This window comes from Erwinia persicina NBRC 102418, assembly GCF_001571305.1.
GTDB classification, from domain to species: domain Bacteria; phylum Pseudomonadota; class Gammaproteobacteria; order Enterobacterales; family Enterobacteriaceae; genus Erwinia; species Erwinia persicina.
The window spans coordinates 172,379-230,049 of sequence record NZ_BCTN01000005.1 but is presented as its reverse complement, the minus strand read 5'-3'; the positions used below and the strand labels follow the sequence as shown (position 1 = coordinate 230,049).

51 protein-coding genes and 1 pseudogene (1 of these 52 cut by a window edge) are annotated in these 57,671 nt (G+C 54.4%); 35 read left to right on the top strand and 17 right to left on the bottom strand.

Going from position 1 to position 57,671, the window contains the following annotated elements; all coding sequences use genetic code 11:
• The first annotated feature begins 240 nt into the window (after positions 1 to 240).
• From mioC to EPE01S_RS07960, 15 genes are all read left to right on the top strand, one after another.
• On the top strand, positions 241 to 681 hold the full coding sequence (gene mioC, locus EPE01S_RS08030; RefSeq protein ID WP_062744111.1) for an FMN-binding protein MioC: 441 nt from the start codon (positions 241 to 243) through the stop codon (positions 679 to 681).
• Positions 682 to 1,147: 466 nt separating this feature from the next.
• Positions 1,148 to 3,037: a tRNA uridine-5-carboxymethylaminomethyl(34) synthesis enzyme MnmG gene (gene mnmG, locus EPE01S_RS08025; protein WP_062744110.1), complete on the top strand. Its 1,890-nt coding sequence runs from the start codon at positions 1,148 to 1,150 to the stop codon at positions 3,035 to 3,037.
• Positions 3,038 to 3,081: 44 nt separating this feature from the next.
• Complete coding sequence (rsmG, locus tag EPE01S_RS08020; protein WP_062744109.1) at positions 3,082 to 3,702, top strand: 16S rRNA (guanine(527)-N(7))-methyltransferase RsmG; 621 nt, start codon at positions 3,082 to 3,084, stop codon at positions 3,700 to 3,702.
• 824 nt (positions 3,703 to 4,526) lie between these two features.
• On the top strand, positions 4,527 to 4,907 hold the full coding sequence (atpI, locus tag EPE01S_RS08015; RefSeq protein WP_062744108.1) for a F0F1 ATP synthase subunit I: 381 nt from the start codon (positions 4,527 to 4,529) through the stop codon (positions 4,905 to 4,907).
• 8 nt (positions 4,908 to 4,915) lie between these two features.
• Positions 4,916 to 5,731 carry a F0F1 ATP synthase subunit A gene (gene atpB / locus EPE01S_RS08010; protein WP_062744107.1) on the top strand — a complete coding sequence of 272 codons (816 nt, stop codon included), beginning with the start codon at positions 4,916 to 4,918 and terminating at the stop codon, positions 5,729 to 5,731.
• Between the two features lie 49 nt (positions 5,732 to 5,780).
• The gene (gene atpE / locus EPE01S_RS08005) at positions 5,781 to 6,020 is read left to right on the top strand and encodes a F0F1 ATP synthase subunit C (protein ID WP_003849523.1); all 240 of its coding nucleotides are present in this window, start codon (positions 5,781 to 5,783) and stop codon (positions 6,018 to 6,020) included.
• 102 nt (positions 6,021 to 6,122) lie between these two features.
• Positions 6,123 to 6,593: a F0F1 ATP synthase subunit B gene (gene atpF / locus EPE01S_RS08000; RefSeq protein ID WP_062744106.1), complete on the top strand. Its 471-nt coding sequence runs from the start codon at positions 6,123 to 6,125 to the stop codon at positions 6,591 to 6,593.
• 11 nt (positions 6,594 to 6,604) lie between these two features.
• Entirely contained in the window at positions 6,605 to 7,138 is a 534-nt protein-coding gene (atpH, locus tag EPE01S_RS07995; RefSeq protein ID WP_062744105.1) for a F0F1 ATP synthase subunit delta, read from the top strand.
• 14 nt (positions 7,139 to 7,152) lie between these two features.
• The gene (gene atpA / locus EPE01S_RS07990) at positions 7,153 to 8,694 is read left to right on the top strand and encodes a F0F1 ATP synthase subunit alpha (RefSeq protein ID WP_062744104.1); all 1,542 of its coding nucleotides are present in this window, start codon (positions 7,153 to 7,155) and stop codon (positions 8,692 to 8,694) included.
• A 54-nt stretch (positions 8,695 to 8,748) separates the two neighbouring features.
• Positions 8,749 to 9,618 (top strand): F0F1 ATP synthase subunit gamma, encoded by an 870-nt coding sequence (gene atpG, locus EPE01S_RS07985; RefSeq protein ID WP_062744103.1) that lies wholly within the window; start codon positions 8,749 to 8,751, stop codon positions 9,616 to 9,618.
• Between the two features lie 63 nt (positions 9,619 to 9,681).
• A complete protein-coding gene (atpD, locus tag EPE01S_RS07980; RefSeq protein WP_062744102.1) occupies positions 9,682 to 11,064 on the top strand; it encodes a F0F1 ATP synthase subunit beta in 1,383 nt (460 codons plus the stop codon).
• 24 nt (positions 11,065 to 11,088) lie between these two features.
• A complete protein-coding gene (locus tag EPE01S_RS07975; RefSeq protein ID WP_062744101.1) occupies positions 11,089 to 11,508 on the top strand; it encodes a F0F1 ATP synthase subunit epsilon in 420 nt (139 codons plus the stop codon).
• 374 nt (positions 11,509 to 11,882) lie between these two features.
• Entirely contained in the window at positions 11,883 to 13,253 is a 1,371-nt protein-coding gene (glmU, locus tag EPE01S_RS07970; RefSeq protein WP_062744100.1) for a bifunctional UDP-N-acetylglucosamine diphosphorylase/glucosamine-1-phosphate N-acetyltransferase GlmU, read from the top strand.
• A 268-nt stretch (positions 13,254 to 13,521) separates the two neighbouring features.
• On the top strand, positions 13,522 to 15,351 hold the full coding sequence (gene glmS / locus EPE01S_RS07965) for a glutamine--fructose-6-phosphate transaminase (isomerizing) (RefSeq protein WP_062744099.1): 1,830 nt from the start codon (positions 13,522 to 13,524) through the stop codon (positions 15,349 to 15,351).
• A 136-nt stretch (positions 15,352 to 15,487) separates the two neighbouring features.
• The gene (locus EPE01S_RS07960; protein ID WP_062744098.1) at positions 15,488 to 16,807 is read left to right on the top strand and encodes a serine hydrolase domain-containing protein; all 1,320 of its coding nucleotides are present in this window, start codon (positions 15,488 to 15,490) and stop codon (positions 16,805 to 16,807) included.
• 104 nt (positions 16,808 to 16,911) lie between these two features.
• Here EPE01S_RS07960 and mdlD read toward each other — a convergent pair whose 3' ends face one another.
• The gene (mdlD, locus tag EPE01S_RS07955; RefSeq protein ID WP_062744097.1) at positions 16,912 to 18,228 is read right to left on the bottom strand and encodes an NAD(P)-dependent benzaldehyde dehydrogenase MdlD; all 1,317 of its coding nucleotides are present in this window, start codon (positions 18,226 to 18,228) and stop codon (positions 16,912 to 16,914) included.
• 13 nt (positions 18,229 to 18,241) lie between these two features.
• Complete coding sequence (locus EPE01S_RS07950) at positions 18,242 to 19,357, bottom strand: NAD(P)-dependent alcohol dehydrogenase (protein WP_062744096.1); 1,116 nt, start codon at positions 19,355 to 19,357, stop codon at positions 18,242 to 18,244.
• 387 nt (positions 19,358 to 19,744) lie between these two features.
• Between EPE01S_RS07950 and pstS the strand changes: the two genes are divergently transcribed.
• From pstS to EPE01S_RS07915, 7 genes are all read left to right on the top strand, one after another.
• A complete protein-coding gene (pstS, locus tag EPE01S_RS07945; RefSeq protein ID WP_062744095.1) occupies positions 19,745 to 20,785 on the top strand; it encodes a phosphate ABC transporter substrate-binding protein PstS in 1,041 nt (346 codons plus the stop codon).
• A 99-nt stretch (positions 20,786 to 20,884) separates the two neighbouring features.
• Positions 20,885 to 21,847 carry a phosphate ABC transporter permease PstC gene (gene pstC, locus EPE01S_RS07940; RefSeq protein WP_062744094.1) on the top strand — a complete coding sequence of 321 codons (963 nt, stop codon included), beginning with the start codon at positions 20,885 to 20,887 and terminating at the stop codon, positions 21,845 to 21,847.
• Positions 21,844 to 22,731, top strand: a complete 888-nt coding sequence (gene pstA, locus EPE01S_RS07935) for a phosphate ABC transporter permease PstA (RefSeq protein WP_062744093.1) — start codon at positions 21,844 to 21,846, stop codon at positions 22,729 to 22,731. The genes pstC and pstA overlap by 4 nt, the downstream gene beginning before the upstream one ends.
• A gap of 43 nt (positions 22,732 to 22,774) precedes the next feature.
• Positions 22,775 to 23,542, top strand: a complete 768-nt coding sequence (gene pstB, locus EPE01S_RS07930; RefSeq protein WP_062744092.1) for a phosphate ABC transporter ATP-binding protein PstB — start codon at positions 22,775 to 22,777, stop codon at positions 23,540 to 23,542.
• Positions 23,543 to 23,559: 17 nt separating this feature from the next.
• On the top strand, positions 23,560 to 24,297 hold the full coding sequence (gene phoU, locus EPE01S_RS07925) for a phosphate signaling complex protein PhoU (RefSeq protein WP_062744091.1): 738 nt from the start codon (positions 23,560 to 23,562) through the stop codon (positions 24,295 to 24,297).
• A 135-nt stretch (positions 24,298 to 24,432) separates the two neighbouring features.
• A complete protein-coding gene (locus tag EPE01S_RS07920) occupies positions 24,433 to 25,671 on the top strand; it encodes an MFS transporter (RefSeq protein WP_062744090.1) in 1,239 nt (412 codons plus the stop codon).
• A 521-nt stretch (positions 25,672 to 26,192) separates the two neighbouring features.
• Complete coding sequence (locus EPE01S_RS07915; RefSeq protein WP_062744089.1) at positions 26,193 to 26,666, top strand: transcription termination/antitermination NusG family protein; 474 nt, start codon at positions 26,193 to 26,195, stop codon at positions 26,664 to 26,666.
• A gap of 538 nt (positions 26,667 to 27,204) precedes the next feature.
• Here the strand turns inward: EPE01S_RS07915 and yieH are convergent.
• Positions 27,205 to 27,867, bottom strand: coding sequence for a 6-phosphogluconate phosphatase (gene yieH / locus EPE01S_RS07905; protein ID WP_062744087.1), 663 nt, complete (start codon positions 27,865 to 27,867; stop codon positions 27,205 to 27,207).
• A 245-nt stretch (positions 27,868 to 28,112) separates the two neighbouring features.
• Between yieH and EPE01S_RS07900 the strand changes: the two genes are divergently transcribed.
• Positions 28,113 to 29,426, top strand: a complete 1,314-nt coding sequence (locus tag EPE01S_RS07900) for an NCS2 family permease (protein ID WP_062744086.1) — start codon at positions 28,113 to 28,115, stop codon at positions 29,424 to 29,426.
• Between the two features lie 40 nt (positions 29,427 to 29,466).
• Here EPE01S_RS07900 and EPE01S_RS07895 read toward each other — a convergent pair whose 3' ends face one another.
• From EPE01S_RS07895 to rpmH, 6 genes and pseudogenes are all read right to left on the bottom strand, one after another.
• Positions 29,467 to 30,216: a 4'-phosphopantetheinyl transferase family protein gene (locus EPE01S_RS07895; RefSeq protein WP_062744085.1), complete on the bottom strand. Its 750-nt coding sequence runs from the start codon at positions 30,214 to 30,216 to the stop codon at positions 29,467 to 29,469.
• A 156-nt stretch (positions 30,217 to 30,372) separates the two neighbouring features.
• On the bottom strand, positions 30,373 to 31,737 hold the full coding sequence (gene mnmE, locus EPE01S_RS07890) for a tRNA uridine-5-carboxymethylaminomethyl(34) synthesis GTPase MnmE (protein WP_062744140.1): 1,365 nt from the start codon (positions 31,735 to 31,737) through the stop codon (positions 30,373 to 30,375).
• Between the two features lie 120 nt (positions 31,738 to 31,857).
• Positions 31,858 to 33,504, bottom strand: coding sequence for a membrane protein insertase YidC (gene yidC, locus EPE01S_RS07885; protein WP_062744084.1), 1,647 nt, complete (start codon positions 33,502 to 33,504; stop codon positions 31,858 to 31,860).
• Positions 33,505 to 33,506: 2 nt separating this feature from the next.
• A pseudogene (yidD, locus tag EPE01S_RS22835) lies at positions 33,507 to 33,765 on the bottom strand (membrane protein insertion efficiency factor YidD).
• Entirely contained in the window at positions 33,729 to 34,088 is a 360-nt protein-coding gene (gene rnpA, locus EPE01S_RS07880; RefSeq protein ID WP_062744083.1) for a ribonuclease P protein component, read from the bottom strand. The pseudogene yidD and the gene rnpA overlap by 37 nt, the downstream one beginning before the upstream one ends.
• A 17-nt stretch (positions 34,089 to 34,105) precedes the next feature.
• Positions 34,106 to 34,246, bottom strand: coding sequence for a 50S ribosomal protein L34 (gene rpmH / locus EPE01S_RS22830; protein ID WP_003023858.1), 141 nt, complete (start codon positions 34,244 to 34,246; stop codon positions 34,106 to 34,108).
• 635 nt (positions 34,247 to 34,881) lie between these two features.
• On the opposite strand from rpmH, the gene dnaA reads away from it, so the two are divergent.
• The 10 genes from dnaA to EPE01S_RS07830 all read left to right on the top strand — a co-directional run bounded on the left by dnaA (position 34,882) and on the right by EPE01S_RS07830 (position 47,573).
• Positions 34,882 to 36,273 (top strand): chromosomal replication initiator protein DnaA, encoded by a 1,392-nt coding sequence (gene dnaA / locus EPE01S_RS07875; RefSeq protein ID WP_062744139.1) that lies wholly within the window; start codon positions 34,882 to 34,884, stop codon positions 36,271 to 36,273.
• 2 nt (positions 36,274 to 36,275) lie between these two features.
• Positions 36,276 to 37,376, top strand: coding sequence for a DNA polymerase III subunit beta (gene dnaN, locus EPE01S_RS07870; RefSeq protein ID WP_062744082.1), 1,101 nt, complete (start codon positions 36,276 to 36,278; stop codon positions 37,374 to 37,376).
• A 187-nt stretch (positions 37,377 to 37,563) separates the two neighbouring features.
• Positions 37,564 to 38,649, top strand: coding sequence for a DNA replication/repair protein RecF (gene recF / locus EPE01S_RS07865; protein ID WP_062744081.1), 1,086 nt, complete (start codon positions 37,564 to 37,566; stop codon positions 38,647 to 38,649).
• Positions 38,650 to 38,666: 17 nt separating this feature from the next.
• The gene (gene gyrB, locus EPE01S_RS07860) at positions 38,667 to 41,075 is read left to right on the top strand and encodes a DNA topoisomerase (ATP-hydrolyzing) subunit B (RefSeq protein ID WP_062744080.1); all 2,409 of its coding nucleotides are present in this window, start codon (positions 38,667 to 38,669) and stop codon (positions 41,073 to 41,075) included.
• Between the two features lie 176 nt (positions 41,076 to 41,251).
• Positions 41,252 to 42,454, top strand: coding sequence for a PfkB family carbohydrate kinase (locus EPE01S_RS07855; protein ID WP_062744079.1), 1,203 nt, complete (start codon positions 41,252 to 41,254; stop codon positions 42,452 to 42,454).
• 44 nt (positions 42,455 to 42,498) lie between these two features.
• Positions 42,499 to 43,422 carry a dihydrodipicolinate synthase family protein gene (locus tag EPE01S_RS07850; RefSeq protein WP_062744078.1) on the top strand — a complete coding sequence of 308 codons (924 nt, stop codon included), beginning with the start codon at positions 42,499 to 42,501 and terminating at the stop codon, positions 43,420 to 43,422.
• A 104-nt stretch (positions 43,423 to 43,526) separates the two neighbouring features.
• Entirely contained in the window at positions 43,527 to 44,018 is a 492-nt protein-coding gene (locus EPE01S_RS07845) for a NanQ anomerase/TabA/YiaL family protein (protein WP_062744077.1), read from the top strand.
• The gene (locus EPE01S_RS07840; protein WP_062744076.1) at positions 44,015 to 45,316 is read left to right on the top strand and encodes an MFS transporter; all 1,302 of its coding nucleotides are present in this window, start codon (positions 44,015 to 44,017) and stop codon (positions 45,314 to 45,316) included. The genes EPE01S_RS07845 and EPE01S_RS07840 overlap by 4 nt, the downstream gene beginning before the upstream one ends.
• Positions 45,317 to 45,410: 94 nt before the next feature.
• Positions 45,411 to 46,220, top strand: coding sequence for a sugar-phosphatase (gene yidA, locus EPE01S_RS07835; RefSeq protein WP_062744075.1), 810 nt, complete (start codon positions 45,411 to 45,413; stop codon positions 46,218 to 46,220).
• Positions 46,221 to 46,304: 84 nt separating this feature from the next.
• The gene (locus tag EPE01S_RS07830; RefSeq protein ID WP_062744074.1) at positions 46,305 to 47,573 is read left to right on the top strand and encodes a YidR family protein; all 1,269 of its coding nucleotides are present in this window, start codon (positions 46,305 to 46,307) and stop codon (positions 47,571 to 47,573) included.
• Here EPE01S_RS07830 and EPE01S_RS07825 read toward each other — a convergent pair.
• Positions 47,554 to 47,916 carry a YceK/YidQ family lipoprotein gene (locus EPE01S_RS07825; RefSeq protein ID WP_062744138.1) on the bottom strand — a complete coding sequence of 121 codons (363 nt, stop codon included), beginning with the start codon at positions 47,914 to 47,916 and terminating at the stop codon, positions 47,554 to 47,556. The genes EPE01S_RS07830 and EPE01S_RS07825 overlap by 20 nt on opposite strands.
• Positions 47,917 to 48,211: 295 nt before the next feature.
• Between EPE01S_RS07825 and ibpA the strand changes: the two genes are divergently transcribed.
• Positions 48,212 to 48,634, top strand: coding sequence for a small heat shock chaperone IbpA (ibpA, locus tag EPE01S_RS07820; RefSeq protein ID WP_062744073.1), 423 nt, complete (start codon positions 48,212 to 48,214; stop codon positions 48,632 to 48,634).
• A 40-nt stretch (positions 48,635 to 48,674) separates the two neighbouring features.
• Here the strand turns inward: ibpA and EPE01S_RS07815 are convergent, their stop codons facing one another.
• Positions 48,675 to 49,928, bottom strand: a complete 1,254-nt coding sequence (locus EPE01S_RS07815; RefSeq protein WP_062744072.1) for a valine--pyruvate transaminase — start codon at positions 49,926 to 49,928, stop codon at positions 48,675 to 48,677.
• A 362-nt stretch (positions 49,929 to 50,290) separates the two neighbouring features.
• Between EPE01S_RS07815 and EPE01S_RS07810 the strand changes: the two genes are divergently transcribed.
• A complete protein-coding gene (locus EPE01S_RS07810) occupies positions 50,291 to 51,499 on the top strand; it encodes an aldose 1-epimerase family protein (RefSeq protein ID WP_062744071.1) in 1,209 nt (402 codons plus the stop codon).
• A 99-nt stretch (positions 51,500 to 51,598) separates the two neighbouring features.
• Here EPE01S_RS07810 and ghrB read toward each other — a convergent pair whose 3' ends face one another.
• From ghrB to EPE01S_RS07780, 6 genes are all read right to left on the bottom strand, one after another.
• Complete coding sequence (gene ghrB, locus EPE01S_RS07805; protein ID WP_062744070.1) at positions 51,599 to 52,564, bottom strand: glyoxylate/hydroxypyruvate reductase GhrB; 966 nt, start codon at positions 52,562 to 52,564, stop codon at positions 51,599 to 51,601.
• Positions 52,565 to 52,648: 84 nt separating this feature from the next.
• Entirely contained in the window at positions 52,649 to 53,935 is a 1,287-nt protein-coding gene (locus EPE01S_RS07800; RefSeq protein WP_062744069.1) for an MFS transporter, read from the bottom strand.
• A gap of 73 nt (positions 53,936 to 54,008) precedes the next feature.
• On the bottom strand, positions 54,009 to 54,962 hold the full coding sequence (locus EPE01S_RS07795) for a sugar kinase (RefSeq protein ID WP_062744068.1): 954 nt from the start codon (positions 54,960 to 54,962) through the stop codon (positions 54,009 to 54,011).
• Between the two features lie 3 nt (positions 54,963 to 54,965).
• The gene (locus EPE01S_RS07790) at positions 54,966 to 55,715 is read right to left on the bottom strand and encodes a sugar phosphate isomerase/epimerase family protein (protein ID WP_062744067.1); all 750 of its coding nucleotides are present in this window, start codon (positions 55,713 to 55,715) and stop codon (positions 54,966 to 54,968) included.
• Between the two features lie 201 nt (positions 55,716 to 55,916).
• The gene (locus EPE01S_RS07785; RefSeq protein WP_062744066.1) at positions 55,917 to 56,945 is read right to left on the bottom strand and encodes a LacI family DNA-binding transcriptional regulator; all 1,029 of its coding nucleotides are present in this window, start codon (positions 56,943 to 56,945) and stop codon (positions 55,917 to 55,919) included.
• Between the two features lie 59 nt (positions 56,946 to 57,004).
• On the bottom strand, positions 57,005 to 57,671 hold the 3' portion of the coding sequence (locus tag EPE01S_RS07780) for a LacI family DNA-binding transcriptional regulator (protein WP_062744065.1). It continues 320 nt past the right edge of the window; 667 of the gene's 987 nt are visible here — the last part of the coding sequence; its start codon lies off the right edge, out of view; the stop codon is at positions 57,005 to 57,007.

Sequence of the window (57,671 nt, the reverse complement as noted above, 5' to 3'; positions counted from 1 at the left end):
CACAGCAGAATGTGTTCTCTTTTTCCTCATGACGTATATCGCCGCAGTCAGTGTGGAGACGGCCAGCGCACAAGAATCTGAGCATACATGCGTACGTGAGGATTTTGAGCACTGCCCGGCTCGAAAATGGTCAGTCAGATCGCCCGCCATCATTCATCGTAAATCCCCTACTTTTCCACAGGTAGATCCCAGGCAGATCACAGAGTACAATGCTGCCCTTAATGACTCAGGGATCCCATCATGGCCGACATTACCTTAATCAGTGGCAGTACCTTAGGCAGCTCAGAATATGTAGCCGATCATCTGGCTGAGAAGCTGGAAGAGGCGGGGCATACCACGGAAACCCTGCACGGGCCTGAGCTGGAAGAACTGAAGACGGAAGGCATATGGATTGTGGTCTGTTCAACGCACGGTGCAGGTGAACTGCCGGACAACATTCAGCCGTTGTTTGATGCCATAAAGGAACAGCAGCCCGATCTGAGCCATCTTCGCTTTGGCGCGGTGGGTCTGGGTAACCGGGAATACGATTTATTCTGTGGTGCCATTGAACAGTTTGACCAGTTGCTGACCTCTCTGGGCGCACAGCGTATTGGTGATCGCCTGGATATTGATGTACTGCAACATGAGATTCCGGAAGATCCTGCAGGTGTGTGGGTAGAAAGCTGGGAAAAAAGGATCTAATCCCACCGGGGATCGGACAGCGATCGTCGGTACGATCAACAAAAAGAGGCTTTTCCGATCCTGAGTTTTGTAAATATTGCTCTTTTTTGCCTGGTTTTACCGCAGTCGACTGTGGATAACATGACTCAATACCCGGTAATAACCGGTGTTTATCCCAATAACAACTTTGCTTCTTGCCGGTACCTGTGGATAACATGCCATTTAGATCCCAGCTTATACGGCGCAGGATCACCGATCATTCACAGCTAATGATCCTCTCTAATCAGTTGATCCTTATCAGCAAAAAAGGCTTATCCACAGAGATCGTCGATCCTAATAGAAGATCTAATAAAGAGATCTCTAAATAAAAAAGATCTTCTTTTTAATACACGAAGATCCCGGCGCTTTCGCCATCGTCTAAAGTTGAGTAGAATCCACGCCCTCAGCAACACTCCCTTAATTCGCACAAACCGCGAGGTGCAGTACCATGTTTTATCCAGATCCTTTTGACGTCATCGTAATCGGTGGTGGTCATGCGGGAACGGAAGCCGCGATGGCCGCTGCCCGTATGGGTCAACAAACCCTGTTATTAACCCATAACATCGACACGCTGGGACAAATGTCCTGCAATCCGGCGATCGGCGGCATCGGGAAAGGACATCTGGTAAAAGAAGTGGATGCACTGGGTGGGCTGATGGCCCATGCCATTGACCAGGCCGGTATTCAGTTTAGGATACTAAACGCCAGCAAAGGACCTGCGGTACGGGCGACCCGAGCTCAGGCCGATCGCGTGTTGTACCGACAGGCTGTGCGTACCGCACTGGAGAATCAGCCTAACCTGATGATCTTCCAGCAGGCGGTCGAGGATCTTATTGTCGAAAACGATCGTGTCGTGGGTGCTGTTACCCAGATGGGTCTGAAGTTCCGTGCCAAAGCCGTCGTGCTGACGGTTGGTACCTTCCTCGATGGTAAAATCCATATCGGAATGGATAACTACAGTGGTGGCCGTGCGGGTGATCCGCCGTCGATCTCGTTATCACAGCGTCTGCGTGAGCTGCCTCTGCGTGTCGGACGTCTGAAGACCGGTACACCGCCACGCATTGATGCCCGTACCATTGATTTCAGCGTACTGGCTCCGCAGCATGGCGATACGCCAATGCCCGTATTCTCGTTTATGGGCAATGTCAGTCAGCACCCTCAGCAGGTGCCGTGCTACATCACCTACACCAACGAGAAAACCCATGATGTGATCCGCAATAACCTCGATCGCAGCCCGATGTATGCCGGTGTGATCGAAGGCATTGGCCCACGTTACTGCCCGTCGATCGAAGACAAAGTGATGCGCTTTGCCGATCGTAACGCGCATCAGATCTTCCTGGAGCCGGAAGGCCTGACCAGCAACGAAATCTATCCTAACGGCATTTCTACCAGCCTGCCGTTTGATGTTCAGATGCAGATCGTCCGCTCAATGCAGGGAATGGAAAACGCCAAAATTGTGCGCCCGGGCTATGCCATTGAGTATGATTTCTTCGATCCCCGCGATCTGAAGCCCACACTGGAAAGCAAATTTATTGAGGGTCTGTTCTTTGCCGGACAGATCAACGGCACCACCGGCTACGAGGAAGCGGCTGCTCAGGGCCTGCTGGCGGGCCTGAACGCCGGTCGTCTGTCTGCAGACAAAGAAACCTGGGCACCGCGTCGTGACCAGGCCTATCTCGGCGTGCTGGTTGATGACCTCTGCACCCTTGGTACTAAAGAGCCCTACCGTATGTTCACCTCACGTGCTGAATATCGTCTGATGCTGCGTGAGGATAATGCCGATCTTCGTCTGACCGCGGCAGGCCGTGAGCTCGGTCTGGTGGACGATGCCCGCTGGGCACGCTTTAACGAGAAGCTGGAAAGCATTGAGCTGGAACGTCAGCGCCTGCGCGATATCTGGGTGCATCCAAAGTCAGAGTGTGTGGCAGAGGTCAATACGCTGCTGAGTGCGGGACTGACGAAAGAGGCCAGCGGTGAAGACCTGCTGCGCCGTCCGGAGATGACCTATCAGAACCTGATGACACTCAGCAGCTTTGGTCCGGCGCTGGCCGATCCGCAGGCCGCTGAGCAGGTTGAGATTCAGGTGAAATACGAAGGGTATATTGTCCGGCAGCAGGAAGAGATTGACCGCCAGCTGCGTAATGAAAATACCCTGCTGCCGGTGGATCTCGATTATCGTCAGGTGAGTGGCCTTTCTAACGAAGTGATCGCTAAACTTAACGATCATAAACCGGGATCGATTGGTCAGGCATCACGGATTTCCGGTATTACACCAGCCGCTATCTCGATTTTACTTATTTATCTAAAAAAACAGGGCCTGCTGCGCAAAAGCGCCTGACCTGAAATACGGGTCGGGCCTGCCCGACCCTACGGGACCTCTTTGTGATTAATAAACTCTCCGCCCTGCTGAAAAGCGCGCAAATATCGCTGTCCGATCAGCAGAAAGAACAGCTGGTCGGGTACGTTTCTATGCTGCATAAATGGAACAAAGCCTACAACCTGACATCAGTGCGTGACCCTGAGCAGATGCTTATTCGCCATATTCTTGACAGTATCGTGGTGGAACCTCATCTGTCAGGCGATCGGTTTATTGATGTCGGCACTGGGCCGGGTCTGCCCGGCATCCCGCTGGCCATTGTCCGCCCTCAGGCGCACTTTACGCTGCTGGACAGCCTGGGGAAGCGTGTCCGCTTCCTGAAGCAGGTACAGCATGAGTTGAAGCTGAGTAACATTGAGCCGGTACAGAGCCGGGTAGAGGACTTTCCCGCCGAGCCTCCCTTTGATGGTGTCATCAGTCGGGCTTTTGCCTCGCTGACGGATATGGTCAACTGGTGCCACCATTTACCGGGCAGTCAGGGCCGTTTTTATGCGTTAAAAGGGGTGATGCCAGCAGAGGAAATTGCCGCCTTACCTGACGGTTATCGGGTGGAAAATGTCACTCAGCTGCGCGTTCCACAGCTGGAAGGTGAGCGTCATCTGGTGGTCATTGCCCCTTCCCGTTGATTCAGGCTGGCAAAATAAAGGCCCGTCAGCGTGTTTTATCGTCGCTGGCGGTTTTTTTGCCGGAAAAGCCTCTTTTGCGCTGTCACTGCATCTGGATTAAGGAGGGTAGTTAACCTCTGAAACTATATGGTTTTCTGCGTTAAAGCCGCCTGATATCCATGCGAGTATTCTTAATGTGCGTGCCTGCCGATCTTTTTTGTGAAAATTTGCCTGGACGGAGCTGTTACCATCAGGTTAAATCATTCGTCAGTCATTATCTGACAATCTCTGTTACATTTAACGTTAATTTCACATTTGGTTATCACTTGAGTCATATTTTCTGCAATATTTTAGGGTGCAAATAGTCACACATGAAAATATCTCCTCCTAATAAATTGGCGCAAGTCATGGCCTTGTCGATGTTAAATATTTGCTACAGATGTCAATAATACCTTTTAATCATTAAAAGTGCCTTTTTCCACAAATTACGCGGCTATCTTGATGAATTTATGGAGTTTTTAAATCGGTTATTACTCAAATTCATCCAGATGTTTGTTTAATTGTTCTCCGTTACATTGCTAATTTGTGATCTTCCGCACGCTTTGCGAGCAAGGAATGTCGCGCATTGCCGTAAAAAGTCGATAAGCTTCCTTTGTCATTGGTTTTGGAAAATAGGTTTCCGGAAAGAAATTTAAATAATTGTTCACCTTTTCTCTACTTATCGATTGAAATCACAGGTGCGCACCGTATAATTTGCACGGTTTTTGCTGCTTGACTCAAAAGAGCAAAGGCAGTTTTATACGACACGCGACATACCCCTATCGGGGCAGGAGAGTTTCAGCGTCATGTCAGTGTCCCTTTACAGAGTGAAATTTGCCCGAACCATCCTGTTGTTACAGTTGGTGACCTTCGTCGTAATCGGTGCGCTGTTTGCCCTTAAAGATCTGACGTGGGGCGTGTCCGCCCTTGCGGGTGGACTGGCAGCCTGGCTGCCAAACGTGTTGTTTATGATTTTTGCCTGGCGTCACCAGGCGGGGCACGAAGTGACGGGGCGGCTTGCCTGGACTTTTGCGTTAGGTGAAGCGCTAAAAGTTCTCGTTACGATTCTCGTGATTATTGTGGCGCTGGGAGTGTTTAAGGCGGCGTTTACGCCGCTGGGACTGGCCTGGTTATCGGTGCTGATTGTGCAAATCGTCGCACCGGCTGTAATTAACAACAAAGGGTAAGAGGCATCATGGCTGCAGGAGAAATCTCTACGCCGCAAGAATACATAGGTCATCATCTGAAAAACCTTCAGCTTGACCTGCGTACCTTCGAGCTAGTGAATCCGCACGACGCTCCGTCGTTCTGGGTATTAAATATCGACTCCATGTTTTTCTCTGTGGTGCTGGGACTGGTGTTCCTGGTGCTGTTTCGCAAAGTGGCGAAATCAGCGACCAGTGGCGTACCAGGTAAATTACAGGCCGCTGTTGAGTTAGTTGTTGGTTTCGTTGACGACAACGTGCGCGACATGTACCACGGTAAAAGCAAACTTATCGCTCCGCTGGCCCTGACGATTTTTGTCTGGGTGTTCCTGATGAACTTCATGGACTTGCTGCCTATCGATTTGCTGCCGTATATCGGTGAGCATTATCTGGGTCTGCCAGCGTTGCGTGTGGTGCCTTCTGCTGACGTGAACGTCACGTTGTCGATGGCCCTTGGCGTATTTATTTTGATTCTGTTCTACAGCATCAAGATGAAAGGCATTGGCGGCTTTACGAAAGAGCTGACTTTGCAACCCTTCAACCACCCTGTGTTTATTCCGATCAACCTGATTCTGGAAGGTGTGAGCCTGCTGTCCAAACCGGTATCTCTGGGTCTGCGACTGTTCGGAAACATGTATGCGGGGGAATTGATTTTTATCCTGATTGCCGGTCTGTTGCCGTGGTGGTCACAGTGGATTCTGAATGTGCCTTGGGCCATTTTCCACATCCTGATCATTTCGCTGCAGGCTTTCATTTTCATGGTCTTAACGATTGTCTATCTGTCGATGGCATCTGAAGAACATTGATTTTTTCTCAACACTACTGCGTTTTAACTGAAACAAACTGGAGACTGTCATGGAAAACCTGAATATGGATCTGCTGTACATGGCTGCCGCTGTGATGATGGGCCTGGCGGCAATCGGTGCTGCGATCGGTATCGGCATCCTCGGAGGCAAATTCCTGGAAGGCGCCGCACGCCAACCGGATCTGATTCCTCTGCTGCGCACGCAGTTCTTTGTTGTAATGGGTCTGGTGGATGCAATCCCGATGATCGCTGTTGGTCTGGGTCTGTACGTGATGTTTGCTGTCGCGTAAAACCGTTTGTTCATCGCTGTGTGTAATGTACGGCGATGAACGGCTTCTGCCGCTGTTAATGACAGCGGCAGAAAACGTTAACTTAACAAGAGGCATTGTGCTGTGAACATTAACGCAACAATCCTCGGCCAGGCTATCGCGTTCATCCTGTTTGTAGCGTTCTGCATGAAGTACGTATGGCCGCCGCTTATGGCCGCTATCGAAAAGCGCCAGAAAGAAGTTGCCGAAGGCCTTGCTTCCGCTGAACGTGCCAAGAAAGATTTGGATCTCGCGCAGGCTAATGCGACCGATCAGCTGAAGAAAGCGAAAGAAGACGCTCAGGTCATCATCGAGCAGGCGAACAAACGCCGTGCGCAGATCCTGGACGAAGCGAAAGCTGAGGCTGAGCAGGAACGTAGCAAGATCGTCACTCAGGCGCAGGCAGAAATTGATGCCGAACGCAAACGTGCACGTGAAGAGCTGCGTAAGCAGGTCGCGATGCTGGCTGTTGCCGGCGCCGAGAAAATCATTGAACGTTCCGTGGATGAAGCTGCTAACAGCGACATCGTTGATAAACTGGTCGCTGAACTGTAAGGGAGGGGCTGATGTCTGAATTTACTACCGTAGCTCGCCCCTACGCTAAAGCCGCTTTTGACTTTGCGGTTGAACACCAAAGTATTGATCGCTGGCAGCAAATGCTGGCGTTTGCGGCCGAAGTGGCTGGCAATGAACAAGTATCCGAACTTCTTTCCGGCGCTCTGGCGCCGGAAGCGTTGTCTGGAGCGTTCATCGCAATCTGTGGTGACCAACTCGACGAAGCCGGTCAGAACCTGATCAAGGTGATGGCCGAAAACAAACGTTTGCCGGCGCTTGCCGATGTTTTGGAACAGTTCATCCATCTGCGTGCCGCACATGATGCGACCGCTGAGGTTGAAGTTATCTCTTCCGCAGCATTGAGTGACGAACAGCTGACCAAAATCAGCAGCGCGATGGAGAAACGTCTGTCACGCAAAGTTAAGCTGAATTGCAAAATTGATAAGTCTGTAATGGCGGGCGTAATCATCCGAGCGGGTGATATGGTCATTGACGGCAGCGTACGCGGTCGTCTTGAACGCCTCGCAGACGTCTTGCAGTCTTAAGGGGACTGGAGCATATGCAACTGAATTCCACCGAAATCAGCGAACTGATCAAGCAGCGCATTGCTCAGTTCAATGTAGTGAGCGAAGCTCACAACGAAGGTACTATCGTTTCTGTAAGTGACGGTATCATCCGCGTCAACGGCCTGGCCGATGTGATGCAGGGTGAGATGATTGCCCTGCCGGGCAGCCGTTACGCAATCGCACTGAACCTGGAGCGTGACTCTGTAGGTGCAGTGGTGATGGGCCCATACGCTGACCTCGCCGAAGGCATGAAGGTGAAGTGTACTGGCCGTATCCTGGAAGTACCGGTTGGCCGTGGCCTGTTAGGTCGCGTGGTGAACACCCTGGGTGCACCTATCGATGGTAAAGGCGCTATCGACAACGACGGTTTCTCACCGATCGAAGTGATTGCTCCTGGCGTTATCGATCGTCAGTCAGTAGACCAGCCTGTACAGACCGGCTACAAATCTGTCGATGCAATGATTCCTATCGGCCGTGGCCAGCGTGAGCTGATCATCGGTGACCGTCAGACCGGTAAAACCGCAATGGCGATCGATGCGATCATCAACCAGCGCGACTCAGGCATCAAATGTGTATACGTCGCTATCGGCCAGAAAGCCTCTACTATCGCTAACGTGGTACGTAAGCTGGAAGAACACAACGCGCTGGCTAACACCATCGTTGTGGTAGCGACCGCATCTGAGTCTGCTGCACTGCAATACCTGGCACCGTATGCCGGTTGCGCGATGGGCGAATATTTCCGTGACCGCGGTGAAGATGCACTGATCGTATACGATGACCTGTCTAAACAGGCTGTTGCTTACCGTCAGGTTTCTCTGCTGCTGCGCCGTCCACCAGGCCGTGAAGCCTTCCCTGGCGACGTGTTCTACCTCCACTCCCGTCTGCTGGAGCGTGCTTCTCGTGTGAGCGCCGACTATGTTGAGCGTTTCACTAACGGTGAAGTGAAAGGTAAAACCGGTTCACTGACTGCACTGCCTATCATTGAAACCCAGGCGGGTGACGTTTCTGCGTTCGTTCCAACCAACGTAATCTCGATTACTGATGGTCAGATCTTCCTGGAAACCAACTTGTTTAACTCCGGTATTCGTCCGGCGGTTAACCCGGGTATCTCGGTATCTCGTGTTGGTGGTGCTGCTCAGACCAAGATCATCAAGAAACTGTCCGGTGGTATTCGTACCGCGCTGGCACAGTATCGTGAACTGGCTGCGTTCTCTCAGTTCGCATCCGATCTGGATGAAGCCACCCGCAAACAGTTAAGCCATGGTCAGAAAGTGACCGAGTTGCTGAAACAGAAACAGTATGCGCCGATGTCTGTCGCACAGCAGGGTCTGGTACTGTTTGCTGCTGAACGCGGCTTCCTGAATGACGTCGAACTGGCGAAAATCGGTAGCTTCGAAGCGGCACTGCTGGCATTTGCGGATCGCGATCACGCAGAGCTGATGGCTGATATCAACCAGTCTGGTAACTATAACGGCGAAATCGAAGAGAAGCTGAAAGGCCTCCTCGAAACGTTTAAAGCAACCCAGTCCTGGTAATGTCTGGCGGCCTGTCCTTTCGGGGGCAGGCCGCAAGGCTTTGAGGAGAAGCTTATGGCCGGCGCAAAAGAGATACGTAGTAAGATCGGCAGCGTGCAAAACACGCAGAAGATCACCAAAGCGATGGAAATGGTCGCCGCCTCCAAAATGCGTAAATCGCAAGAACGCATGGCGGCCAGCCGTCCTTATGCAGAGACCATGCGCAAAGTGATTGGTCACATTGCGTTAGGTAATCTGGAATACAAGCACCCATACCTGGAAGAGCGTGACGTTAAACGCGTTGGCTATCTGGTCGTATCTACCGACCGCGGGCTGTGTGGTGGTTTGAACATTAACCTGTTCAAAAAAGTGCTGGCGGATATGAAAGCCTGGGCTGATAAAGGCGTCGAGAGCGATCTGGCGATTATTGGTTCTAAAGGTCTGTCATTCTTCAGTTCTGTCGGTGGCAACATTGTTGCTCAGGTAAACGGTATGGGCGATAAACCTGCCCTGTCTGACCTGATTGGTCCGGTCAAAGTGATGCTGCAAGCTTACGATGAAGGCCGTCTCGACAAGCTGTTCATTGTCAGCAACAAATTTATCAACACCATGTCTCAGTCTCCACAGATCGTACAGCTGCTGCCGTTACCGCCAGCAGATGATGCGGAAGGCGTTGTGAAGAAGAGTACCTGGGATTATCTGTATGAACCCGATCCGAAAGCGCTGCTGGACACATTACTGCGTCGCTACGTCGAGTCTCAGGTTTACCAGGGTGTTGTTGAAAACCTGGCCAGCGAGCAGGCCGCGCGAATGGTGGCGATGAAAGCCGCGACCGATAACGGCGGAAACCTGATCAAAGAGCTGCAGTTGGTATACAACAAGGCTCGTCAGGCCAGCATCACCCAGGAACTTACCGAGATTGTCGGTGGGGCCTCCGCGGTTTAACCAGGTATACCCTGCTGCGTTGCATGCGGGCGGGGTATAAACGAATTAGGTAGAGGATTCAAGATGGCTACTGGAAAGATTGTCCAGGTAATCGGCGCCGTAGTTGACGTCGAATTCCCTCAGGACGCAGTACCACAAGTGTACAGCGCCCTTGAGGTTAAAAATGGTGATGTTCGTCTGGTGCTGGAAGTTCAGCAGCAGCTGGGCGGCGGCGTGGTTCGTACCATCGCCATGGGTTCTTCCGATGGCCTGAAGCGTGGCCTGGAAACGGTTGACCTGAAGCACCCGATCGAAGTACCTGTTGGTGTGGCAACACTGGGCCGTATCATGAACGTGCTGGGTGAGCCAATCGATATGAAAGGCGACATCGGCGAAGAAGAGCGTTGGGCAATTCACCGCGCAGCACCTTCATACGAAGATCAGTCTAACTCGCAGGAACTGCTGGAAACCGGCATCAAGGTTATCGACCTGATGTGTCCGTTTGCCAAAGGCGGTAAAGTGGGACTGTTCGGTGGTGCGGGTGTGGGTAAAACCGTAAACATGATGGAGCTGATCCGTAACATTGCGGCAGAGCACTCAGGTTTCTCGGTATTTGCGGGCGTAGGTGAGCGTACTCGTGAGGGTAACGACTTCTACCACGAAATGACCGACTCCAACGTTATCGATAAAGTGTCCCTGGTCTATGGCCAGATGAACGAGCCACCAGGAAACCGTCTGCGCGTTGCGCTGACCGGCCTGACTATGGCTGAGAAGTTCCGTGACGAAGGTCGTGACGTGCTTCTGTTCATCGATAACATCTATCGTTACACCCTGGCCGGTACGGAAGTCTCCGCTCTGCTGGGTCGTATGCCTTCTGCGGTAGGTTATCAGCCAACGCTGGCGGAAGAGATGGGCGTTCTGCAGGAACGTATCACCTCAACCAAAACCGGTTCAATCACTTCTGTACAGGCCGTTTACGTCCCTGCGGATGACTTGACTGACCCGTCACCAGCCACCACCTTTGCGCACCTTGATGCAACCGTGGTACTGAGCCGTCAGATCGCTTCCCTGGGTATCTACCCGGCGGTTGACCCACTGGATTCTACCAGCCGTCAGCTGGATCCACTGGTTGTTGGTCAGGAACACTATGACACTGCACGTGGCGTTCAGTCACTGCTGCAGCGTTATCAGGAACTGAAAGACATCATTGCCATCCTGGGTATGGACGAACTGTCAGAAGAAGACAAACTGGTGGTAGCACGCTCTCGTAAGATGCAGCGCTTCCTGTCCCAGCCGTTCTTCGTGGCAGAAGTCTTCACCGGTTCACCGGGCAAATACGTGTCGCTGAAAGATACCATCCGTGGCTTTAAAGGCATCATGGAAGGTGAATTCGACCATATGCCAGAGCAGGCTTTCTACATGGTGGGTTCTATCGAAGAAGCCGTGGAAAAAGCGAAGAAACTGTAATTCTGGTTTCTCAGGAGGTTAACAATGGCTATGACTTTTCACCTGGACGTTGTCAGCGCAGAACTGCAAATGTTCACAGGCACTGTGCAGAGCATCCAGGTTTCAGGTAGCGAAGGTGAGTTGGGTATTCGTCCAAACCACGCCCCGCTTCTGACCGCCATTAAGCCTGGTATGATTCGCATCGTTAAGCAGCACGGCGACGAAGAGGTGATTTATCTCTCTGGCGGCGTACTGGAAGTGCAGCCTGGCGCGGTCACCGTGCTGGCTGACACAGCGATCCGCGGCAGCGATCTTGATGAAGCTCGCGCGCTGGAAGCGAAACGCAAAGCCGAAGAGCATATGAACAGCTCTCACGGTGACGTTGACTTCGCTATGGCGTCTGCGGAACTGGCTAAAGCGATCGCCAAACTGCGTGTGATCGAGTTAACCCGTAAAGCGATGTAATTCAGGTTTAAACAGTAAAATGCCAGTCAGGAAACTGACTGGCATTTTTTTATGCTTCACCTCAGCCATCCGTAGTCGTAAGTTTCCCTGCGATAGACTCGTCGGACATGTCACCATCGCCAGACCCCCTTACCTCCTGAACCGCATCAGACCATGAGGCTAGCCATGCAGGAATCGAAGCCTCCTTTTTTTACGCCGCGCCTGTTCGGTTTAGTACTGCAGAACCGGAGCGATGAATTTGAAAAGTCCCCTTTTATACGGCGAAAAAACTGCACTGAGAGCGGCGGTTAAAGATGTTTTTTGCCGAAAAATATGTAGTAATTACGCCCTTAAACCGCTTAACTTCGTTTAACTCAGAATTAGTCAGGATGTCTATGTCAAACCGCCCGATGAGCGTGGTGATCCTTGCCGCCGGTAAAGGAACCCGAATGTATTCCGAACTGCCAAAAGTGTTGCACGAGCTGGCAGGCAAACCGATGGTTCAGCACGTGATTGATGCGGCAAAAGCACTTCATGCGCAGCGCATCAATCTGGTTTATGGCCACGGGGGAGATCTTCTGAAAAGCACCCTCAATGATGATTCGCTTAACTGGGTGCTTCAGGCAGAGCAGTTGGGCACCGGCCATGCTATGCAGCAGGCTGCGCCCTGTTTTGCCGATGACGAAGACATCCTGATGCTGTATGGCGATGTACCGTTGATCTCTGTAGAGACGCTGAGTCGTTTACAGATGGCGAAGCCAGAGGGCGGCATTGGCCTGCTGACGGTGATCCTCGATAACCCAACCGGTTACGGGCGTATCATTCGTGAACAGGGTCAGGTCGTGGGCATCGTTGAACATAAGGATGCTACGCCAGACCAGATGCTCATCACTGAGATTAATTCCGGCATCCTGGTGGCCAATGGTGCCGATCTTAAACGCTGGCTCGGTAAGCTGAACAACAATAACGCCCAGGGTGAATATTATATCACCGATATTATTGCCCTTGCCCATCAGGAAGGCCGGCAGATTAATGCGGTGCATCCCTCACGCGCGACGGAAACTGACGGCGTGAACAACCGCTTACAGCTGGCGACGCTGGAGCGTGTTTACCAGGCCGCGCAGGCAGAGAAGTTGCTGCTGGCCGGTGTAATGCTGCGGGATCCGGCGCGCTTCGATCTGCGGGGTGAGCTGGTGCATGGGCGTGACGTCATTATCGACACCAATGTCATTATTGAAGGCAACGTGACGCTGGGCGATCGCGTCATTATCGGCAGCGGCTGCGTGATTAAAAACAGCGTGATTGCTGATGACAGCGTGATCAGCCCTTACAGCGTCATTGAAGATGCGCAGCTGGCTCCGTGCTGTACCGTCGGGCCATTTGCCCGCCTGCGTCCGGGCAGTGAGCTGGCCGAAGGGGCACACGTCGGTAATTTCGTTGAGATGAAAAAAGCCCGGTTGGGCAAAGGTTCGAAAGCGGGCCATCTGAGCTATCTTGGAGATGCTGAGATTGGGGCAAACGTCAATATCGGTGCCGGTACCATTACCTGCAATTACGACGGCGTGAATAAATCGAAAACGATTATCGGTGATGATGTGTTTGTCGGCTCGGATACCCAGCTGATTGCCCCGGTGACCGTGGCGGCGGGCGCCACCATTGCCGCCGGTACGACCATAATGAAAAATGTCCCGGCAGCAGGCCTGGTGTACAACCGTAAAGAGCAACAGCTGAATACCGGCTGGCAGCGCCCGGAAAAGAAAAAATAAGTTTTCATCAGGCTGAACACGATTTCAGCCGGTAAAAAGCAGTAAATATAAAAATAATCCCCACTCTACAAGGCTCGGGGAACCGGAATAACGCGTCATCCTTCAGGCCGCACAGGCGCTGACTGCGCCCGTTTTCTCAGGCACAGGATCTTCTGTGCTGCAGGGACGTCACGAACGTGCCGCCTGAATGAATGAGCGTATTACCGGAATATTCAGGTCAGAAGACAACGCTGATGCCGCTGAACGGCATCATGTCAGGAAATTAACTATGTGTGGAATTGTTGGTGCTGTAGCGCAGCGTGATATTGCGGAAATCCTGCTTGAAGGGTTGCGTCGTCTGGAGTATCGGGGCTATGACTCTGCGGGTCTGGCCGTGGTTGATCATCAAGGGCATGCCACCCGCCTTCGTCGTCTGGGTAAGGTTCAGAACCTTGCTGAAGCGGCAGAAACCACCGCGCTGGTGGGAGGCACGGGTATTGCGCATACCCGCTGGGCTACGCATGGAGAGCCATCGGAAGCGAATGCGCATCCGCATATCTCTGAGCAGATCATCGTTGTCCACAACGGGATTATTGAGAATCATGAACCGCTGCGCGAGCAGCTTATCGCCCGGGGTTATACCTTCGCTTCCGAAACTGACACCGAAGTGGTGGCACATCTGGTTCACTGGGAGCAGAAGCAGGGCGGCTCACTGCGTGAGGTTGTGCAGCGTGTGATCCCTGCACTGCGCGGCGCATACGGCATGGTTATTATGGACAGCCGCGATCCGTCGACGGTTGTGGCGGCCCGCTCCGGCAGCCCGCTGGTCATTGGCCGTGGCGTGGGTGAAAACTTTATTGCTTCTGACCAGCTGGCGTTACTGCCGGTTACCCGCCGCTTTGTCTACCTGGAAGAGGGCGACATTGCTGAAATTACCCGCCGTGATGTGACTATCTTCGACCGTAGCGGCACGCAGGTGAAACGCGCAGAGATCGAGTCTAACGCACAGTATGACGCCGGTGACAAAGGCGTTTACCGTCACTACATGCAGAAAGAAATCTACGAACAGCCGGTCGCCATTAAAAATACCCTGAGCGGTCGCTTCAGCCACGGCGAAGTTGACCTTTCCGAGCTGGGGCCGCAGGCGGATACCCTGCTGGCAAACGTTGAGCATATTCAGATCGTTGCCTGTGGCACTTCCTACAATTCCGGTATGGTTTCGCGTTACTGGTTTGAGTCACTGGCAAACGTACCCTGCGATGTCGAGATTGCTTCTGAATTCCGTTATCGCAAATCTGCGGTGCGTAAAAACAGTCTGCTGATCACCCTTTCTCAGTCGGGAGAAACGGCGGATACGCTGGCGGCACTGCGTCTGTCGAAAGAGCTGGGATACCTGGGCTCACTGGCCATCTGTAACGTGGCCGGCTCATCACTGGTGCGTGAGTCAGACCTGGCGCTGATGACTAAAGCGGGCACCGAAATTGGCGTCGCCTCCACCAAAGCGTTCACCACGCAACTGACCGTACTGCTGATGCTGGTGGCGAAAATCGGTCGTCTGAAAGGCGTTGACCCGCAGGTGGAACACGACATTGTCCACTCCCTGCAGGCCTTGCCAAGCCGCATCGAGCAGATGTTGTCGCAGGATGAGCTGATTGCTTCGCTGGCGGAAGATTTCTCTGACAAGCATCATGCGTTGTTCCTGGGCCGTGGCGATCAGTATCCAATCGCGATGGAAGGGGCGCTGAAGCTGAAGGAGATCTCCTATATTCATGCGGAAGCTTACGCAGCCGGTGAACTGAAGCACGGGCCGCTGGCACTGATCGATGCCGATATGCCGGTGATTGTGGTGGCACCGAACAATGAGCTGCTGGAAAAACTGAAATCAAATATCGAAGAGGTGCGTGCCCGTGGTGGCCTGCTTTATGTCTTCGCCGATATTGATGCCGGTTTTGCTAACAGCGAAGGGATGAGGATTATTCCGCTGCCGCATGTCGAAGAGGTTATCGCACCTATTTTTTATACCGTGCCGTTGCAGCTACTGTCCTATCACGTTGCCCTGATCAAAGGCACCGACGTCGATCAGCCGCGTAACCTGGCGAAATCCGTTACGGTAGAATAATCCGGCGTTCAGTACCGCTACCCCGCACAGCAGTCCGGCATTACTGTAACAAACAGTATGCCGGACTTTTTTTGTCCAAATATCCTTATTCGCTTTCTTTAAGATGAACGCTCACATCTGATGTTAAGGGAACAGGATGAAAAAGATGAAAACCGGATTATGTCTGATCACGCTCTGTCTGGTCGCTCAGGGGGTGGCGGGATCCACGTCTGCTGCCAGCTGCCCGGTGCCGCTGACCACCTGCCCAACGCCACTGGATAAAAACCTCCCCGACGTAAAAAACATGCTTACCTGGACGCCTGAGGAGCGTGTTATCGGTTTTCGTAACGACTATCGCTCCTATCCTGGCGATATTTTCAGAGCGGGTAAACCCGTCCCCCTTCCCGTCGTTCACCATGCTCTTTCACGCGTGGCCTATGAATATCAGGGGCACAAATACACGTTGTTAAACTACCTTCACCGTAACAACGTGACCGGCTTCATGGTCATTAAAAACGGTCACATCGTCTGGGACCATTACGACAAGGGCAATACAAAAACCACCCTCTGGACGTCACGCTCGGTCGGTAAATCGGTCGTATCGACGCTGGTGGGCATTGCCCTGAAGCGGGGACAAATAGCCTCACTGGATGATGAGGCCGGTAAATACAACCCTGCTGTGCGGGGGACGGCGTGGGAACATGTACCCTTGCGCAGCCTGTTGCAACATACCTCCGGTGTGACATGGAACGAAGATTATACCGACCCGACCTCTGATTTTGCCCGGCTGACGCAGTGTGAAGCAGGCAAGGATACCTATGCGTGCGTCAGTAAGCTGATACTGGATCCTCAGCGGAAGGCCTATGCCAGACCTGGCGTGATCTGGTCTTACTCGTCTGGCGGCGCCTGGGTATTAGGCGACACGCTGGAAAAAGCCACTGGTGAAACGCTGGCCCGCTATCTGCAGGATACTATCTGGCAGCCTTACGGCATGGTGAATGATGGCGTCTGGCACAGCTACCTGCCGGGTAAACATGACGTCGGCGCTCACGGGTTTAATGCCACTCTCGAAGACTGGGGCAAGTTTGGGCTGTTCGTGATGAACGATGGTGTTCTGCCTGATGGCACCAGGACCCTGCCCGATGGCTGGGTAAAAGAGGCTACTCGCTGGACCCGTGCGCAAAACTCAGTGACACCCGATTATCCTCACGGACAGTTCGGTTTCCAGTGGTGGAACAGCAGCGTACCGCTGGACACCAAAAAAGCGCGTCCTGTGGAGGGGTTAACCCGCGATAAGGCGCTGTCGGCTGAGGGGATTTATGGTCAGATGATCGCCATCGATCGGCAGCAGAAACTGGTGATTGTGCAGTGGTCGACCTGGCCTCAGGCCGAGCCTGCAGCAAATAAGCAGCCGCTCGAAGCCTCTTTGATGTTTAATGCGATTGCGAATGCGCTGGCAGAACATAATGTTAACTAGCCTGACGGGAAAAAGCGGTCAGGCATCGGTAATACGCGTCTTCGGGTGACGTGACCGGGCTTGAGTGCGGGATGGCAAGGCAGACGGATACGCTGCCTCTTTCGCTATCCTGTTTTTTTTACGCGTAATGACTTCGGATGCGTAAAGGCCTGGTAAGAATACTCCCCATGATAACAGCCCATCCCGGAGACACCCACGCCGCCAAAAGGCAGATAAGGCGAAGCCGCATGAAGCAGCAGCGCGTTGATCCCGGCATCTCCCGACGGGATGGTGTCAATGAGGGCACGGGCGCGGTCAGTGTCGCGGGAAAAAACATAGGCTGCCAGCGGCTGTGGATGATAAGTATTAATAAGTGTCGCAATCTCCTGCTCGCTGTCGAAAGTCAGTACGGGAAAGATCGGACCAAATAACTCCTGCTGCATGGTGCTGTCGTGAAAGCTGACATTGTCCACGATAGCGGCGCCAAAAAAGCGCTGTGCCTTATCCGATGCTCCGCGCCAGACAATCTTTCCGTCGCTGCTGGCGAGGATTTTTTCCAGGCGTGTGTAAGCCGCGTTGGAAACTATCCTGCCGTGGCTGCCAGCCACACCAAACCTGCTATTTAGCGCCGTGCACAGTTGACTGACGATTTGTGGTTTAATCCGCCTGTCGATATAAAGATAATCCGGGGCCACGCAGGTTTGACCACTGTTGATCATCTTACTGGCGACCAGCTCGGCCACCACTACTTCCGGGTCGGCATCCTCCAGCACAATCGCCGGACATTTACCGCCCATTTCCAGCAGTACCGGGGTGAGATGCTTCGCCGCGGCGGCCATCACGACTTTTCCCACCAGTGGGCTGCCGGTGAAGAAAATCAGGTTAAACGGCAGCGTAAGCAGAAACTCATTTTCTTCTTTTGCCCCCTGGCAGACGTGGATATAGTCTGGTTCAAAGGTTCTGTTGATGATTTTCTCAATCACCGCAGAGGCGGCGGGCGTGGCTTCAGAGGGCTTGATAATAGCGGTGTTGCCGCCGACAATAGCCCCAATCAGCGGACAAACGCTAAGGAACAGGGGGTAGTTAAACGGCCCGATGATATAGTTAACACCATACCCCTCCCGCGTAATATAGCTTTCACTGTTGCCCAGTGATGGTGGGGTCGGTACCTTTTTCTCGACGGACCACTCATCAAGATGGCTGATGGCGTAATTGATTTCATTCATCAGCGGGGCGATTTCAGCCTGTTCCACGCCCGCTTCGCTGCGGCCGAGATCGGCCCACATCGCCCGGTAAATCTCCTCTTTGTGGCCCAGTAGCGCGTTTTTTAATTTACCCAGCTGGTTTTTTTTAAACGTATTATCCCGGGTGATGCCGGATAAAAAGAGGGTTTTCTGCCGGTGAAAAATCTCGAGTAACGCTCCCTTCTCTTTCGACTCCATTGCGCCTGCTCCTTTATATCCGGTAGCTTTTATCGACGATCAGCACGGGCTTGATGGTGACGCCGCTGGCGGAGTCCGCTCTTGCCTGATTGATGTCTGCAAGGTCATAGAATTTCACTAACTTCTCAAACGGGAACTCCCCACGCTGATGCCACTCAATCAACTGCGGTACGGAAACCTGAGGAATGGCATTGCCCATGAGAATGCCGACGACACGTTTGCCGGAGGCGACCAGGCTGCGCATCGGATTAAAGGTTAAATCGTGGCGCGTGACGGCCAGCGGGGCCAGCGTACCGCCCGTCGCCAGCGCATCCAGCGCACTTTTCATCACCGCAGACAGGCCGGTGGTGTCGATGGCGTAATTGACACCCTTGTCCTGGGTGAGGCTGGCAATGGCGCTGACCACCTCGCTTTGGCTGCTGTTAATGGTATCGGTCGCACCCAGTTCGCGCGCCAGCGACAGGCGGGGATCATGGATATCAATCGCAATGATGTGCCGGCATCCGGCAATTTTTGCCGCCATGATCGCCGCCATACCGACAGCCCCGGTACCAAAGACAGCAATGTCAGAACCGGGCTGCGGTTTCAGTCCGTTGAATACCGTCGATGAACCCGTTAACAACCCACAACCCAGCGGTGCCATCAGACGCAGGTCTGCCGTTTTATCCACGACGATCAGGTTGTTGAGGCGGGTATGGCAATGGGTGGCAAAAGAGGACTGGGAGAACATCGTAGACACCTTCTCCCCATCGGGCTTCAGCAGCACGGCGCTGCCGTCATGGCGGAACCCTCCGGCGTTCATCATTCCCCAATCCTGGCAGCGAGAGGGTTGGCCCTGACGACACTGAGCGCAGCCACCGCAGTAAGCGTAAGACATAACGACGTGATCGCCCGCGTTAATCCCTTTCACCGATCGCCCCACCTCCTCAACGATCCCTGAACCTTCGTGGCCAAGTACGCCCGGAAAAAAATGTTCTTCATCACCCACGCGCAGCGCTTCGTCGGAATGACAGATCCCGGAGGCGACGACTTTTACCCGCACCTCATCGTCGCGTAAGGCCGTCAGCTCCAACGTCTCCAGCTGGTAGGGGGCATTGACGTGGTTGATGACCGCAGCCGTTATTTTCATGGTGGTTATCTCCTGTCCTGTGGAAGGGAAAAAGTAGCACCATGAAAAACCAGCGCAGCGGCAGGAAGTGTGATCGCATTAAAAGCCTGATGCGGGCGCGGGGAAGCCATCTTGTGATGAGGGAATACCGGTGGGGTGTGTCACAAAAGTGTCATATTTCGTACATTTTACTGTCACCAAACTGTCCTATTTTGCCTCCAGCAGCAATCATAATTATATCCTTCATACTTCAAGCTGCAGGTGCGTTGGCTACATTCGCTCACCCGAATCACTTACAACAGTAAGCTCATCGGGATTCGCTCATTTGTCGCCGGCCTGCAACCCGAATTATTTTGGCTATAGATAAACACGGCAACTGGCCTGACTTTTTAATCCCGTGGAGGGAACATGACACTGATGCACAAAACCCTGGCTCAATTCGTCGCAGTAACCCTGTCTCTCAGCGCCGTTTCTGCCATGGCCGCTACCAATCTCACTGGCGCAGGCGGGACATTCCCGGCACCGGTGTACAATAAGTGGGCAGCAGAGTACAACACCGCGACGGGTAGCCAGGTTAACTATCAGGGTATCGGTTCTTCCGGCGGCGTTAAGCAGATTATTGCTAAAACCGTAGATTTCGGTGCTTCAGATGCACCGATGAAAGACGAAGATTTAGAAAAAAATGGCCTGTTCCAGTTTCCGACAGTTATTGGCGGGGTGGTACTGGCGGTTAATATTCCTGGTATCAAATCTGGACAGCTGACCCTGGACGGCAAGACTGTGGGTGATATCTATCTGGGCACCATTAAAAAGTGGAATGACCCGGCGATCACCAAGCTGAACCCGGGTGTGAAACTGCCTGATTCCAACATCAACGTGGTACGCCGCGCTGACGGTTCCGGTACATCATTCGTGTTTACCAGCTACCTGTCTAAAGTGAACAGTGACTGGAGCAGCAAGGTCGGTAAAGGCAGCACCGTTAACTGGCCAACCGGTCTGGGCGGCAAGGGTAACGACGGCGTGGCCGCCTTCGTTCAGCGTCTACCGGGCTCCATCGGTTACGTAGAGTACGCTTACGCTAAACAAAACAGCCTGGCGTACACCAAGCTGGTGGATGCGGATGGCAAAGCCATTGAGCCAGGTGAGAAGAGCTTTAGCGACGCAGCGAAAGGGGCTGACTGGAGCAAGTCATTTGCTCAGGACCTGACCTTCCAGAAAGGCGACAATGCGTGGCCGATCACCTCCACGACCTTTATCCTGGTGCACAAAGAGCAGGCTAACGCTGAGAAAGGCGCTGCCGTACTGAAGTTCTTTGACTGGGCTTATAAAAACGGCGGCAAAACCACCGCGAGCCTGGACTATGCTTCCCTGCCTGATTCAGTGGTAGAGCAGATCCGTAGCGCCTGGAAAAAAGAAGTGAAAGACAGCTCTGGCAAAGCTCTGTACTAAGCCACGGCAGTAACGCACCACCGCAGGTGGTGCGTATGACCCCCATGGGCAGGTTAGCCTTGCCCGATACGTATCTGCAGTAACAGACTCGAGAATTCTATGGCTGAAACCAAGCCGGCATTCAAGGCCCCCGGAAAACAGGGTGACATCATCTTCGGCGCACTGGTCAAACTGGCTGCGCTGATCGTGCTGTTGCTGCTCGGCGGCATCATTGTCTCCCTGATCATCTCCTCGTGGCCGAGCATCCAGAAATTTGGCTTCTCGTTCCTGTGGAACAAAGAGTGGGATGCCCCTAACGAACAGTTTGGTGCGCTGGTGCCGATTTACGGCACCGTCGTGACCTCCATTATTGCCCTGCTTATCGCTGTCCCGGTGAGCTTCGGCATCGCCCTGTTCCTGACGGAACTTGCACCCAACTGGCTGCGTCGCCCGCTGGGCGTGGCGATTGAACTGCTGGCGGCGATCCCCAGTATTGTTTACGGCATGTGGGGCCTGTTTATCTTTGCTCCGCTGTTTGCCACCTACTTCCAGCAGCCGGTCGGTGACGTACTGGCTAACGTACCGATTGTTGGCACCCTGTTCTCCGGCCCGGCTTTTGGTATCGGGATTCTGGCCGCCGGGATTATCCTCGCGATTATGATTATCCCTTACATCGCCTCAGTGATGCGTGACGTATTCGAGCAGACGCCGGTCATGATGAAGGAGTCCGCTTACGGTATCGGCTGTACCACCTGGGAAGTGATGTGGCGTGTGGTACTGCCATTCACCAAAAATGGGGTGATTGGCGGCGTGATGCTGGGTCTGGGGCGTGCGCTGGGCGAAACGATGGCGGTGACCTTTATTATCGGTAACACCTACCAGCTCGACAGCGCATCGCTGTTTATGCCGGGCAACAGTATTACCTCTGCGCTGGCCAACGAATTTGCTGAAGCCGAGTCGGGTGTGCATACCGCTGCGCTGATGGAGCTGGGGCTGATCCTGTTTGTGATTACCTTTATCGTGCTGGCCTGTTCGAAACTGATGATCCTGCGCCTGGCGAAAAGTGAAGGAGCACGTTCATGACCACGATGGAATTACAGTCGCGTGACGAACTGTTAGCCTCACGCCGCAAAATGCAGGCGTGGCGCCGGATGAAAAACCGGATTGCCCTGACCCTGTCGTTACTGACCATGGCATTTGGTTTGTTCTGGCTGGTATGGATCCTGTTTTCAACCGTCACACGCGGTATTGATGGCATGACGATGTCGCTGTTCACCGAAAATACCCCGCCACCGAATACGGCAGGCGGTGGTCTGGCGAATGCCCTGGCGGGCAGCGGGCTGCTGATCTTCTGGTCAACGGCCGTCGGTACGCCACTGGGCATTATGGCGGGCATCTATCTGGCCGAATATGGCCGTAAATCCTGGCTGGCCGAAGTCACCCGCTTTATTAACGACATCCTGCTGTCTGCGCCGTCGATTGTGGTGGGGTTGTTTGTTTACACCATCGTGGTGGCACAGATGAAGCACTTCTCTGGCTGGGCCGGCGTGGTCGCTCTGGCACTGTTGCAGATCCCGATAGTTATCCGTACCACAGAAAACATGCTGAGACTGGTACCGGACAGCCTGCGTGAAGCAGCCTATGCACTGGGAACGCCGAAGTGGAAGATGATTTCAGCGATCACCCTGAAGGCGTCCGTGTCGGGCATCCTGACCGGTGTGCTGCTGGCGATTGCCCGCATTGCCGGGGAGACAGCGCCCCTGCTGTTTACCTCGCTGTCGAATCAGTTCTGGAGCACCGATATGATGCAGCCGCTGGCAAACCTGCCGGTGACCATCTTTAAATTCGCCATGAGCCCGTTTGCCGAATGGCAGAGTCTGGCCTGGGCGGGTGTGCTGATTATTACGCTGTGCGTACTGTTACTGAACATCCTGGCACGCGTGATCTTCGCCAAGAGCAAACATTAATTGAGCAGCGCGGCGGTAGCGGCGCGGACTGAGTGAGATAAAAATGATTAATACTTCCGCTAAGATGATTCAGGTTCGTGATTTGAACTTCTATTACGGAAAATTCCATGCGCTGAAAAACATCAATCTGGATATTGCGAAAAACCAGGTGACGGCGTTTATCGGCCCATCAGGCTGCGGTAAATCCACCCTGCTGCGCACCTTTAACAAGATGTTTTCACTTTATCCTGAGCAGCGTGCTGAAGGTGAGATCCTGCTGGATGGTGAAAATATTCTGACCGCCAGCCAGGACATTGCCCTGCTGCGTGCCCGCGTCGGGATGGTATTCCAGAAGCCGACACCGTTCCCGATGTCGATTTATGACAATATTGCCTTCGGCGTGCGTCTGTTTGAAAAGCTGTCCCGTGCCGACATGGACGAACGCGTGCAGTGGGCGCTGACCAAAGCCGCGCTGTGGACCGAAACCAAAGACAAGCTGCATCAGAGCGGCTACAGTCTTTCCGGTGGACAGCAGCAGCGTTTGTGCATTGCCCGTGGTATTGCCATTCGCCCCGAGGTTTTATTGCTGGACGAACCCTGCTCTGCGCTGGATCCGATTTCAACCGGGCGAATTGAAGAGCTGATTACAGAGCTGAAACAGGATTACACCGTGGTGATCGTGACGCACAATATGCAGCAGGCCGCGCGCTGCTCTGATCACACCGCGTTTATGTACCTCGGCGAACTGATTGAATTTAGCGATACCGACACGCTGTTCACCAAGCCGCATCAGAAGCAAACTGAAGATTACATCACCGGCCGCTACGGTTGAGTTGACTGGAGAATACAATGGATAGCTTGAATCTGAACAAACACATCTCCGGCCAGTTTAACGCCGAGTTGGAGCACATCCGCACCCAGGTGATGACCATGGGCGGCATGGTTGAGCAGCAGCTGACGGATGCCATCACTGCGATGCACAACCAGGATGGCGAGCTGGCGAATAAAGTGATTGAAGGCGATCACAAGGTCAACATGATGGAAGTGGAGATTGATGAAGCCTGCGTGCGCATCATCGCCAAACGTCAGCCGACCGCCAGCGATTTACGTCTGGTGATGGCAATCATCAAAACTATCTCCGAGCTGGAACGTATCGGTGATGTGGCCGAGAAGATTTGTCGTACCGCGTTGGAGAAGTTCACGCAGCAGCACCAGCCGCTGCTGGTGAGCCTGGAGTCGATGGGCCATCACACGATCCAGATGCTGCACGACGTACTGGACGCCTTCGCGCGTATGGATCTCAATGCGGCGGTAGAAATCTATCGTGAAGATAAGAAAGTTGACCAGGAGTATGAGGGCATCGTCCGTCAGCTGATGACCTATATGATGGAAGACCCGCGCACCATCCCCAGCGTGCTGACGGCGCTGTTCTGCGCCCGTGCTATCGAGCGCATCGGTGACCGCTGCCAGAACATTTGTGAAATTATCTTCTACTTCGTGAAAGGCCAGGATTTCCGTCACGTCGGTGGTGACCAGCTGGATAAACTGCTGACCGGTGACGACAGCGGCGAAAATAATCCCGGTTAAGATCTGCTGAGGCGTGCCCGGATTGCGGCACGCCTTACCTCCCCCCTGCATTCACCTCATTACTTTTTCGTCTGGATACCGCGCACCGTCCTACTTATACTTGCGGCAAAATTCTTATGAAAAGGTCAGTAAAGCATGTCAGTTTCCTCCCCGGATAAACGCAGCGTTACGCCAGGAAAGGCGATGGTTGCTGCGGTCAGCGGCTATGCAATGGACGGTTTTGATCTGCTGATCCTCGGCTTTATGCTGCCTGCGATCAGCCTGTCTCTGGCGTTAAACCCTTCACAGGCCGGTTCGCTGGTGACCTGGACCCTAATCGGTGCAGTGCTGGGGGGCATTATTTTTGGCCATATCAGCGATCGGTTTGGCCGTATCCGCGTCCTGACGTTCACTATTTTGATGTTTTCTGTCTTTACCGGGCTGTGCGCGGTGGCGCAGGGATACTGGGATCTGCTGGCTTACCGTACCCTGGCCGGAATGGGGCTGGGCGGTGAGTTCGGCATCGGCATGGCACTGATTGCCGAGGTCTGGCCTGCTAATAAGCGCAACCGTGCCTCGGCGTGGGTCGGCATGGGCTGGCAGCTGGGCGTACTGATGGCGGCATTTATCACCCCGCTTCTGCTGGATATTATCGGCTGGCGCGGTATGTTTCTGGTCGGGCTCCTGCCTGCGCTGGCATCGTTTGTTATTCGCCGCGGTATGGGGGAGCCGGATGCCTTCACCGAACATGTGGACGTCAATCAGGGGCTGTCATTCTCTGCCCGTATTAAGCTGCTGTTTGCCGATGTGGCGACCACAAAAGCCAGCATCGGCATTTTCATCCTCTGTTCAGTACAAAACTTTGGTTACTATGGCCTGATGATCTGGATGCCAAGCTACCTCTCCACGACGTTTGGCTTTTCCCTGACCAAATCCGGGCTGTGGACGGCGGTAACGGTAGTCGGTATGACCTTCGGTATCTGGCTGTTTGGCCTGCTGGCCGATCGCTTTGCGCGCTGGAAAATTTTCCTGATCTATCAGGTCGGTGCCGTGGTGATGGTGGTGGTGTATGCCCAGTTGCAAGACCCAGCGGTAATGCTCTTTACCGGCGCACTGATGGGGATGTTTGTTAACGGGATGATAGGTGGCTATGGTGCGCTCATCTCGGATACCTATCCGGTAAAAGTCCGCGCCACGGCGCAGAACGTTCTGTTTAATCTGGGGCGGGGCGTGGGGGGCTTTGGTCCGCTGGTGATTGGCCTGCTGGTGAGCCAGTGGTCGTTTGCTGCTGCGATTACGCTGCTGGCCCTGATCTACGTGCTGGATATCGTTGCCACGCTGTTCCTGCTGCCGAAAAAGCAGAGCAATGACGATGTTCTGGGGGCGATAGGCTGACCGACCGTCGTCCTGTGCGGGAGTCACCGCGCAGGACGACAAAGACAATACGCCCGCGTCATCCTTTTCTCTGCGATCGTATTATTGAGTACACCGACCTGATCTGACCCGTTCTTCTCCTCCTTCTGTGTAATGTTTACAAATAAAAACATTACAACAAACATGGCGCATAATTAATTTTTGCGATTTATTATTTTTTATATAACTGGCCATATGGGTGATCAGGTCGCTTTTATCAGTGTTATGCATATAAAATATCGATAAATTATTCCCATTAACGCTTTTTGAACATTTATTGTTGTTTACAGCCTAAAAGAAACTGGTTAACGTTACCCCCCGCAAGGTGGCAGACTGTTTTCAGCGAAGGGGCGATCTCTGCCCGCATCCTCCTGAGATATAGCCGTTATTCACCATCACTATTAAAAATATTTTTGTACTCTGTCTTGCCATGATAATGGTCAGGTTTTGGCGGAGCCTGCCTGCTGATATTGCTGGGGCAGGATAATGAAGGAACAGGCTGCATGACAGTAAGTGGTTGGTATTTAATTTTTTGTAAGTATGGACGCATGGAACAGGCTGAGGAGTCGCTGGAAAAAATAGGAGCTACCACCTTTTGTCCGATGATGACGCGCAAAAAAAATGGCGCAGGTTCTCAACACATCAGGGCCAGCGTTGAGCCGATGTTTCCTCCTTATCTGTTCGTTAACATTGACGCTGACCTCATCAATACCGCCAGGATAAATGCCTTGCCAGGGGTCAGTTATATAGTCAAGTTTGGCCGTGAACCCCGGCCCTTACCGCAAAGCCTGATTGAAGCATTGATGAGAAGAGCCTTTAACAATAATAGCTTGCCTGTCAGTCAGATTAAAAAAGACCATAATCTGATGAAAATGGAAGAAAGACTGCAAAAAATAAAAGATGGCAACAGTTATGGGTTACTCTCTTTTTTGCATGAAATGATTATGTCAGAAATAAGGCTGAACCGTGTCGAATAATTAAAATAATATTCATATTATATCGGTGTGTTAATACTGTTGATTGTTTTTTTTATTCATTTCGTGATGCTTTTTAGACGCCAGGTAAAAGGAGGATCTGATAGATATGAGAATAAAAAAAACACCGGTAGCGCAAAAAAAATGTCAAATGCTACATCAGTTATCGTTAATTTGTAGCGAGATTGACGCCAGACGGGGAGAGGGAGGGGCCTTACAGCAGCCGGAGGTTTGGCCTAAAACCCGGGATTTAGCGGACAGCTGCGGTGAGAGCATTTATATTACCCGCACTCTGCTTCTCCAACTGGTAGCCGAGGGAAAAGTGATTAAACACTCTTCCCTGCTGTTGAAGTCACTGCGTTGGTATATCAACAAAAATAACAGCGCTTAGTTTTTTACCCCTGATGAGCATCACCTGAACAACGGGTGGAACAGTCTGCCAGGGCTAACACTCCGGAGTAGTAACGCGGGCCAGGCTGATGGTGTTCGGCCGCGTGACGATGAAAAATACAGGAGTGTCCGATCATTCGCGTGACTGTACTCAGCGGGTCAGTTGCCAGCCGCGCGCCTGCCACAGCCCGGGTAGCTGTGCCATATCGTTAAATACCGTTACTAGCGGATGATCGAGGGGCGGGTTATGGGCATCGACGCAGTAATAGAATACCGGGATCCCGGCCGCAATGCCGGCCTTTGCCCCGGCTTCAGAGTCATCCACCAGGATGCAGTGCTCAATCGCGACCCCCATCTCCCGGGCTGCATGGAACATCAGCGCCGGTTCTGGCTTCCAGTGTCCGATATCGTAACCACTGTACAGGCGATCGCCGAAGAAGGTGCGCATCCCGGTCAGACCAAGCGAATGTTCCATTTTGGGAACCGTACCGTTGGAGACAACACACATCGGCACGCTCACTTTTTCCAGTAAGGCTTTAGCTCCCGCAATCGGTTTCAGTTCACGTTCAAACAGACGGGCCACTTCCCGGCGATAGGCGGGTTCAAGTACCTCCACAGAGGCCGTGAGCTGATGCTGCTGGCAGACGTCGGCGATGATGTCATACAGCTTCACGCCTTTGTATTTCTCGAACATCTCCTGCAACGACAGCGTGACACCAAACTCCGCGAAGGTGTTGACGTATGCCTGAGTACAGAGCATTTCACTGTCGACCAGCGTACCGTCACAATCAAAAAAAATGCATTCCACTGACATCCTGCTTCCTTATAAGTTCTGATGGGCTGATAACGGATAGTAACGTGAAGGCGGGGGACATTTCGATTATTGATCGTACCTCTCCTGTTTTTCACGGTCAGCAGCGTCAATTCCGGTTAACGGTAGTGATCAGACGATAAAAACAGCGCAATCGGTTGCGAAAAAACCGCGTGATCAATATCCCAACGTCTGAATTTTGGGGTAGGATATCGGCCGACAACTTTTCTCCGTTCTGGAAACACATAATGACGAATCCCGGTCTGTTACAACGGATTTTTAAATTGCAGGAGCATGGCACCACCGTACGTACTGAGGTGATTGCTGGTTTCACTACGTTCCTGACGATGGTCTACATCGTTTTTGTTAACCCCCAGATTCTGGGCGTGGCAGGCATGGATACTCAGGCCGTCTTTGTGACGACCTGTCTGATTGCCGCCTTTGGCAGTATTTTGATGGGCCTGGTGGCGAATCTGCCGGTTGCACTGGCTCCGGCAATGGGTCTGAACGCCTTCTTTGCCTTTGTGGTGGTTGGTGCGATGGGTATTTCATGGCAGATCGGTATGGGGGCGATTTTCTGGGGCGCTGTTGGCCTGCTGCTGCTGACGATTTTCCGTGTGCGCTACTGGATGATCGCCAATATCCCGTTGAGCCTGCGAGTGGGGATCACCGCCGGTATTGGCCTGTTTATCGCCATGATGGGGCTGAAAAATGCAGGCATCATTGTGGCCAATGAAGCGACGCTGGTGTCGGTGGGCAACCTCACCTCTCACAGCGTGCTGCTGGGTGCGCTGGGCTTCTTTATTATCGCTATTCTCGCCTCACGCAATATCCATGCTGCGGTGCTGGTGTCGATCGTGGTGACTACTGGTATTGGCCTGGCCATCGGTGACGTGAAGTACACGGGGATCTTTTCTGCGCCACCGGCGGTGACCTCGGTGCTGGGGCAGGTCAACCTGAAGGATTCGCTTAACATCGGTATGGCAGGGATTATCTTCTCCTTTATGCTGGTAAACCTGTTTGACTCCTCCGGGACGCTGATTGGCGTAACTGATAAAGCAGGCCTGACTGATGAGAACGGTAAGTTTCCCCGTATGAAACAGGCGCTGTACGTCGACAGCATCAGTTCCGTCGCCGGTTCCTTTATCGGCACCTCTTCCGTCACCGCCTATATCGAAAGCTCATCCGGTGTTTCTGTCGGCGGCCGCACGGGATTAATGGCGGTAGTGACCGGTGTCCTGTTCCTGCTGGTGATGTTCCTGTCACCGCTGGCAGGCATGGTGCCTGCTTACGCGGCAGCGGGTGCGCTGATTTATGTGGGGGTTCTGATGACCTCCAGTCTGTCGCGCGTAAAATGGGATGATCTGACCGAAGCGGTACCGGCATTTGTTACTGCGGCAATGATGCCGTTCAGTTTCTCAATTACGGAAGGGATTGCTCTGGGCTTTATCTCTTACTGCGTGATGAAGCTGGGAACCGGTCGCTGGCGTGAAATCAGCCCGTGCGTGGTGGTGGTGGCACTACTGTTTGTCCTGAAAATTGCCTTCGTCGACGCACATTAATCTGGCTGACGGGGAGCGGAAACGCGACCCGTCATCTCTGTCAGGAGTAGTTGAGCTGTTTTTCTGTCGGTATGCTCGTCAGACGTAACGTACGTGGCCCCAGATTCTGAGCACTGATGTTCAAATCGCGTAACGATTCCCACCCTTCATTCTCGTTATATTCCCACAGGCGCAATCTGTCTGTCCCTGGCGATAATGCACAGGACCAGACCAGTAACGGCTCAACATCACACAAGGCGTGAATATCAGGCCAGGTCACCGAGCGCATTCGTCCGGAGGCCGGGTGTAAACGCAGAGAACTGCTCCCATCTTGCCCTTCACCTTCACCGGTGAGCTTAAGGATGCTCTGGCGCAGCGTCCAGAGTTGCGTTGAAGCTTCAATAGCATCGTTTTGGGCGTTAATCCACGCCTTCTCACCGGAGGAGAGGCACTTGAAATGGTACTCCATCGTCTGGCGACTGTGCGCACGAACAATTTCCATATCCAGCCCGGCCCGTCCGCCTTCTTCCGCCAGCACCACGCCAACCATACTGCCGGCATAGGCAAAGCTGAAATCCGGCAGGTCTGGGTCGGCAAAACAGGGGCGTCCGTTGGCCGTGGTGATCAACTCCGGAAGCGTGGGCATCCCATATACGCGTTGCATTAGCTCTGCCAGCAAGGTACGGGCAGCCAGATAACGAGCGCGCCGTTTCTCAGAGAATCGGTTAGCGTGCTCTACTATTTGCAGTGGGAGTCGGTGTACCCGGGTTCGTGTGTGGGCGAGAGCCCAACGTGCAAAATGACTTGCCATCTGTCGCTCCGTGAAAATGGTCGGATAATCATCGCTGTTATTGTAAGAATATTCTTATCAAATTACACCTGAGAATCCATTCTCAGGGTCTTTTTAGGACTATTGTCACTCTTTATGGACAGATTGCTGGTGCAATAGAGCGATTTTGCAGATGCGTTACTTCCCGATACAGAAACTTGAGAAAATACGCCCCAGCAGATCATCGGAGCTGAACTCTCCCGTGATCTCACTCAGCGACTGCTGCGCCAGCCGCAGCTCTTCTGCCAGTAATTCACCCGCCCATGCACCTAGTAGCTGGTCTTTGCCCTGCTGTAAGTGAGTGGCTGCTAACTCAAGTGCCTGCAGATGGCGACGACGGGCCAGAAAGCCGCCTTCCATATTGCCTGAGAAACCCATGCTCTGTTTCAGGTGGTCACGCAGTACGTCTATGCCATCACCGGTCCGGGCAGAAAGGCGAATAAGTGAGTGACCATTTACTTCCTCAATCCCCAGCACCTCGCCGGTCATGTCCGCTTTATTACGTACAACCGTAATCGGTAACGCTGGCGGTAAACGGGCGATAAAGTCTGGCCAGATAGCGGCGGGCTCTGTTTCGCCGGTGGTAGTGCCATCGACCATAAACAGCACCCGGTCGGCCTGTTCAATCTCATTCCAGGCTCGTTCGATGCCGATGCGCTCAACTTCGTCACCGGCTTCGCGCAGTCCTGCGGTATCAATAATATGCAGCGGCATGCCGTCTATATGAATATGCTCACGCAGCACATCGCGGGTTGTCCCGGCAATATCGGTGACGATCGCCGCTTCGCGTCCGGCCAGTGCGTTCAGCAGGCTGGATTTACCGGCATTAGGGCGGCCGGCAATCACCACTTTCATCCCTTCGCGCAGCAGGCTGCCCTGACGGGCTTCAGCGCGCACACTCTCCAGGTCGGCGATCACCTGATGCAGCTGTGCCTCGATTTTGCCGTCAGAAAGGAAGTCGATCTCCTCGTCCGGAAAGTCGATGGCAGCCTCGACATAGATCCGCAGGTGAGTGAGTGCTTCCACCAGATGATTGACGCGCGCGGAGAAAACGCCCTGCAGCGAGTTGACCGCAGAACGTGCGGCCTGCTCTGAACTGGCATCAATCAGGTCGGCAATCGCCTCTGCCTGGGCCAGGTCCAGCTTGTCATTGAGGAAGGCACGCTCGGAAAACTCCCCCGGGTTAGCGATACGCAGCCCGGGCAGTGTGACAATACGCTTCAGCAGCAGATCGAGGATCACCGGGCCACCGTGGCCCTGCAATTCCAGCACGTCTTCACCGGTAAATGAGTTCGGGCCTGGGAACCACAGTGCGATCCCCTGGTCCAGCGTGCTGCCGTCAGCATCGCGGAAAGGCAGGTAGTCGGCGTAGCGTGGCTTTGGCACTTTGCCCAGTAGCAGCTGCGCGACGTCGGCAGCTTTGCTACCGGAAACACGCAGAATACCGACTCCCCCACGGCCCGGAGGCGTCGCCTGTGCGACGATAGTATCGCTATGGCTCATATTGGATTCTCTTTTTGGAAAAAAAAAGGCGGTCATGATGACCGCCTTAGTGTAAGCATTGTACGTACCGTTAGCACGGGGCTGACCCTCTGTTTCGGTCAGCCCGTAACATCAAACGCGTTACGCTTTTTTCTTGTCGCGGCTGTGCAGACCACGCTTTTCCAGGCCGCGATAAATCAGCTGCTGCTGGAGAATGGTCACCAGGTTACTGACGATGTAGTACAGCACCAGACCTGAAGGGAACCACAGGAAGAACACGGTGAAGATGACCGGCATAAAGGTCATGATCTTCTGCTGCATCGGGTCGGTCACTGTGGTTGGCGACATCTTCTGAATGAAGAACATCGTGATACCCATCAGGATCGGCAGGATGTAGTACGGGTCCTGTGCGGCCAGGTCATGGATCCACAGTGCGAACGGTGCATGACGCAGTTCGACTGAGCCCATCAGCATGTAGTACAGGGCCAGGAAGATTGGCATCTGGATAACCAGCGGCAGACAGCCACCCAGCGGATTCACTTTCTCCGCCTTATACAGCGCCATCATCTCCTGACTCATCTTCTGCTTATCGTCGCCTAAACGCTCACGCATTGCCTGGATCTTTGGCTGCAGCATACGCATTTTCGCCATGGAGGTGTACTGCGCCTTGGTCAGCGGGTACATGATGCCACGAACGATAAAGGTGATAACGATAATCGAGAAGCCCCAGTTACCAATAAAGGTATGCAGGAATTTCAGCAGCTTAAACAGCGGTTGGGAGATAAACCACAGCCAGCCGTAATCCACGGTCAGATCCAGGTGGGGAGCCACGGCCGCCATCTTGTCCTGAATTTCCGGGCCAACCCACAGGGTGGCAGCCAGCTGCTGCTGGGAACCCGGCGCGATGCTCACCGGCGCAGACTTATAGCCAATGGCGGCAATACCGTTACCCAGATTGCTGGTGTACAGCGTGTTGATGCCTGCTGTCTGTGGTACCCATGCGGTCGCGAAATACTGCTGCAGCATCGCCACCCAACCGTTGTTGGTGGTGGTGCTCAGGTTTTCGTTGTCGCTGATTTTGTCGAATTTGTACTTCTCGTAGTTGGTCTCACTGCTGGAGTAAGCCGCACCACGGAACGTGTGCAGAGCAAAGTTGCTGCTGCCGGTATCGCGATGCTTCGGCAGGTCAATAGACTGCTTCAGCTGACCAAACATCGCCACTTCCAGCGGTTGCTGAGAGGCGTTGTTGATCTGATAGTCGACATTAATGGCGTATTCACCGCGCTTCAGTACGAAGGTTTTGGTGTAAGTTGCGCCGTTTTCAGCAGTAAAGGTCAGCGGGATACGCAGTTCACTCTGGCCATCAGCCAGTTCGAAGTGATCCTGAGCTGCGGTATACAGCGGACGTGCGCCGTTCGCCGGGTTATCCGGGCCATTACGACCGGTCAGGCCGCTCTGTGCCTGATACAGGAAGCCTGGCGTGGTTTCCAACAGCTGGAAAGGCTTGTCAGAACCCAGTGAGTCCGGGTATGTCAGCAATAACGCCTGGTCAATATCGCCACCGCGAGTATTGATGTTCAAAGACAGGACATCAGTCTTAACGGTGATCGTTTTGCCCTGTCCGCTGGCAGGGACACCCTGATTGGCGGCGTCACCGGCTGCGCTGTTCGTGTTCTGTGTGGTCTGGGTTTGCAATGGCTGCGGAGCGTGGTCCGTCTGCCAGGCTTGCCAGATCATAAAGGACACGAACAGAAAAGCGATGAGGAAAAGATTGCGTTGCGAATCCATCGTTAATGTTCTCTGGGATCAATGGTTATGTGGCGGCACCGGATCGTCGCCACCCGGGTTTAAGGGGTGGCATTTTAATATGCGTTTCATCGTCAACCAACTCCCTTTTACCATCCCAAACCTGCGCAATGCCTCAATACCGTATTGCGAGCAGGTGGGATGGAAACGGCAGTGGGGTCCTAACAGTGGGCTGATTACGCGTTGATAGACGCGTATCAGCCCGATCAGGACCCGCGAGCCAGGCGACAATGGCGACGCCATAATTTCTCCAACGCTTCCGTCAGTGCCTTATTATCCAGATCGGCAACACCCTTTTTCGCTACGATCACAAAGTCCATCGCGGGCAGTTCATGCTGACGCAGACGAAAGCTTTCGCGGGTCAATCGCTTGATCCGGTTACGTTCGTGGGCACGTTTAACATGTTTTTTTGCGACGGTAAGACCGATGCGGGGATGCCCCAGCGCGTTCAGGCGGCCGAGAATAGTAATTTGCGGCGTGCCAGCCCGTTGTGGCTGCTGGAAGACGAAAGTGAAATGAGTGGGAGTTAACAAACGTAACTCCCTGGGAAATGCGAGCTTAACCACTCAGCGGTTAGCTTTTATTACTTAGAAACGGTCAGACGAGAACGGCCTTTAGCACGACGACGTGCCAGAACCTGACGACCATTTTTATTTGCCATACGAGCACGGAAACCGTGTGAACGGTTGCGCTTCAGTACGGACGGTTGAAAAGTGCGTTTCATGGCGATTTCTACCTAAACTTGGAAAATTTCACTTGGTGACGCGTTATCTGGCCCGAAAAAACGACCGACGCCTCAGTGTGTCTTTAATAAAGAGGCGGGATTGTAATAATTGTACAGTCCAGAGTCAATTTACTTCGCGTGAAAAGCGCGCCTTGATTGCCCGTAGTGACTCACTGTTTCAGCCAAAAGGGCTATGGCGCCACACGCCGGGGCAAGAATTATACGGTGTCGGCTAAAAATCGCAAGGATCGAGCAGGATCTTCTTGCGATCCCGTTACATCAGAGTTGCGGCGATAACGTGACGGCACCATTAAATTTCAACGAATGCAGACGATCCTGAATGCCTTTTGCTCAGGGTGGCGTAAACTTATCCACGCCGTCAGTGCCTGTGGATAAATTGGATCAAAACTGTGTAGAAAGTGAAGATCTCTGCTGCGCTTTACGCTATGATCCGCCCTTCCGCTGACGATCCTCCGGGTCGGATCCTTCCCTGAAAGCATGAAAAATGTCGGGGGACGGGCGGAGTAACCGCGGATAGCGGTTCGCATGTGTCTCATCGGCATGCGTCAACAATGATGAAATTATCGCTTCAGCGCCTTTTATATCTTATCGAATTTTTTCGAGTGGAGTCCGCCGTGTCACTTACGCTTTGGCAACAGTGTCTTGCCCGCCTGCAGGATGAGCTACCTGCCACAGAATTCAGCATGTGGATACGCCCGTTACAGGCCGAACTGAATGACAATACGCTGGCCTTGTATGCACCAAACCGTTTTGTACTCGATTGGGTTCGGGATAAATACCTGAATAATATCAACGCCTTGCTTAATGATTTTTGCGGGGTAAATGTACCGTTGCTGCGGTTTGAGGTGGGCAGTAAGCCCGTCGCGCAGACCATCAGCCAGCCGGTAATGGCCAGTGCTCATGCCAGCACACCGGGTATCATCAGCCGTCCTGCGCCTATGCGTCCCAGTTGGGACAATATGCCGGCACCGGCAGAGCTGTCTTATCGCTCGAATGTGAACACCAAGCATAATTTTGACAACTTCGTTGAGGGTAAATCGAATCAGCTGGCACGTGCGGCGGCACGTCAGGTCGCAGATAACCCCGGCGGAGCCTATAACCCCTTGTTCCTGTATGGCGGTACAGGCCTGGGTAAAACGCACCTGCTGCATGCGGTGGGTAACGGCATTATGGCGCGCAAGCCAAACGCGAAAGTGGTGTATATGCACTCTGAGCGTTTTGTGCAGGATATGGTAAAGGCGTTGCAGAACAACGCCATCGAAGAGTTTAAGCGTTACTATCGTTCGGTCGATGCGCTGCTGATCGATGATATTCAGTTCTTTGCCAATAAAGAGCGTTCGCAGGAAGAGTTTTTCCACACCTTTAATGCGCTGCTGGAAGGTAACCAGCAGATCATTTTGACCTCGGATCGCTATCCTAAAGAGATCAACGGGGTGGAGGATCGTCTGAAATCACGCTTCGGCTGGGGCCTGACGGTGGCGATCGAGCCGCCAGAGCTGGAAACCCGCGTGGCGATCCTGATGAAGAAAGCCGATGAAAATGACATTCGCCTGCCTGGCGAGGTCGCGTTCTTTATTGCCAAACGACTGCGTTCAAACGTACGTGAACTGGAAGGCGCGCTGAACCGCGTGATCGCCAACGCCAACTTTACCGGTCGTGCCATCACCATTGATTTTGTACGTGAAGCGCTACGCGATCTGCTGGCATTGCAGGAGAAGCTGGTCACTATTGATAATATTCAGAAGACGGTCGCTGAATATTATAAAATCAAAGTGGCCGATCTGCTGTCGAAGCGGCGTTCCCGCTCCGTCGCCCGTCCGCGCCAGATGGCGATGGCGATGGCCAAGGAACTGACCAACCACAGCCTGCCGGAAATCGGTGATGCTTTCGGGGGTCGTGACCACACCACGGTGCTACATGCCTGCCGTAAAATCGAGCAGCTGCGTGAAGAAAGTCACGACATTAAAGAAGATTTCTCTAATCTAATCAGAACATTATCTTCCTGACTATGAAATTTATTGTAGAACGTGAGCATTTACTCAAACCCTTACAGCAAGTGAGTAGCCCGTTAGGCGGGCGTCCGACGTTGCCCATTCTCGGTAACCTGCTGCTGCAGGTGACGGAGGGCACGCTGCTGCTGACCGGTACCGATTTAGAAATGGAAATGGTCGCCCGTGTTGCGCTGACGCAGGATCATGAACCGGGTGCCACCACCGTTCCCGCGCGTAAATTCTTTGATATCTGTCGTGGTCTGCCGGAAGGCGCAGAGATCACGGTGATCCTGGACGGTGAGAGAATGCTGGTGCGCTCCGGCCGCAGCCGCTTCTCGCTCTCCACGCTGCCCGCCAGCGACTTCCCGAACCTGGACGACTGGCAGAGCGAGGTGGAATTCACGTTGCCGCAGGCCACGATGAAGCGCCTGATCGAAGCGACACAGTTTTCCATGGCCCATCAGGATGTGCGGTACTACCTGAACGGCATGCTGTTTGAAACCGAAGGCGAAGAGCTGCGCACCGTGGCCACCGACGGTCACCGTCTGGCGGTATGTTCCATGCCGGTCGGACAATCGCTGCCCAGTCATTCGGTGATCGTGCCGCGTAAAGGGGTCATTGAACTGGTACGTCTGCTGGACGGCGGCGATACCCCGTTACAGGTGCAGATTGGCAGTAATAACATCCGGGCTCACGTGGGCGATTTTATCTTCACGTCCAAGCTCGTAGATGGCCGTTTCCCTGATTATCGCCGCGTGTTGCCGAAAAATCCCGATAAAACCCTCGATGCAGGCTGCGATCTGCTGAAACAGGCCTTTGCCCGTGCGGCGATCCTCTCAAATGAGAAGTTCCGCGGCGTTCGCCTCTATATCAGCGAAAATCAGCTGAAAATCACGGCGAATAACCCGGAGCAGGAAGAGGCTGAAGAAATTCTGGATGTCACCTACGGCGGCACCGACCTCGAAATCGGCTTTAACGTCAGCTACGTGCTGGATGTACTGAATGCACTGAAGTGCGAGAATGTGCGTCTGCTGCTGACGGACTCGGTGTCCAGCGTGCAGATCGAAGATGCGGCCAGCCAGTCAGCGGCCTACGTCGTCATGCCGATGAGATTGTAATTTATCGGGCTAACGTGCTTGCCATTCTGGGATGGGGCAGTGCTCAAAATCCTCACGTACTTTGTGTACGCTCCGGTTTTTGCGCGCTGGCCGCACCCAAACTGTCTGCGCCGTTGACGCCCTGTTTTATCGTCAAGAAAAGACATGGCGTGGTTATATCCTCGCCTGTTTTGGGATTTCGTCTGCTATGGCTTTAACCCGCCTGCTTATCAAAGACTTCCGTAATATTGAAAACGCGGACCTGACGCTGGCCCCCGGGTTTAACTTTCTGGTGGGGCCCAATGGCAGCGGTAAAACCAGCGTGCTGGAAGCCATTTATACCCTTGGTCACGGTCGGGCCTTCCGCAGCCTGCAGGCGGGCAGGGTGATCCGTCATGAGCAGGACGCTTTTGTGCTTCACGGGCGCATCGCCGGGAGTGAGCGCGAAGTATCAGTCGGCCTGACCAAAAACCGTGCCGGTGACAGCCGCGTGCGGGTGGACGGCAGCGACGGGCATAAGGTGGCCGAGCTGGCACAGATGCTGCCGATGCAGCTGATTACGCCAGAAGGGTTTACCCTGCTCAACGGTGGACCAAAATACCGTCGGGCCTATATCGACTGGGGGTGTTTTCATAACGAGCCCGGTTTTTTCAGTGCCTGGAGCAACCTTAAGCGGCTGCTCAAGCAGCGTAACGCGGCGCTGCGCCAGGTTTCACGCTATCAGCAAATCCGGGCGTGGGATCAGGAACTGGCTCCGCTGGCCGAGCAGATAAGCCGCTGGCGGGCGGACTATAGCGCAGCGATTGCGGCCGACATTAATGCCACTTGTGCGCAGTTTCTGCCCGAGTTTCAACTCAGCTTCTCTTTCCAGCGTGGCTGGGATAAAGAGAGCGACTATGCCGAGCTGCTCGAACGTAACTTTGAGCGCGATCGTGCACTGACTTACACCGCCAGCGGCCCTCATAAAGCCGATTTCCGCATTCGTGCGGAGGGGACGCCGGTAGAAGATTTGCTGTCACGCGGCCAGTTAAAGCTGCTGATGTGCGCCCTGAGGCTGGCGCAGGGTGAGTTTCTCACCCGACAGAACGGGCGACGTTGCCTGTATCTGATAGATGATTTTGCCTCTGAGCTGGATGAAACGCGCCGCCACCTGCTGGCAGCGCGCTTAAAAGCCACTCAGGCCCAGGTTTTTGTCAGTGCCATTGCACCGGAGCATGTCTTCGATATGACTGACGAAAAGGGCAAGATGTTCAACGTAGAACAAGGTAAAATAGCGGTTCAACCTGAAGATTAAACGAGCGAGAAAAGTTGATGTCGAATTCTTATGACTCCTCCAGTATCAAAGTTCTGAAAGGGCTCGATGCTGTACGCAAACGCCCGGGTATGTATATCGGCGATACGGATGACGGTACCGGTCTGCATCACATGGTATTTGAGGTCGTGGATAACGCCATTGACGAAGCGCTCGCCGGTCACTGTTCCGATATTCTTGTCACTATTCATGCCGATAACTCTGTTTCCGTTGTGGATGATGGCCGTGGTATTCCGACCGGTATTCACGAAGAAGAAGGCATCTCAGCCGCTGAAGTGATCATGACCGTGCTGCACGCCGGCGGTAAGTTCGACGATAACTCTTATAAAGTCTCCGGCGGCCTGCACGGCGTGGGCGTGTCAGTGGTGAACGCCCTGTCGGAAAAACTGGAGCTGACCATTCGTCGCGAAGGGAAAGTTCACCAGCAGACTTACGTCCACGGCGTGCCACAGGCCCCGTTGAGTGTGAGCGGTGAAACTGACCTGACGGGAACGCGCGTGCGTTTCTGGCCCAGCCATCAGACGTTCACTAACGTCGTGGAGTTCGAGTACGAAATTTTGGCAAAGCGCCTGCGTGAGCTGTCGTTCCTGAACTCCGGTGTATCAATCAAGCTGGAAGATAAGCGCGACGGTAAAAGCGACCATTACCACTATGAAGGTGGTATCAAGGCGTTTGTTGAGTACCTCAACAAGAACAAAACCCCGATCCACCCGAATGTGTTCTATTTCTCAACCGAGAAAGACGGCATTGGTGTGGAAGTGGCGCTGCAGTGGAACGATGGTTTCCAGGAAAATATCTACTGCTTTACCAACAACATCCCACAGCGGGATGGGGGCACGCACCTCGTTGGTTTCCGTACCGCGATGACCCGTACCCTGAATGCCTACATGGATAAAGAAGGCTACAGCAAGAAAGCCAAAGTCAGCGCCACCGGTGACGACGCGCGTGAAGGCCTGATTGCTGTGGTGTCGGTGAAAGTGCCGGATCCGAAATTCTCTTCACAGACCAAAGATAAACTGGTCTCTTCTGAAGTGAAAACCGCCGTTGAGCAGCAGATGAACGAGCTGCTGGCAGAATACCTGCTGGAAAACCCGACCGATGCCAAAATCGTCGTCGGTAAAATCATTGATGCGGCCCGCGCCCGTGAAGCGGCCCGTCGTGCACGTGAAATGACCCGCCGTAAAGGCGCGCTGGATCTGGCAGGCCTGCCGGGCAAACTGGCGGACTGCCAGGAGCGTGATCCGGCTCTGTCCGAAATTTACCTGGTGGAAGGGGACTCTGCGGGCGGCTCTGCCAAGCAGGGGCGTAACCGTAAAAACCAGGCCATCCTGCCGCTGAAGGGTAAAATCCTCAACGTCGAGAAGGCGCGCTTTGACAAGATGCTCGCGTCGCAGGAAGTCGCTACGCTGATCACCGCGCTGGGCTGTGGTATCGGTCGTGATGAGTACAACCCCGACAAACTGCGCTATCACAGCATCATTATCATGACCGATGCCGACGTGGATGGCTCGCATATCCGTACCCTGCTGCTGACCTTCTTCTACCGTCAGATGCCAGAAATCATTGAGCGTGGTCATGTCTATATTGCCCAGCCACCGCTGTACAAGGTGAAAAAAGGCAAGCAGGAGCAGTATATTAAAGACGACGATGCGATGGATCAGTACCAGATCGCCATCGCGCTGGACGGTGCCACGCTGCATGCGAACGCCAGCGCCCCGGCCCTTGGCGGTAAGCCACTGGAAGATCTGGTGTCTGAGTTCAACAGCACGCGCAAGATGATCAAGCGCATGGAGCGCCGTTACCCGGTGGCCTTGCTGAATGCGCTGGTCTACAACCCGACCCTGAGCGATTTGACCGCCGAAGCGCCGGTACAGAGCTGGATGGATGTGCTGGTGAAGTATCTGAACGACAACGACCAGCACGGCAGCACCTACAGCGGTCTGGTACGCGAAAATCTGGAGCTGCATATCTTTGAGCCAGTACTGCGTATCAAAACCCACGGCGTGGATACCGATTATCCGCTCGACAGCGAGTTTATGCTCGGCGGCGAATACCGTAAGCTCTGCGCGCTGGGTGAGAAGCTGCGTGGCCTGATCGAAGAAGACGCGTTCATCGAACGTGGCGAGCGTCGTCAGCCGATTGCCAGCTTTGAGCAGGCGATGGAGTGGCTGGTTAAAGAGTCACGCCGTGGCCTGACGGTTCAGCGTTATAAAGGTCTGGGCGAGATGAACCCGGATCAGCTGTGGGAAACCACCATGGATCCGGACAGCCGCCGTATGCTGCGCGTGACCATCAAAGATGCCGTGGCCGCCGACCAGCTGTTCACCACCCTGATGGGGGATGCGGTAGAGCCCCGTCGTGCCTTTATTGAAGAGAACGCCCTGCGCGCGGCAAACATCGATATCTGATGCCAGGCGTGACCGCTTAACGGTCGTTCCACTGTAAATAGCAGACCTCCGGGTCTGCTTTTTTTTTGCTTTTTGGTTTCCCTTCCGTTTGCTTCCGTTTTTCCCCGCGTGCTATGACCGCTATCACTTTTAAACCTTTCATGCTCACTTAGTCTCTTAAACAGTAAGAGGTGACTATGTATCTGGAACAACGGCGTAACCACATCCTCGACTATCTCGACCAGTATGAAACCCTGAGTGTGGCCTGGCTGGCGGGGACGTTTTCCGTATCGAAAGAAACTATCCGTAGTGACCTGGCCGCGCTGGCTGTGCAGGGATTGATCCAACGCTGCCACGGCGGTGCGATGGTGATACGTCGCAATTTGCAGGCAAAACTGATTACGGAAACGGGCGGTAATTTTCAAGTGTTATTACAGCGCCTGGAGGAGCAGCGCTCAGCGCCACGTCACCCCCGAAGGACGCAGGGGCGAGTGTGTATTCTCGGTTCATTTAACGTTGATATTGTGGCCAAAGTGGCGCGTTTTCCCAAAGGCGGTGAGTCGCTGCTGGCGCTGGGCAGTACGCTAGGGCCGGGAGGCAAAGGAGCAAACCAGGCGATGGCCGCCAGCCGGGCTGGTGCCAGAGTGCACTTTGTCTCCAAGGTTGGCACGGGCCAGTTCAGCCAGTTTGCTTTCGATCACCTGTCGGCATCGGATATTCATTCTTTCAGGTTGTACCAGAGTGATGTGGAGCCAACGGGTAACGCGATCATCTACGTCTCTCAGCAGGATGGTGAAAACATGATTGCCATCTATTCCGGTGCCAATAAGACCCTGACGGACGGGGAAGTGGCAGAGATGACCCATGAACTGGCAGGTTCTGACGTACTACTGGTGCAGTTAGAAAACAACTTTTCCGCGACGCTGAATGCGATGAAGCTGGCGAACACGCTGGGCGTGCGGGTGATTATGAATCCGGCGCCGTTCTCTGAAGATGCACTGGCCTGCCTGCAGTATGTGGACGTGTTGACCCCAAATGAAACTGAAGCCTCGTTGCTTTCAGGGGTGGAAGTCAGCGATCTCGACAGCGCCAAAGAAGCCGCGCAGGCGATTGTCCGGCAGGGGGCAAAGCGGGTAATTATCACCCTGAGTTCACGCGGGGCGCTGATCCTCGATAACGGTCAGTTTCAGCATATTGCTGCTTTTCCGGCACTCAGCGTGGATACCACCGGGGCTGGAGATGCCTTTAACGGGGCCTTCGCTGCGGCCGTGGCGAACGGGCAAACCATTGCGCAGGCGGCCACCTATGCCGCCGCGTTTGCTTCACTGGCGGTAGAGCGCGAAGGGGCATGCAATATGCCCGATCACCCACAAGTGGTCGCGCGTCTGGCGCAACGCTAAATACAACTGACTTTCATGCAGCCTTGCTGCCTCAGGAGAACCAAATGAAGAAGATAGAAGGCATTGTTCCGGTTATGTTGACGCCGTTTACCGATGACAACCAAATCGACTATCCCGGCCTGGAACGGCTGATTAACTGGTATCTGGCACAGGGTGTGGATGCGCTATTTGCCGTCTGCCAGTCCAGCGAGATGCAGTTCCTGACACTGAAAGAGCGCGTGGATTTGGCGAAGTTTGTCGTGGAGAACGTGCAGGGGCGCGTACCGGTTATTGCTTCCGGCCATATCAGTGATGCGCTGGATGCACAGATTGAAGAACTGAGCGCGATGGCGGATACCGGCATTGATGCTCTGGTGCTGGTGACTAACCACCTGGATCCGAAAAATGAAGGGAGCGACAGATTTTTCTCCACGCTGAACGCTCTGCTGGAAGTTCTGCCGGCCAGTATGCCGCTGGGGCTCTACGAGTGCCCGGCACCTTATCGCCGCCTGCTGACCGATGAAGAGTTCAGCTTCTGTGCCAACAGCGGACGTTTTGTGGTACTGAAAGATGTCAGCTGTGATTTGCCTACCGTACAGCGCCGCGTGAAGCTTGCAGAAGGCACCCCGTTCAACATTATCAATGCCAATGCCGCCATTGCCTGGCCTGCCATCCAGTCCGGTTCAAAGGGCTTCAGCGGTGTATTCACCAACTTTCATCCTGAGCTGTACCACTGGCTTTACCATCATGGTGCTGCGCAACCGGAAAAAGCGCAGGAGCTGTCGTTATTCCTGTCACTCTCTGCGGTAACCGAAACCCTCGGCTACCCGAAAAACGCCAAAATTTATCACCAGCAGCTCGGCACGTTCGACAGTGAATTCTGCCGGGTGAATAAAGATAACGTGCTGGAAAAATTCTGGGGCCTCGGCGTATTGCTGGATCAAATCCAGCAAGGCACTGCGCTGTGGCAAAAGAAAATCGCGGGCTAACCTTCGCGCCGGGCGGCCCTGTCAGGGGCTGCCCGCTGTACCCCACAACCCGCTAAACAAATAACAAAAACTCGTTCGATGCGAGTGAAAACGGGACGACAACCATGATTTTTTGCGATCGCAACGACTGGGCGAGGGAACGTCATACCCTGCATCCGGTCATTAACCAGGCTCTGGAATGGATTGCAGCAACGGATTTTTCCGCGCTGGAACCCGGTAAGTTCGACATCCTTCCTGAGAACAAAATGTTTTGTCTGTACCAGACGATGGACACCGTCCCGGCCAGCGAGATGCGTGCCGAGTCGCATTTTCAGTACGTCGACATTCAGTATCTGCTCTCCGGTGAAGAGACGATCGGTGTGGCGCGTGCCCACCCGAGCCACAGGGTGGTAGAAGACCGTGCCGAACAACACGATATTGTGTTTTATCACCAGACCCATAATGAATCGATGATTGCGCTGGAAGCCGACACCTTTGTGGTGCTGTTTCCTCATGATGTTCATCGCCCCTGTTGCCAGACCCATGGCGTTTCCCACCTGCGAAAAGCGGTGATCAAAATCCACCTGAGTCTGTTTACTGACGAGAAAACATCATGAAAGACACCTCTGTAACTGCCTCTGGCGCGCAGCCACTCACCGCCAACCCGCCGCAGATCTCCCGTCTGCGCTGGGGCATTATTCTGATCCTGCTGCTGGCTGCGGTGGTGAATTACCTTGACCGTGCCAACCTCAGTATCGCCAATACCACTATTGCTGCCGAATTTGGCTTCTCGCAAACCGAGATGGGATTGCTGCTTTCCGCATTCCTCTGGCCTTATGCGCTGGCAAATCTCCCCGCTGGCTGGCTGGTGGATAAATTTGGCCCGAAACGCATGTTCTCCTGGGCGCTGGGGCTCTGGTCGGGCTTTACCTTCCTCGCTGCCTTTGTGAACAGCTATTCGGTGTTTTATGGCCTGCGTATGTTGCTGGGGATTTCAGAATCGCCGTTCTTCACCTCCGGCATCAAAATCACCCATCGCTGGTTTGGTGATAAAGAACGTGGCCTGCCCACCTCAATCATTAATACCGGCTCGCAGATTGCCAACGCCATTGCACCGCCCATCCTTACCGTGCTGCTGTTAAGCTTCGGCTGGCGCGGTATGTTTATGGCGATTGGGCTAATGGGCATTCCCCTGATGCTGGCCTGGTGGAAATTCTACCGTGACCCGGACGCACGAGAAGATGCGCTGATCCATGCTGGTCACCGTAGCGTCACGGCCGCGGGCGACGCTGCGGTGAAAACCAGCTGGGGGGCGTTGTTCAGGCACCGTACTACCTGGTTTATGGTGATCGGTAACTTTTCAATTATGTTCACTATCTGGGTTTATCTCACCTGGCTGCCAAGCTATCTGGAGAAATCACTCGGTTTCAGCCTGAAGCAGACTGGCTGGATCGCGTCGATTCCCTTTTTTGCGGGTATTCTCGGCGTGCTGGTGGGCGGAATGTTATCCGACAGGCTGGTGCGCCGCGGGATGAAAGCGATCCATGCGCGTAAAATCCCGATTGTGGCAGGTGCTGCGCTGGCGGCCTGCTTTGTGGCCCCCATCCCCTTTGTGGACAGCACGCCGCTGGCGATTATGCTGCTGTCGCTGGGGTATTTCTGCTCGCAGATGCCGCAGGGGGCTATCTGGACGCTGGCCACCGATATTGCCCCGAAAGATCAGGTGGCATCGCTGGGGGCGATCCAGAACTTCGGCGGTTTCCTTGGGGCTGCGATGGCACCGATTGTCACCGGGGTGATCCTGGATATGACCGGTAAGTTTACCAACGTTTTCCTTCTCGGGGCCGGGTTGCTGATGCTGGGCGCGATCAGCTACGGCTTCTTTGTTAACAAACCGCTGGCGACACAACGCTGACCGGGGCGTGCCGCCGTTGATACCGTCATCAGACTGGTCATCGTTAGCTGAATCGCGCTAGCATGGGGACAAATGGTTAGCTAACGAGGATGGTATGGCGATTAAACTGATTGCGATTGATATGGACGGCACGTTGCTTAATCCGCAGCACGAAATTTCTCCGCGCGTGAAGCAGGCGATCCAGGCCGCACGTGATAACGGTGTCGCGGTGGTACTGGCGACGGGACGTCCGTTTATCGGTATCCAGCGCTACCTGGCGGAGCTGGGCTTACAGCAGGAAGGTCAGTACTGCATCAGCAATAATGGCGCGCTGGTACAAAAGGCCGACACCGGTGAATGTGTAGCAGAAGTGGCGGTCAGCTTTGACGACTATCTTTACTATGAGCAGATGGCGCGCGATCTCGGCGTGCATTTCCAGGCGCTGACACAGACCCATCTGTACACGGCGAATAAAGATATCAGCCGTTATACCATTCATGAAGCCAGTCTGACGGGGATTCCCTTGCGCTACCGCCCGGTAGAGGAGATGGACGCCGCCATGACCTTCCCGAAAATCATGATGATTGATGAGCCGGAGCTGCTGGATGCCGCCATCGCGCGCATTCCGGCGGAAGCCCGTGCGCGTAATACCCTGCTGAAAAGCTCGCCTTACTTCCTGGAAATTCTTAACAAAGAGGTCAACAAAGGCGCGGGCGTGAAAGCCCTGGCTGACCGTCTTGGGCTGCAGCGTGAGGAGGTGATGGCGCTGGGCGACCAGGAAAACGATCTGGCGATGCTGGAATTTGCCGGAACAGGGGTGGCGATGGGCAACGGCATTGACGCGGTTAAAGCCATCGCGCAGTTTGTGACCGCGTCTAACGCTGAAGATGGTGTGGCCGTGGCTATCGAGAAGTACGTTCTGTAATTTTTGCCCTGCCTCTCAGACGGCGGATACCCTTCGTCCGCCGAATGCATTACCCTTAACAAAACCGTGCTAAGGGTTCTCACGATGAAAGAAAAACAGCTCACTTTCGCTCCGCGCCATCACCAGTTGACCAATATTAACGTCTGGACCGCCGACAGCCAGTGGCTGGCCTATGATGTTCGTCCCAGCGGGGCGTCCTTTACGGGATTGACGGTTGAGCGGGTTAATGCGCACAGCGGCGTGACGGAAGTGCTGTATCAGGCACGTGACGGTGCCCATGTCGGTGTCGTGACCGTCAGCCCGGATCTGCCTGCCCGTTACGTCTGCATTCACGGACCGGAACACCCCGACAGCCAGTGGAAGTATGATTTCCACCATCGCCGCGGCGTGATCGTTCAGTACGGCGTCGCGGAGAACCTGGATGCCTGCGATATCACGCCCCCTTATACCCCCGGTGCGCTGCGTGGAGGATCTCATGTACACGTTTTCAGCCCGGACGGTTCACGCCTGAGCTTTACCTATAACGATCATGTCATGCATGAGTGGGATGTGAGACAGGATTTGCGCAATGTGGGGGTGGCCGTGCCGCTGCACGCGGTGTGTCCACCCAGGCACCATCCCCGCGAATATGATGGCAGCCACTACTGTGTGCTGGTCAGCCGAACCACGGCCAGCCCACGGCCGGGCAGCGATGAGATTAACCGGGCCTACGAAGAGGGTTGGGTGGGTCAGCAGGGTTACCGGCGTGCCGACGGCAGCCAGCAGCGCTGGGCGCTGGCCTTTATGGGCGACACGCTGTCGGCTGGCGGGGAAAAAGTCACCGAGGTGTTTATCGTTGACCTGCCGGAAAGCAATGCGGCGTTTGCTATTGCAGGTGATGCGCCGCTGGAAGGCAGTGAAACCCGACTGCCGGCTCCGCCCCGGGGGGTGCAGCAGCGGCGTCTGACCTTTACCACCGATCGCCGTTTCCCAGGTCTGGCCGCCGCACCACGCCACTGGCTGCGGAGTTCACCGGATGGCAGTGTCATTGCCTTTCTGATGAAAGATGATGCCGGCGTGGTGCAGTTGTGGACAATCTCCCCTCTGGGCGGTGAACCGCGGCAGGTGACACGGGGCGACAGCGATATTCAGTCCGCCTTTAGCTGGCATCCTGACGGGCACCAGCTGGCGTTTGTGATGGACAATAGCATCACCCTCTGTGATGCCAGAAGTGGCGCGTTGCGACGCATCACCGCGCGCAGCGCTGTCGCTCCGGTGGCCGATGCAGTGGTGTTTTCTCCTGATGGCCGCTCGGTAGCGTATCTGCGTGACTGTGGCGAATTCCGACAGATATTTACGGCGCAGGCGAATTAGCCACGTCCGGAGCGATGGTCTGCCGCATAATCTCGTTGGTGTGATTCTTCTGCTCGCTGCGGCGCACGCGATCGCGCGGTGAGTCAGTATCCCCGGCGCGGTAATAGTCTACCGGCAGCAGTAACGTATCCAGTACGGCAGAAAAAGGCAGGTCGATCAGGGCCAGTGGCTTTATTACCCAACTACTTTCTTTGTTCGTCAGGACGCTGGCGCTGGCGCGCGTACCGGAGTAATAGCCTTCACTGGGGCCGCTGTGCGTCATCACGCTTGAGCAACCGCTGGCGCTGGCGAGGGAAACACAGGCAACCAACCCGGCAATATGGCACTTCTTCAAAGCTTTCATCTCGATAATCCCTTCAGTCATGGCAAGCCTGGCTGAGACTCATTGCCGGCGTGCAGGTCACTCTGTGGTGACTGACACGATGGCCCGGCGAACTCATCCCTGAGTGTATGTCATTACGTGCTTTCAGGTAGAAAAATCGTCATATACCCCTTGAAAGCATGGTGTTCATCACCATTTTATTTCTACGGTCAGTGAAACCTGTGCCGACAGGGCAGTCTTTTCTGATCCGGCGACCCGTCCATGATGGAGGGCCGTTAACATTGACTTATAACTCGCTGACAATCAGGAGCTTAACATGCGTAATTTCGACCTTGCCCCACTTTACCGTTCATCCATTGGTTTTGACCGCCTGATCAACCTGCTGGAATCCAGTCAGAGCCAGAGCAACAACAACGGCGGCTATCCTCCGTATAATGTTGAGCTGGTGGGTGAAAATAACTACCGCATTACGATTGCTGTTGCCGGTTTTGCTGAAAATGAGTTGGAGATCACCTCCCACGATAATCTTCTCAGCGTGCGTGGATCGCACCCGGACGAACAGCAGGAGCGCACCTATCTCTATCAGGGGATCGCGGAGCGTAACTTCGAACGTAAATTCCAGTTAGCCGAACACGTTCATGTTCGTGATGCAAAACTGGAAAACGGTTTACTTTACATCGATCTTGAGCGCGTCGTTCCTGAAGCGAATAAACCGCGTCGTATCGAAATTATCAAGTAAGACTGCGTGTTAGTCGGGCCGCCAGCAGACGCTGGCGGCCTTAAAATGACTCACGGTGTGCCCGCTCAACTTCTTCTGCCAGAATGCTAATCCCCTGCTCAATCTTATCGCTGTCCGGCACGTAGTTCATTCGCATACACTGATGCGTGTGTGGCCACGCCTGTTCCAGCCCCGGGAAAAAGAAATGCCCCGGCACCATCAGCACCCCCCGTTTTTTCAGCCGCTGATACAGCACTTCAGTGGTGATCGGCAGATCTTTAAACCAGAGCCAGAGGAAAATTGCCCCTTCAGGCTTATGGATCAGACAGCGGTCGGGGGATAAATAGCGGCGGATCACGGCAATGGTCTGCGTCACGCGCTGCTGATAAAACGGCTTAATCACGTCTTCCGACAGTCGCAACAGGTCGCCGCGCTGGATCATCTCATTGGCGATGGCGGGCCCAACGCTACCGGGTGCCAGACTGATAATGCCGTTCATATTACTGACAGCGGAAATCACCTTCTCATCAGCAATAATGATGCCGCAGCGCGCACCCGGCAGGCCAAGCTTCGACAGGCTCATGCACAGAATAATATTTGGATTCCACAGCGGACGTGCTTCGCTGAAGATAATTCCCGGGAAGGGGACGCCGTAGGCGTTGTCGATCAGCAGCGGGATATCATGCTGCTGTGCCAGCGCATCCAGCTTGAGCAATTCGTCATCGGTGATCACATTCCCGGTCGGATTGGTCGGCCGCGACACGCAGATCAGACCGGTGTCTTCACCGATATGCAGATGTTCAAAGTCCACATGATATTTGAACTGGCCTTCCGGCAGCATTTCAATATTGGGTCGCGTCGAGACAAACAGGTCTTCATCCAGACCGGCATCGGCGTAACCCAGGTATTCAGGAGCCAGCGGGAACAGGACGCGCTTTTTGCTGCCGTCAGCGCGGTAGCCGGCATACAGGTTGAACAGGTAGAAGAAGGCGCTCTGGCTGCCGTTGGTCAGGGCAATATTTTCCGGGGCGATGTCCCAGCCAAGCTGGTCGCGCAGCAGGGCCGACAGGGAGTCCAGCAGTGTCGTTTTACCCCGTGGACCGTCATAGTTGCACAACGCTTCTGCCAGCTTGCCTTCATCATGCATCTGCTGAAGCAACTGCTGAAAATAGTCGTTCATAGCCGGGATCTGCGCGGGATTGCCACCGCCCAGCATCACGGTGCCCGGCGTACGTAAACCCTGCCCCATATCTTCCATCAGGCGTGAAATGCCTGTATGGCGCGTAAATTTGTCACCAAATGCCGAAAAGCTCATACCCTGTTAATCACTTGTTATTTACAACGGGTGTCCACCTTAACGCCAGCACTTGTACGATGCAATCTTCAGGGGAGCGCGATAGCATTTGTTCATGGCGGCGAGGTTGGCGGATATCTGCCGACCGGGTCGCGTGTCAGAAGCTGAATCGTTTAAAGGTAATAGCCCTGCCTCGTGCCTGGCATCACATCCGTTAATGTATCCACCGTGATTAAGGGCAAAATTTAGTGATTTACTGCACGTTTAATGGAGTAAAAAACGCCAATAGGCCAGTCGGTGATGGCTATCACGTTTTTATCCTGCGCTGGTTTGTAGTCTGTTCCTCGATCAAGCTTAATCAATTCAGCTAAAGGATAAGAACCATGAAAAAAACGCTTCTGGCAGGGGTAGTAATGGCGGTGATTAGCGGTCAGGCAGCAGCACAAAGCTGGTTGCTGACAGATGCTGAAACCAGTACGGAAAAGGGAAACTGGCAGGTAAGCAGCCAGCAGCTGAAGCTGGGAGGGGAAAGCTTCAGCATCGAGCAGAAAGTGCTGCACGGCGGCAAGCAGGAAGGGTCAAAAGTGCTGACCATTACCAGTAAAAATGGCCTGACTATCAGCCTGAGCCCAACGCGCGGCATGGATCTGCTTAAAGTCACCGGACATGGCGTTCGTCTGGGCTGGGATTCACCGGTGAAGGAAGTGGTCAATCCGGCGAATATCAATCTGGAAAGCCGTAACGGCCTGGGCTGGCTGGAAGGGTTCAATGAGATGATGGTGCGCTGCGGCTTCGAGTGGACCGGCCACCCGGTGACTAAAGACGGCATGATCTACACGCTGCACGGGAAAGCGGGCAACACCCCGGCGTCGAAAGTGGAAGTGATTGTCGATGACAAAGCCCCGCATGAAATCCGCATTCGCGGCCTGCTGAAAGAGACCACCTTTAAAAAAGCGAACCTCGAAACCTGGACCGAGCTGCGCTATGTCCCGGGCTCCGATGCCTTTACCGTTCATGATGTGCTGACCAACCAGGCCGATTATCCTCACGACTATCAGATTATCTATCACAGCAATTTCGGTACGCCGATCCTGGAAAAAGATGCCCGCTTTATTGCCCCGCTGAAATCCGTTTCACCGTTTAATGACTACGCCAAAAAAGGGCTGGATGGCTGGAATGTTTACGGCGCACCAACCAAAGACTTCGATGAGATGGTATTTAACCTGACGCCGAAAGCCGACAGCAATGGCAAAACCGTGGCCGCGGTGATCAACAGCAAAGGGGATAAAGGCGCATCGATTGAGTTTGACACCCACCAGCTTCCGCTGCTGACCATGTGGAAAAATACCGACACCCTGAAACAGGGCTATGTAACGGGGATTGAGCCCGGTACAAACTATGCCTATCCGGTCACTATCGAGAAAGAACAGGGGCGCGTGAAACAGTTGCAGGCAGGACAGAGTACTGAATTTACGCTGACCTATACGCTGCTGAAAGATGCCAGCGCGGTACAGAAGGTCGAACAGCGTGTGAAACAGATCCAGGGGGATGACACCGTCGCCATCGACGAAACGCCTATCGCCAAAGAATAATCGTCGCCGCCAGGCAGGGGTTGACCGCATTTCCGGTCAACCCGCAACCGGGCAGGGCCGATCGTCAATACGACCGGCCCTGCAGAACGACAGCTGTGGTTAACGCGGATTAACGCAGTTCTTTTCTACCCTGTCGTTTAGCGCGGCAATCAGGTTATCAACGGCATCTTTCGCCATCCCGTAGCGCGTTTCATGGGTCGCGGAGCCAATATGCGGCAGCGCCACCACGTTACGCAGCTGCAGCAGTTCAGAGTTCACCGGCAGGGGTTCCTGCTCAAACACATCCAGCCCGGCGGCGTGGATCGTCCCGTCTTTCAGCGCGGCAATCAGCGCCTGCTCGTCCACCACCGGACCGCGTCCGGCGTTAATCAGCACCGCACTTTTCTTCATTTTCGCCAGCTGATCACCACCGATCAGGTGGTGCGTCTGTTCGGTCAGTGGCAGGCTGATACAGAGAAAGTCGGACTCGGCCAGTAGCTGATCGAGGTCACAGTACTGCGCATCAAAGCGCTGCTCGGCTTCCGTATGATGTTTACGGGCGTTGTAGAGGATGGGCATGCCAAAGCCAAGATGTGCGCGTTGTGCCAGCGCCAGGCCGATGCGGCCCATGCCGAGGATCCCCAGCTTCTTATGGTGGACATCAATGCCGTACCAGTCAGGAGCAATACTTTTTTGCCACTCTCCCGCTTTAACGCGTTCCGCCATCTCGACCACGCGGCGGGCAGAACTCAGCACCAGTGCCATCATGGTATCCGCCACAGTTTCGGTCAGCACCGTCGGGGTATGCATCAACAGGACACCACGCTCGTTGAGCGCCGCCACGTCGAAATTGTCGTAGCCGACGGAAACGGTTGAGGCAACGCGCAACTCAGGCATATGCTGCAAAAACGCAGCATCCACTTTACCACCGGAGCCCAGAATACCTTTGGCCTGACGAAACGTGTCGGCATGAGCCGCGAGGGTTTCCGGGCTTAAATCTTTCACCTCGGTCACGCTGAAATGCTCATCCAGACGTGCGCGCAAATCGTCAGGTAACGATTTATACAGCACTACAGAAGGTTTCATATGCTCTTCCTATTTCCTTTATTTCATTAACAGAGTGGCACGTCTCCCCAACGAAAACCGCCTCTGTTTCAGAGGCGGAAGCCGCTATTTTGAGGAGAGAGCGCCATCAGGCAGCGGCGACTGCTTATTCTGCGCGGGCTTTACGATAAGCGTCAGCCAGACGGAGACCAGTAAGGCGCTGCCCATAAAAATATACGACGCGGACGGGCTGCCGGTGGCACCGTTCAGGTAACCCACCACCCAGGAACCGAGGAAGGAGCCCAGCGCCCCCATGGCATTAATCAGCGCCATGGCGCCGCCGGCAACGTTACGCGGCAGCATTTCCGGGATAATGGCAAAGAACGGGCCATAAGGGGCATACATCGCCGCCCCGGCGATCACCAGCAACGCATAGGACAGCCAGAAATTACCCGGCCCCACCAAATATGAGCCTAAAAAGGCCATGGCACCAATCAGCAGTAACGGCCAGACAAACAATTTACGGTTTTGTAACTTATCCGAAGCCCAGGAGACAACAATCATCGCTATCGTGGCGGCCAGATAAGGTACGGCCGACAGCCAGCCCGCTTCCACCATACCCATCTGTGTGCCGTTACGCAGAATGGAGGGCAGCCACAGCACAAAGCCGTATACGCCGATGCTCCAGGTAAAATACTGGGCGCACAGGATAATGACGTTTCGTGACTTAAAGGCTTCGGCATAGTTACGAACGGCTTTCAGGTTCTCCTGCTCTTTCTGTAACTGCGCCTGCAGGGCGGCTTTTTCGGCATCGCTCAGCCATTTGGCCTGCGCCGGTTTATCCTGCACCAGGAACCACCACGCTACCGCCCAGATCACCGCCGGGAAGCCTTCAATAATAAACATTTCACGCCAGCCAAAGGCGTTGATCAGATAACCGGACACCACTGACATCCACAGGACGGTCACCGGGTTACCGAGGATCAGGAAGGTGTTGGCGCGCGAACGTTCCGATTTGGTAAACCAGTTGCTGATGTAGATCAGCATCGCCGGCATCACCGCGGCTTCCACCACGCCGAGCGTAAAGCGGATGGCGGCCAGCATCGGAATATTACTGACCATCCCGGTCAGCGTGGCGCAGATACCCCATAAAATCAGGCACCAGAACACCAGCTTTTTAACGCTGCGGCGCTCGGCGTAGATTGCCCCCGGGATCTGGAAGAAGAAGTAGCCGAGAAAGAACAGGGCGCCCAGTAACGAAGAGACACCTTTGGTGATGCCAAGGTCTTCGTTGATCCCGGCGGCAGAGGCAAAGCTGAAGTTGGCACGGTCAAGGTACGCCAGGCTGTAAGTGATAAACACGATGGGCATGATGTACCACCAGCGTTTAGGCGCGATTGTCTGATTTTTCATAAGTCTGATCCTCGGTGGCCGCATTCTTTAGTAGGGGTCGATGCGGTTTGTTTTTTTCCGGGTCGTGACGGCGTCAGAAGTCACCCAGCGCAGCGCGCGTCGGTAATCCTTCGCTGTCACCGATCGCCTGAATGGCCAGTGAACCAATTTTGTTACCGCGCAGTATCGCTGCCGGTAGCGTTTTGCCTTCCAGTAAGGCGCTGATGACGCCGACGGCAAAGCCGTCACCGGCACCGACGGTGTCCACGACATTATCCGTTCTGATCGCCGCCACCTGGCCGCTGTCGCCGTCAGCCGTTTTGTACCAGGCGCCGTCACTGCCGGTCTTGATCACCACCGCTTTCACGCCCATCGCCAGGTAAAAATCGGCAATGGCTTCCGGCTGCGAATAACCGGTCAGGATCTGGCCCTCTTTGATGCCCGGCAGCACCCAGTCGGCATACTGCGCCAGACCGTTCAACTGCCTGACCATCTCCGCTTCGCTGGACCACAGTACCGGACGCAGATTCGGGTCGAAGGAGAGGGTTTTTCCCGCCTTTTTCATCGCCTGCGCGGCCTGCTGTAACAGTGCAAGCGACGTGTCGGAGAGCGCCGCCGCTACGCCGCTCAGGTGCAGGTGACGTGCCGAAGCGAAATATTCCGGATTAAAATCCTCGCCGGAAAGGTGGCTGGCGGCTGAGCCCTTACGGAAATACTCCACCTGCGGATCGGAGCCATCGTCGACTTTCGATTTCAGCTGAAAGCCGGTCGGGTAACGGGCATCAACTGTCACCTGACGGCGATCCACGCCCTCCAGATCCAGCTGCTGGCAGGTAAATCGTCCGAAGGAGTCATCGCCGATGCGGCTGACCCAGCCAACATTCAGGCCCAGGCGGGCCAGGCCAATGGCGACATTCAGCTCAGCCCCGGCGATGCGCTTGCTGAACCGGCCGGCACTGGCGAGATCGCCGCACTCTGCGGCCACGAACATCGCCATCGCTTCGCCGATGGTGACCACATCCAGGGGGCGGGTAGTTGCAGTACTCATGATCTACTCCTCACGCAGCAGGTCGACATAGTGGCGGGTCACCGCCACCAGATCCGGGCCTTCCAGCGGAAATTCAATAGCACGCGGAACGTCAGCGGGCAGCAGGGCCAGCGTGTCACGCCACAGATTATCAGCCTCATCCAGCGCCACGGCGCGCCAGCCTTCATCCTGCCGCACGGCGGCCTTCACATGGATATAGCTGACATAACGATTCAGGCGCGCGGCGGCCTCCAGTGGTTTATCGCCCACCCACAGCCAGTTGCCCATATCAAAGGTCATACCGTTGCAGGTGCGGCTTTCTCCACAGGCGTGGAAAAAGCGATCGAGCGCGGCCAGTTTCCCGCAATCGGTCTGATCGTTTTCCACCACCAGATGCACTTTTTTCCCGGCGAGCTTACTGCGCAACGCCTGGCAGGGAAAACGCGGGTCATAATGTCCCAGCGCATATTTTATTAACTGGGCATTAAGCTGTTCCGCTTCGGCAAAGTGCTGGTCGAGACGGGGATTAAGCGAACCATCTGCCATAAACAACGCTTCCGGTACGGAATAGAACGCCACCAGCCCGACGTGACGGATAGCCTCCGCCATCACGGGCAGCGAGGCGAGTTCATGCTCTGTCATCAGCTCGCGGCGGATTTCCACGCCGTCCGCCCCTGCAGCGGCAATAACCGGCAGCAGCGCCTGCTGGCCACCCATGGCTTTAACCTGCTGTTGCCCGTAGGCAGCGGTGACGACGATGATTTCTCTTTTCATACATCCTTCCTGCATCACTGTTCTGTTAAAAACGTTAGATGGAACCGGTTCCAAAAGATAGCAACAGAAGTGGAATTTATGATCGCGCTCACGATGTGCACAATTAGTGGCAGGGAAAGGTCTTAAAAAGAGAGGGAATGAAGGGTTGTCACCAACGGAGTAAGAAAAGCCTGCCGGCGTATAGGGCAGGCCTGAAAAATATTACGGTACGAGTTTTTGCGTTGATCCGCGCACGATCAGTTCACCGCTGAAAACCTGTTCATGCCGGGGCTGGTCATCGCCTGCAATACGTTTCAGAACCTGCTCCAGGGCGGCATAACCTATCTGCCACGTAGGCTGCTTCAGCGTGGTGATCCCGACGCCGGCCAGCTCCGCCCACTCCAGTTCGTCAAAGCCCAGCAGCCCAATCTGCTCACCCCAGTTCAGATTCAGGCGGCGCAGCGCGCGGGCAACCTGTAACGTCAGCGCCCCGTTCACCACCATCACGGCGCAGGGGATGCCGCGATGACGCTGGTAAAAGTCGCTCAGTACTGCATCCAGACGCGTGGGGTCGCTGAGGGAAATCTCGGCCTGTTCCGCCACCAGCTCAGGCTGCTGTGCCATACGCTGGCGAAAGCTGTGTACGCGCTCCAGCCGGGTGTTGACCAGTCCCAGCGGCTCGCTGATAAACAACAGCGCCCGGTAACCCTGTTCAAGCAGGTGCTCTGTGGACAGCACGGCGGCAGCATGGTTATCCAGCCCTACTACATCACATTCAAACTCGGGAATTTTACGGTCAATCAGCGTCATTGGCAGCAGTGACTGCTGAAGCTGGTTCAGTGCCTCCTCACGCATGCCGACTGCATTCACCACAATGCCTTCCACCTGATAGCTGTTGAGCAGATTGAGATAGTGTTTTTCAAGGTCAACTTCGTTATTGGTATTACACATCAGCAGGGTAAAGCCGTGGGCGCGGCAGGCGGCTTCAATGCCGCTTAACACATTAACGGAATAGGGGTTGGTAATGTCGGCAATGATCAGGCCAATCAGCCTGGTGCGTCCGCGTTTCAGGCCGCGTGCCATCTGGCTGGGACGATAGTTCAGCGCGGCGATCGCCTGCTCAATACGCGTTTTCAGGTCGGCGGAAAGCGCGTTCAGTTCGCCGTTCAGGTAGCGTGAAACGCTGGTTTTTCCGGTGCTTGCGGCTTTCGCAACATCGCTGATAGTGGCTTTGACGGCCTTACGGTTCATGGTGTTCCCAGATGGTGAAGATGGCGCGAGACTATCACAACTTATCCGCGACGGCAGCATCAGGGCAGTTTTAGCTCCGGCTGCCACAGCACCTGCAGCGTGGCGACATCGTGGCCCTCAATCAGCTTCTGAGCCATAGCAGCCACCTGCTGACCGACGTCGGGACGCGTTGCCTGAACAATACTGGCGACCGGATCGGAGACCACCGAATCGGCGGGCAGGCCATCGTAAACCACCAGCACAATTTGTTGCGGACCCGTGAGCCGGCCTGCTTCCCGTAGCGCAATTGCGGCACCATCGCCGAGCATATTACAGTCGGTGACGATGACCTGAGGTTGCGGATGCTGTGCCAGCATCTGTCGGGTCAGACGGTAGCCTTCCCGACGGGTAGGTTCCACCTGCCAGCATGCGTTATTGACCAGACCGCGTTGTGCCAGTGCATCAAGAAACCCCTGTCGCCGCTGATCAACGAAAGTCTGATCGTGATGACTGCCCAGCCAGGCAAAACGCTGTAAACCGCAACCGGCATAATGGTTGACCGCCAGCGCCGGGCCGGCATGGTTATCAAAATCGAACCAGGCGTAAGGCTGATCCAGATCGCTGCGCCCCAGTGCCAGGAACGGGAAGCCCAGCCGCTGTAGCGTGATCAGGCGGCTGTCCTGCCGTGCGGTATGGGCGACGATCAGGGCATCCACACAGTGGGTGCGCAGCATTCGCTGCATGCCG

What these genes read in the sequence shown, in the direction of transcription:
- mioC (WP_062744111.1), top strand. Translation starts at nt 241, where the DNA reads ATGGCCGACATTACCTTAATCAGTGGCAGTACCTTAGGCAGCTCAGAA.
- mnmG (WP_062744110.1), top strand. Translation starts at nt 1,148, where the DNA reads ATGTTTTATCCAGATCCTTTTGACGTCATCGTAATCGGTGGTGGTCAT.
- atpI (WP_062744108.1), top strand. Translation starts at nt 4,527, where the DNA reads ATGTCAGTGTCCCTTTACAGAGTGAAATTTGCCCGAACCATCCTGTTG.
- atpB (WP_062744107.1), top strand. Translation starts at nt 4,916, where the DNA reads ATGGCTGCAGGAGAAATCTCTACGCCGCAAGAATACATAGGTCATCAT.
- atpE (WP_003849523.1), top strand. Translation starts at nt 5,781, where the DNA reads ATGGAAAACCTGAATATGGATCTGCTGTACATGGCTGCCGCTGTGATG.
- atpH (WP_062744105.1), top strand. Translation starts at nt 6,605, where the DNA reads ATGTCTGAATTTACTACCGTAGCTCGCCCCTACGCTAAAGCCGCTTTT.
- atpA (WP_062744104.1), top strand. Translation starts at nt 7,153, where the DNA reads ATGCAACTGAATTCCACCGAAATCAGCGAACTGATCAAGCAGCGCATT.
- atpG (WP_062744103.1), top strand. Translation starts at nt 8,749, where the DNA reads ATGGCCGGCGCAAAAGAGATACGTAGTAAGATCGGCAGCGTGCAAAAC.
- atpD (WP_062744102.1), top strand. Translation starts at nt 9,682, where the DNA reads ATGGCTACTGGAAAGATTGTCCAGGTAATCGGCGCCGTAGTTGACGTC.
- EPE01S_RS07975 (WP_062744101.1), top strand. Translation starts at nt 11,089, where the DNA reads ATGGCTATGACTTTTCACCTGGACGTTGTCAGCGCAGAACTGCAAATG.
- glmU (WP_062744100.1), top strand. Translation starts at nt 11,883, where the DNA reads ATGTCAAACCGCCCGATGAGCGTGGTGATCCTTGCCGCCGGTAAAGGA.
- glmS (WP_062744099.1), top strand. Translation starts at nt 13,522, where the DNA reads ATGTGTGGAATTGTTGGTGCTGTAGCGCAGCGTGATATTGCGGAAATC.
- EPE01S_RS07960 (WP_062744098.1), top strand. Translation starts at nt 15,488, where the DNA reads ATGAAAAAGATGAAAACCGGATTATGTCTGATCACGCTCTGTCTGGTC.
- mdlD (WP_062744097.1), bottom strand. Translation starts at nt 18,228, where the DNA reads ATGGAGTCGAAAGAGAAGGGAGCGTTACTCGAGATTTTTCACCGGCAG.
- EPE01S_RS07950 (WP_062744096.1), bottom strand. Translation starts at nt 19,357, where the DNA reads ATGAAAATAACGGCTGCGGTCATCAACCACGTCAATGCCCCCTACCAG.
- pstS (WP_062744095.1), top strand. Translation starts at nt 19,745, where the DNA reads ATGACACTGATGCACAAAACCCTGGCTCAATTCGTCGCAGTAACCCTG.
- pstC (WP_062744094.1), top strand. Translation starts at nt 20,885, where the DNA reads ATGGCTGAAACCAAGCCGGCATTCAAGGCCCCCGGAAAACAGGGTGAC.
- pstA (WP_062744093.1), top strand. Translation starts at nt 21,844, where the DNA reads ATGACCACGATGGAATTACAGTCGCGTGACGAACTGTTAGCCTCACGC.
- pstB (WP_062744092.1), top strand. Translation starts at nt 22,775, where the DNA reads ATGATTAATACTTCCGCTAAGATGATTCAGGTTCGTGATTTGAACTTC.
- phoU (WP_062744091.1), top strand. Translation starts at nt 23,560, where the DNA reads ATGGATAGCTTGAATCTGAACAAACACATCTCCGGCCAGTTTAACGCC.
- EPE01S_RS07920 (WP_062744090.1), top strand. Translation starts at nt 24,433, where the DNA reads ATGTCAGTTTCCTCCCCGGATAAACGCAGCGTTACGCCAGGAAAGGCG.
- EPE01S_RS07915 (WP_062744089.1), top strand. Translation starts at nt 26,193, where the DNA reads ATGACAGTAAGTGGTTGGTATTTAATTTTTTGTAAGTATGGACGCATG.
- yieH (WP_062744087.1), bottom strand. Translation starts at nt 27,867, where the DNA reads ATGTCAGTGGAATGCATTTTTTTTGATTGTGACGGTACGCTGGTCGAC.
- EPE01S_RS07900 (WP_062744086.1), top strand. Translation starts at nt 28,113, where the DNA reads ATGACGAATCCCGGTCTGTTACAACGGATTTTTAAATTGCAGGAGCAT.
- EPE01S_RS07895 (WP_062744085.1), bottom strand. Translation starts at nt 30,216, where the DNA reads ATGGCAAGTCATTTTGCACGTTGGGCTCTCGCCCACACACGAACCCGG.
- mnmE (WP_062744140.1), bottom strand. Translation starts at nt 31,737, where the DNA reads ATGAGCCATAGCGATACTATCGTCGCACAGGCGACGCCTCCGGGCCGT.
- yidC (WP_062744084.1), bottom strand. Translation starts at nt 33,504, where the DNA reads ATGGATTCGCAACGCAATCTTTTCCTCATCGCTTTTCTGTTCGTGTCC.
- rpmH (WP_003023858.1), bottom strand. Translation starts at nt 34,246, where the DNA reads ATGAAACGCACTTTTCAACCGTCCGTACTGAAGCGCAACCGTTCACAC.
- dnaN (WP_062744082.1), top strand. Translation starts at nt 36,276, where the DNA reads ATGAAATTTATTGTAGAACGTGAGCATTTACTCAAACCCTTACAGCAA.
- recF (WP_062744081.1), top strand. Translation starts at nt 37,564, where the DNA reads ATGGCTTTAACCCGCCTGCTTATCAAAGACTTCCGTAATATTGAAAAC.
- gyrB (WP_062744080.1), top strand. Translation starts at nt 38,667, where the DNA reads ATGTCGAATTCTTATGACTCCTCCAGTATCAAAGTTCTGAAAGGGCTC.
- EPE01S_RS07855 (WP_062744079.1), top strand. Translation starts at nt 41,252, where the DNA reads ATGTATCTGGAACAACGGCGTAACCACATCCTCGACTATCTCGACCAG.
- EPE01S_RS07850 (WP_062744078.1), top strand. Translation starts at nt 42,499, where the DNA reads ATGAAGAAGATAGAAGGCATTGTTCCGGTTATGTTGACGCCGTTTACC.
- EPE01S_RS07845 (WP_062744077.1), top strand. Translation starts at nt 43,527, where the DNA reads ATGATTTTTTGCGATCGCAACGACTGGGCGAGGGAACGTCATACCCTG.
- EPE01S_RS07840 (WP_062744076.1), top strand. Translation starts at nt 44,015, where the DNA reads ATGAAAGACACCTCTGTAACTGCCTCTGGCGCGCAGCCACTCACCGCC.
- yidA (WP_062744075.1), top strand. Translation starts at nt 45,411, where the DNA reads ATGGCGATTAAACTGATTGCGATTGATATGGACGGCACGTTGCTTAAT.
- EPE01S_RS07830 (WP_062744074.1), top strand. Translation starts at nt 46,305, where the DNA reads ATGAAAGAAAAACAGCTCACTTTCGCTCCGCGCCATCACCAGTTGACC.
- EPE01S_RS07825 (WP_062744138.1), bottom strand. Translation starts at nt 47,916, where the DNA reads ATGAAAGCTTTGAAGAAGTGCCATATTGCCGGGTTGGTTGCCTGTGTT.
- ibpA (WP_062744073.1), top strand. Translation starts at nt 48,212, where the DNA reads ATGCGTAATTTCGACCTTGCCCCACTTTACCGTTCATCCATTGGTTTT.
- EPE01S_RS07815 (WP_062744072.1), bottom strand. Translation starts at nt 49,928, where the DNA reads ATGAGCTTTTCGGCATTTGGTGACAAATTTACGCGCCATACAGGCATT.
- EPE01S_RS07810 (WP_062744071.1), top strand. Translation starts at nt 50,291, where the DNA reads ATGAAAAAAACGCTTCTGGCAGGGGTAGTAATGGCGGTGATTAGCGGT.
- ghrB (WP_062744070.1), bottom strand. Translation starts at nt 52,564, where the DNA reads ATGAAACCTTCTGTAGTGCTGTATAAATCGTTACCTGACGATTTGCGC.
- EPE01S_RS07800 (WP_062744069.1), bottom strand. Translation starts at nt 53,935, where the DNA reads ATGAAAAATCAGACAATCGCGCCTAAACGCTGGTGGTACATCATGCCC.
- EPE01S_RS07795 (WP_062744068.1), bottom strand. Translation starts at nt 54,962, where the DNA reads ATGAGTACTGCAACTACCCGCCCCCTGGATGTGGTCACCATCGGCGAA.
- EPE01S_RS07790 (WP_062744067.1), bottom strand. Translation starts at nt 55,715, where the DNA reads ATGAAAAGAGAAATCATCGTCGTCACCGCTGCCTACGGGCAACAGCAG.
- EPE01S_RS07785 (WP_062744066.1), bottom strand. Translation starts at nt 56,945, where the DNA reads ATGAACCGTAAGGCCGTCAAAGCCACTATCAGCGATGTTGCGAAAGCC.